Source organism: Leifsonia sp. Ger2509 (assembly GCF_055231915.1).
The window spans coordinates 1,132,053-1,188,847 of record NZ_JBUYVB010000003.1 but is presented as its reverse complement, the minus strand read 5'-3'; the positions used below and the strand labels follow the sequence as shown (position 1 = coordinate 1,188,847).

The window sequence follows — 56,795 nt, the reverse complement described above, 5'->3', positions numbered from 1 at the left end:
TCGCCCTGCTCGTTATCGCGATCGGCGCCTCGCTCGGTGGTCCGACCGGGTACGCCATCAACCCAGCCCGTGACCTCGGTCCGCGCATCGCTCACTTCTTCCTTCCCATCAGGGGCAAGGGCTCGAGCGACTGGGCCTACTCGTGGGTACCCGTGGTCGGGCCGGTCGTGGGCGGTGTCCTCGCCGGATGGGCCGCCCTGGCCATCCTGCCGATCATCAAGTAAGTCACCTGGAAGAGCGGTGCTCCGGTCCTGCGTTACAGGATCGGAGCCCGCCCGCTCCACCTCACAACAAAGGAGTTACATATGAGCGACTACGTTGTCGCCATCGACCAGGGGACCACCAGTTCCCGGGCGATCATCTTCGACAAGTCGGGCTCGATCGTATCGTCCGGCCAGCTGGAGCACGAGCAGATCTTCCCGCAGGCCGGCTGGGTCGAACACAACCCGGTCGAGATCTGGAACAACGTTCGTGAGGTCATCGGCCAGGCGCTGTCAAAAGCGGACCTCACCCGCCATGACATCGCGGCGGTCGGTATCACCAACCAGCGCGAGACGGCCGTCGTCTGGGACAAGAACACCGGCGAACCCGTCTACAACGCGATTGTCTGGCAGGACACCCGTACCCAGCCCATCGTCGACCGCCTTGCAGCAGACGGCGGAGTCGAGCGTTTCAAGCAGGTCGTCGGGCTGCCGCTCGCGACCTACTTCTCGGGCACCAAGATCGTGTGGATCCTCGAGAACGTCGAGGGCGCACGCGAGCGCGCTGAGGCGGGTGACCTGCTGTTCGGGAACACCGACGCCTGGGTTCTCTGGAACCTGACGGGCGGACCGGACGGCGGCGTGCACGCGACCGACGTGACCAACGCCTCCCGCACCATGTTCATGGACCTGGAGACGCTGACCTGGCGCGACGACATCCTCGACATCTTCGGTGTGCCGAAGTCGATGATGCCCGCGATCAAGGCCTCGTCCGAGGTCTACGGGACCGTCGAGGCGTCGAGCCTCCTGCGCGAGGTGCCCGTCGCGGGTATCCTGGGCGACCAGCAGGCAGCGACCTTCGGCCAGGCCGCGTTCGACGCGGGCGAGTCGAAGAACACCTACGGCACGGGCAACTTCCTCATCTTCAACACGGGGGAGGAGATCGTCCACTCGAAGAACGGTCTGCTCACGACGCTCGGCTACAAGCTGGGCGACGACAAGCCGCACTATGCGCTCGAAGGCTCGATCGCTGTCACAGGCTCACTCGTCCAGTGGCTGCGTGACAACCTCGGGATCATCTCGAGCGCACCGGAGATCGAAGAGCTCGCCAAGACGGTCGACGACAACGGTGGCGCGTACTTCGTCCCCGCATTCTCCGGATTGTTCGCTCCGTACTGGCGATCGGATGCGCGTGGCGCGCTGGTCGGCCTCACCCGGTACGTCAACAAGGGTCACATCGCTCGCGCCGCCCTCGAGGCCACCGCCTTCCAGACGCGCGAGGTGCTCGATGCGGTGAACGCCGATTCCGGTGTCGATCTGACCGAGCTGAAGGTGGACGGCGGCATGATCGCCAACAACACCCTGATGCAGTTCCAGGCGGACATCCTCGGTGTCCCTGTGGTCCGTCCGGTGGTCGCCGAGACCACCGCCCTCGGCGCGGCCTACGCGGCCGGGCTCGCGGTGGGCTTCTGGGAGAACCTGGACGACCTGCGCAAGAACTGGCAGGAGGACAGCCGCTGGACGCCGAAGATGGATGACGCCGAACGCGACCGCCAGCTCCGCCTGTGGAAGAAGGCCGTTACGAAGACCTTCGACTGGGTCGACGCCGACGTGAAGTAGTCCCGCCGAGAATCGCCGTTCGCACCGAGAAGACCCGTTACGCGGGCGACTCTCGGCGCGGGCGGCGATTCTCGTCGGTCAGTGCTGCGGGCAGGTCGGCGAGGGTGGCGATTTCGATGACGCCGGCGGCGTGAGCGTCGGCCGCGTCAGTGGGGGCGGGGACGACAGCGGTGCGATTGAGCCAGACCCCCGTGAGGCCGGACCGGGCGGCGCCGATCGCGTCCGTTCGCAGGCGGTCGCCGACGTACGCCGCCTCCGACGGGTCGGCGCCGAAGACCTCGCACGCGTGCAGGAAGATGGCCGGGTCGGGCTTGACCACCCCGACCTCGCCGGATGCGATGATGCGGTCGATGCGCGCATCCAGCCCCACCGCCGTCACCTTGCGGGTCTGGTACGCGAGTTCGCCGTTGGTGACCAGTCCGAAGCGGACGCCCGGGATGCGCGCAGCCAACTCGTCGAGACACGGGATCGTGTCGTCGTGCAGCGCCCAGTTCTCCACGTACCGTTCGAAGTAGGTCGCGAACCAGACGCCCGCCGCGTCGTCATCGAGCGCGACGCCGTGCCGGGCGGCGAAGTCCTTCGCCCGCGCCCGCCGCTGACCCTCGAAGTCGAGACGTCCCGCGAGGTAGGAGTGATAGTGCGACTCCTCGAGGTCGTGCCAGAACGCGATCGTCGTCGCCGCATCCGTACCGCCGTATGGCGAGCCGAGTCGAGCGACGTGGTCGATGATGCCGTTTGCGACGGCCGCGCGGTGCGCGAAGAGGGTGTCGTCGAGGTCGAACAGCACCACTCGTGGAGGTCGCCCGATCATGTCAGCGGGCAGGGCGGAGCAACCCGACGCGGTCGTAGGCCTTCGCCAGGGTCACCTCGGCGACCTCGCTCGCGCGATCCGCGTTGGCGGCGAGGATGCGGTCGAGCTCGGCCGGGTCGTCGAGGAGTTCGAGCGTGCGCTCCCGGATCGGCCCGAACGTCGACACCACGACCTCGGCGAGACCCTTCTTGAAGTCGCCGTAGCCGCGCCCGGCGTACTCGGCTTCGACCGACTCGATGGTGCGGCCTGCGAGCACCGCGTAGATCGTGAGCAGGTTGGAGATGCCGGGTTTGTTCTCACGGTCGAAGGCAACGTGCCCGTCGGTGTCCGTCACCGCTCGCATGACCTTCTTGGCGTTCGCGGACGGCTCGTCGAGCATCCAGATCACCCCGGCGTGCGATTCGGCCGACTTGGACATCTTCGCCGTCGGGTTCTGGAGATCGTAGATCTTGGCGGTCTCTTTGAGGATCATCGCCTCTGGGACCACGAACGTCTCGCCGAAGCGGCTGTTGAACCGGGCCGCCAGGTCGCGGGTGAGTTCGACGTGCTGGCGCTGGTCGTCGCCGACCGGGACGATCTCGGCGTCGTAGAGGAGGATGTCGGCCGCCATGAGCACCGGATAGGCGAAGAGGCCGACCGAGGTCGCATCCGATCCCTGCCTGGCGGACTTGTCCTTGAACTGGGTCATCCGCGCTGCTTCTCCGAACCCGGTGATGGTGTTCAGCACCCAGGCCAGCTGGGCGTGTGCGGGCACATGCGACTGCACATACAGGGTCGACTGCGACGGATCGATGCCCGCCGCGATGTACTGGGCCGCCGTTCGCCTGGTCTGCTCGCGCAGCGCATCCGGATCCTGCGGCACCGTGATGGCGTGCAGGTCGACGACGGAGAAGAACGCGTCGTGGTCCCTCTGCAGGTCTTTCCACTGCAGGAGGGCGCCGATGTAGTTGCCGATCTGGAGCGAATCGGCTGAGGGCTGCATGCCGGAGTAGAGCCGCGGAAGGTGTGTCATGTGAACCTCGGGAGAAGAGGATCCGCCGATTCGGAGTTCAGCGGATCGATCTGATGGTGGGGGGAGTCTTTCAGAGGGCGTAGTCGACGACGACCGGAGTGTGATCGGACCATCGTTCGTCGTAGGACGACGCGCGATCGACCGAGCACTCGACGACCGTCGCCGCGAGGGCTGGGGTGGCGAGCTGGTAGTCGATGCGCCAACCGGAGTCGTTGTCGAACGCCTGGCCGCGCCAGGTCCACCAGGTGTACGGTCCGTCGATCTCGCCGGCCCAGCGGCGGCCGACATTGACCCAGCCGAGCCCGCCGCCGGCGTTGTAGTCGTCGTCACCCTCGGCGCCCAGGATGCGGTCGAAGTAGGCGCGTTCCTCCGGGAGGAAGCCGGCGCGCTTCACGTTGCCCTTCCAGTTGCGGATGTCGAGGGAGCGATGTCCGACGTTGAGGTCGCCCATGACGACGGCGTAGTCGCTGTGCTTCTGGAGCTGAGGCAGGCGTTCGAGCATCGCGTCGAGGAATCGGAACTTCTCGTCCTGCTTGGGGGAGCCGGCCTCACCCGAATGCACGTACGCGCTGACCACCGTGACGATCTTTCCGTCGACCTCGTAGTCGGCTTCGAGCCACCGGCCGGCGCTGTCGAACTCGTCCGGACCGAGGACCACGCGATGGATACTGGCCTTGGACCTGCTCGCGATGGCGACACCGGCGCGCCCCTTCGCGGTCGCCGGATCGTGGAGGATGTCCCACTCCGGCCCGAGCAGCTGCTGCACGTCTTCGGTCGACGCCCGCACCTCCTGGATCGCGAGGATGTCGACATCCCTGCTGTCGAGCCAGGCTCCCATGCCCTTGCGGTAGGCGGCCCGGATGCCGTTCGTGTTGATGGTCGCGATGCGCAGAGGTCTGGCCGGGCGGGACGAAGGCATGCAGCCAGTTTAGTGAGAACCCCCGACGCCCTCGTCGAGCACGTCGTTGAGCCTCCGCTCCGCGCGCTCGACGCGTCGCTGGGCTGCGAGACGCTCCCACCACCGCGCTCGCGCGAGTTCGTCCTTCGCGTCGTCCAGGTCGACGCGCGCGACGAGGACGCGGGCCTGGTGCTCCTGCGCAGCCTCCTCCGCGGCGCGCTGTTCCGGGGTGACGATCCGCGGCGAGATGCCCCTGTCGAACATCCCGACGGCGATCCACGACCCGGACAGGAGCATGACCCGCGAGGTGAGATTGAACCAGACCAGGAGACCGACGAAGACCGCGAAGGTGGCCAGCAGAGGGTTCTTGTTGGCCGTGCCCAGCAGGAGTCCCGCGAGGAAGCTGAGTCCCGCGAGGGCGGCCGCGCCGAGCAGGGAGCCGACGAGGAGGTTGCGCCACGGGATGACGACCCGCGACAGCACGCGGAACATCGAGCTCAGCACGACGACGTTGAGCAGGAGTGAGATCGCGATGCCCGAGAACTGCGTGATCGCTGCGGTCCAGTGCGAGTCCTGGTCGAGCCCGAACACGCGGAGGACGAAGTTCAGCGCCTCCGTGCTGACGATGGTCAGGATGCCCGACAGGATCAGAACGAACCCGAAAGCGATCGCGAGGCCCAGGTCGCGGACCTTCTGCAGAACGTAGTTGGTCGTGTCCCTCGACAGGCCGAAGATCGCCCGGACGGCCTGCCGCGTGTAGTACAGCCAGCTGATCGCGGTCCAGAGCAGGCTGATCGCGGCGATGACGCCGGTCCAGCCGAACGTCGTGGTCGTCGAGGTCAGGTCGTCCGGGTTGATAACGCCGTTCGGACCGATGAGGCCGGGGATCGCGCGATTGATGATGTCCTTGATCGCCAGGAGCAGTTCTTCGTTGCCAACGAGCCAGATGCCCGCGACGGAGAATCCGACCCAGATGGCGGCGAAGATGGCGAAGAGCGCCTGGAAGCCCATCCCCGCGGCCCGCAGGTTGCCGTCGCTGTGCGAGTAGTTGATGTAGACGCGGTACGGCTTGAACGCCTTCACCCACCGCGTGGCCCGCGAGACGCGGGCGGCCGGCTTCTCGAGCCGGGCCCTGACCGGCTCCGCGACGGTGGCGAACGTCTCCTTGACGTGCTCCTCGCCGTTGTGAAGACGCTGGCGCACCTCATCCGCACGCGAGCGGGCACGCTGCGTCTCCGGCGGCGGGCTCGTCGTCTTCTTCTCGGCCACGGCGCCAGCCTAGCGACCGGGCGCACGGGCAGTGCGTATCACCGGCTTCCCGTCGACAGCGCCGTGGCGCGGGCGTGCAGGGTCGGCCTAGAGTTGCTTCGATGGGAGGCCACATCATGCAGGTCACAGGCATCGGAGTCGGTCGGGGCGTCGCTGTGGGGCCGGTGCTGAGGATGCCCGATCCGCTGCCCGAGCCCGACGATGTCTCCTCGGATTTCGAACCCCTCCATGAGCTCGAGCGGGCGTCCGCCGCTCTCGGAGACGCGACAGACGATCTCAATCGTCTCGGCGCACGGGCCGGCGGCGATGCGAAGGATGTTCTCGAAGCCCAGGCGCTGATGGCGCAGGACCCGGCGGTGCTCGAGGACATCGAGGAACGGATCGGCAGCGGCAAGACCGCCGAGCGCGCAGTGTTCGAGGCGTTCCGCGCGTACCAGTACGTCCTCGAGTCGATGGGCGGCTACATGGCGGGCCGCGGTGCCGACCTGAAGGATGTGTCGCAGCGGGTGGTCGCGCACCTCCAGCGGGTGGCCGTGCCGGGCGTTCCCGTCTCGGACACCCCGTTCGTGCTGGTCGCGAACGATCTCGCTCCCGCCGACACCGCGCTGCTGGATCTCGACAAAGTTCTCGCCCTCGTCACCCGTGACGGCGGACCGACCTCGCACACGGCCATCCTCGCGCGGGCGAAGGGGATCGTGGCAGTCGTCGGTGCGCTCGGCGCCGACGAACTCGCGGAGGGGATGACCGTCATCGTCGACGCATCGACCGGCAACGTCGTCGTGAACCCCACCGCTGAGGCGATCGCCGCCGTCGAGGAGCAACGCTCGAAGCACGCCGAGGCCGCGCCACTCACCCCTGGTGCGCTGGCGGACGGGACGCCGGTGTCCCTCCTGGCGAACGTGGGGAAGCCGGATGATGCCCGTGAGGCCGTCGAGCTCGGCGCGGAAGGCGTCGGACTGTTCCGCACCGAGTTCCTGTTTCTCGACGCGGAGGAGGCACCCAGCGTCGCGGACCAGCGCACGCAATATCTCGCCCTGCTGAGCGCTTTCCCGGGCAAGAAGGTCGTCGTCAGGGTCCTCGATGCGGGCGCCGACAAGCCGCTCGCGTTCCTCCCGGAGGCCCACGAAGAGAATCCAGCGCTGGGGCGCCGCGGCATCCGCGCCCTCCGTGACGTGGAACAGGTGCTGAGGGACCAGCTCCAGGCTCTCGCTGACGCGTCGGCCGAGTCGGATGCGGACCTGTGGGTGATGGCGCCGATGGTGGCGGATGTGGGGGAGACCGAGTACTTCGTCGCACTCGCCCGCGAGTACGGTCTGACCACGGTCGGGATCACGGCGGAGGTGCCGGCCGCGGCCATCCTCGCGGACCAGATCGCCGAACGCACGGACTTCGTCAGCATCGGTACGAACGACCTGACGCAGTACACGATGGCGGCCGATCGCCTGCTCGGCTCCGTCGCGTCGTACCAGGACCCGTGGCACCCGGCGGTGCTGCGCATGATCAAGTCGATCGGCGACGCCGGGAGCGCCCAGGGCAAGCCGGTGGGGGTCTGCGGGGAGGCTGCAGCGGATCCGCTGCTCGCCGTGGTCCTGGTGGGCCTCGGGGCGACCGATCTCTCGATGACAGCGGCAGCGCTCGCGGATGTGCGGGCCGAACTCCGGCAGCACACGCTCGCCAGGGCGCGGGAACTGGCGGGCCTCGCCATCAACGCGACCAGCGCCGCCGACGCGCGCCGGGCCGTGGCCGCGGCGGCCACCCGGCCCTGACCGGACGCAGTCGAAACGGGAAAAGTCCGCCGATTCTCGCGAATCGAGCGGACTTTTCCCGGACTCAATGGTCCTACGGCATCTGGTCGACGCTGCGCGCAGCCCTCACGAAAGCCGCAGGAATCGGTCCACTCGACCGACTCCTACGGCTTTCCCCGCATGATGGCCTGCTTGACCTCTGCGATCGCCTGGGTGACCTGGATGCCGCGAGGGCACGCATCCGTGCAGTTGAACGTCGTGCGGCAGCGCCATACGCCCTCTTTGTCGTTGAGGATGTCGAGGCGCACCTGCGACGCGTCGTCGCGCGAATCGAAGATGAAACGGTGGGCATTGACGATCGCGGCGGGGCCGAAGTACTGGCCGTCCGTCCAGAACACCGGACACGACGACGTGCACGCGGCGCACAGGATGCACTTGGTGGTGTCGTCGAAGCGGGCGCGGTCGGTCACCGACTGGATGCGCTCCTTGCCCTCCGGGGGTGTCGAGCTCGCGATGAGGAAGGGCTGGACCTCGCGGTAGGAGGCGAAGAACGGCTCCATGTCGACGATGAGGTCCTTCTCGAGCGGGAGGCCTTTGATCGCTTCGACGTAGATCGGCTTCGAGATGTCGAGGTCTTTGATCAGGGTCTTGCAGGCCAGGCGGTTGCGGCCGTTGATGCGCATCGCATCCGAACCGCAGATGCCGTGTGCGCACGAGCGCCGGAACGTCAGCGACCCGTCCTGCTCCCACTTGATCTTGTGGAGGGCGTCGAGGATGCGGTCCGTCGGGTACATCTCGACGTCGAAGTCCTGCCAGCGCGGCTCGGTGTCGACGTCCGGGTCGAACCGGCGGATGATCAGCGTGACGGTGAAGGACTGGATCGGAGCCTCCGGTGCCGGCGGGGTCTCCAGTACGGCTGTCGACATCAGTACTTCCTCTCCATCGGCTGGTAGCGCGTGACGACGACCGGTTTCCAGTCGAGCCGGATGTGGTCGGCGGCGTCGGACGAGTGCGGGTCGCCAGACAGGTAGGCCATCGTGTGCTTCATGTACTTCTCGTCGTCGCGCTTCGGGAAGTCGTCGCGCATGTGGCCCCCACGGCTCTCCTCGCGGTTGCGCGCCGAGTAGACGACGACCTCAGCCAGGTCGAGGAGGAACCCCAGCTCGACGGCCTCGAGCAGGTCGGTGTTGTACCGCTTGCCCTTGTCCTGGACGACGATGTTGCGGTAGCGCTCGCGCAGCCGGTGGATGGTGCCCGTGACCTGCTCGAGCGACTCGTCGGTGCGGAACACCTGGGCGTTCTTGTCCATCTCGTCCTGGAGCTCTTTGCGGATGGCGGCGATGCGCTCGGTGCCGGTGCCGGAGCGCAAGCCCTCGATCAGCTCGCGGACGGCGCGTGACGGGTCTTCGGGGAGCGGGACTGCCGTGGCGGTCTTCACATACTCGACGGCGTTGTTGCCCGCGCGCTTTCCGAAGACGTTGATGTCGAGCAGCGAGTTGGTGCCGAGGCGGTTGGAACCGTGCACGGACACGCATGCGCACTCGCCCGCCGCGTAGAGTCCCGGCACGACGGTCGTGTTGTCGCGCAGCACCTCGGCGTTGTTGTTCGTCGGGATGCCGCCCATCGCGTAGTGCGCCGTCGGCATGACAGGGACGGGCTCGACGACCGGGTCCACGCCCAGGTAGGTTCGCGCGAACTCGGTGATGTCCGGCAGCTTCGTCTCGAGCACCTCGGCCCCGAGGTGGGTGCAGTCGAGGAGCACGTAGTCCTTGTGCGGCCCGGCGCCTCGGCCCTCCGCCACCTCCTGGACCATGCAGCGGGCGACGATGTCGCGCGGCGCGAGGTCTTTGATGGTCGGAGCGTAGCGCTCCATGAAGCGCTCCCCGCTGGCGTTGCGGAGAATCGCGCCCTCGCCTCGGGCGCCCTCGGTGAGCAGGATGCCGAGGCCCGCAAGACCGGTGGGGTGGAACTGGAAGAACTCCATGTCCTCGAGCGGCAGCCCCTTGCGCCAGATGATGCCGACGCCGTCACCGGTCAGGGTGTGCGCGTTCGAGGTCGTCTTGTAGATCTTGCCGAATCCGCCGGTCGCGAAGATGATCGCCTTCGAGTGGAAGACGTGGAGTTCGCCGGAGGCGAGCTCGTACGCCACGACGCCTGCGGGCTGCTGGACGCCGTCGACCTCGTTCATGATCACATCGAGCACGTAGAACTCGTTGAAGAAGTTGATGCCGAGCCGGACGCAGTTCTGGAACAGCGTCTGCAGGATCATGTGGCCGGTGCGGTCGGCCGCATAGCACGCGCGTCGTACGGGAGCCTTGCCGTGATCACGGGTGTGGCCGCCGAAGCGCCGCTGGTCGATCTTGCCCTCGGGCGTGCGGTTGAACGGAAGGCCCATGTTCTCGAGGTCGATGACCGCGTCGATGGCCTCTTTCGCCAGGATCTCAGCCGCATCCTGGTCGACGAGGTAGTCGCCGCCCTTCACTGTGTCGAAGGTGTGCCACTCCCAGCTGTCCTCTTCGACGTTGGCGAGCGCCGCGGCCATGCCGCCCTGCGCCGCGCCCGTGTGCGAGCGTGTGGGGTAGAGCTTCGAGATCACCGCTGTTCGCGCGTGAGGCCCTGCCTCGATCGCTGCGCGCATGCCTGCGCCGCCTGCGCCGACGATGACGATGTCGAACTCGTGGTAGTGGACGCCGTCGATGACGGTCGATTCGGTCGCTTCAGTTGTCACTGCTTTTCCGTATGTCGGTGGTCGGGGTGGCTGCCGATGCCGGTTACTTCACCGGGCAGAAGGACGCGACGAGGTCGGCGGGAGCGCCGGCCGGGCACGGGTCGAAGGTGAAGATGACGAGGGTTCCGAGGACCACGAGGATCACGACGGCCGCGAGGATCGCCCATTTCAGGATGCGGTTCACGAGGCGGTTGTACGCGTAGTCGTTCACCAGGGTGCGCATCCCGTTGCCGCCGTGGATGAGGGCGAGCCACAGCATCAGGAGGTCCCAGATCTGCCAGAACGGCGTCGCGTACTTGCCGCCGATGAAGGCGAAGTCGATCTGCCGGACACCCTGGCCGAGCACAAGGTTGATGAGGAGGTGACCGAAGATGAGGACGATCAGCACGAGGCCGGAGGCCCGCATGTAGATCCAGCCCCATTTCTCCCAGTTGACGCCGCCCTTGCGAGCGGGACGGGACGGAGTACGCGGGGCGTCGATGGTCGTCATGGTCAGTTGCCCCCCTCGGCGAAGATGTGCATGAGCTGCACCGGTACGAAACCGGCCATGAGCACGACCCAGATGACGATGACGATCCAGAACATGAGTTTCTGGTACTTGACGCCCTTGCTCCAGAAATCGATCAGGATGATGCGGAGTCCGTTGAACGCGTGGAACGCGATCGCACCGACGAGCGCGATCTCTCCCAGGCCGATGATCGGGTTCTTGTACGTGCCGATCACAGCGTTGTACGCCTCGGGGCTCACCCGGATGAGCGACGTGTCGAGGACGTGGACCAGAAGGAAGAAGAAGATCGCGACACCTGTGATGCGGTGAAGCACCCAGGACCACATTCCTTCGCGACCCCGATACAGCGTGCCCCCGGGCCGAGTCTTCTTCGGCTGCAGGGTTCCTGCCGCTTGATTCGACACGAACAACCCTCCCTGGTTGGAATCACGGTTGTCCGCGTGGAGAACCGGAAGAAGCGCAGAACGCGCCCGACCAGTCTATGACGGGTTCGGAGCCGGACGCTGCTTAGGCACCCCTAACTGTCTCGACGTCAAGACAGTTACGGATGCCGGCAGCCCTCGATGCTCAGAGCCAGTTGCGCCGCTTGAAGATCCAGTACAGGCTGCCGCTCAACGCGACCATGGCGAGAACTGCGAGGGGATAGCCGAGCGGCCAGTGCAGTTCGGGCATGTTGTCGAAGTTCATGCCGTAGACGCCGGCGATGAGGGTCGGCGCGAAGAGGATGGCCGCCCAGGACGACACCTTCTTGACCTCTTCTCCCTGCCGGTGGCTCGAATGCGCGAGGCGGGTCATCTCCTCGTTCTGGCGTTCCGCCACCAGGGTCGAGTTGACGGTCAGGATGTCGCGGAGCAGCTGGCGGAACCCGTCGACGCGCTCATTGACCTGGATGAGGTGGTCGGAGACATCGCGTAGAGCGCGCTGCAGCTCTTCGGTCACTCCGTACTTCGCCGAGCCGTGCTCGAGCGCGATCATCACCGTGGTCAGCGGGTGGGTGGCACGCTGGAAGTCGATGACCTCGCGTGAAAGCTCGTAGATGCGCCGGGAGACCAGCGGGTCGCCGCCGAACACCTGGCTCTCGATCTCATCGATGTCGTTGGCGAGACCGGCGACGACCGGCCCGTACCCGTCGACGACAGCGTCGATGATGGCGTAGAGGATGGCCTGTGTGCCGAGCGCGAGAAGCTCCGGCTCGCTCTCCATGCGATGCCGGACGTGCGACAGGTCCGGCGACTCACTGTGGCGGACGGTGATCACGAAGTTGGGACCGACGAAGACGTGGAGCTCGCCGAAGTCGACCTCTTCGGGGACATCCAGGTAGCTCGCGGCCTTCAGTACGACGAAGAGCACGTCGTCGTATCGCTCCAGCTTGGGACGCTGGTGGGCGATGATCGCATCCTCGACAGCCAGCTCGTGCAGGCCGAACTCGTCGGCGAGCGAGAGGAGCTCCTGCTCGGTCGGGCGGTAGAGCCCGATCCAGGCGACCCCGCCCGGGGTCGCGTCGAGGGCCTGGTAGGTCTCGGCCAGGGTCATCGGGGATGCGACGCGCCGCCCCTTCGAATAGATGGCGCTGTCGACCATGCTCCGACGCCGCTGGGTCGTCTCGGAAGCCGCATCCGTGACCGGTTCCGAAGGAGGGTCCACCCGTCGCGCTCGCTGCACGAAGGACGGCATCGGAATGCCTCGTCGTGTCGTGTTGTGGGCCATGGGTCACCTCCGTGTGGTCGTTTGGGCACGTCAACCATAGACCTCCGCGCTGGAGCTTGACCGAAAGGCTCACACCGCTGTCGTCACGGGGTCTCCGACAGCGAGCACACGACCGAGGATGACCCGTTCGTAGTGTCGGATGAGCTCGTCGCAGACCGATTCCCATGTGCGCCCGAGCACGGCTCGTCTTCCCGCCTCGCCCATGCGGCGGCGGAGCGGAGCATCCTCCACCAGGGCCGCGACGGATGCGCGGAGGTCGCGGTCGTCGGCGGGGGAGTAGAGGTAGCCGTCCACACCCGGCTCGACCAGGTCGATCGGACCGCCGGCCCGCGGTGCGACCACGGGGAGGCCGGTCGCGTGGGCTTCCTGCACGGTCTGCCCGAAGGTCTCCTCCGTGCCCGTGTGCACGAAGATGTCGAAGCTCGCGTAGGCCGCCGCCAGGTCCTGCCCTCCCAGGCGCCCGAGCATGGTCACGGGCATCCCGCGCAACTCCTTCTTCACAACGGGTACGTGCGGTCCGTCGCCGACGATGGCGACCTGGATCCCGGGTATGCCCCGGAGACTGCGGAGGCGCTCCACCTGCTTCTCGGCCGCGATCCTCCCGACGTATCCGATGACGACCTCGCCGTCCGGCGACAGGTGCTCGCGCAGCAACCGTGTGGCGGGCGCGAAACGGTTGTTGGGGTGGTAGCGAACGAGATCGACCCCGCGGCCCCAGCGGGCGAGCCGCGGGATGCCGGCGGCTTCGAGATCGGCCTGCGACGCCGAAGAGGGGACGAGCGTGAGGTCTGCTCCTTCGTGCACCCAGCGCACGAGGCGCCACGCGATGGTCGACGCCAGTCCCACCCCGTGGCGTCGGGTGTAGCCGGCCACATCCGTCTGGAAGACCGCTACTGAGGGCACGCCGAGACGATTCGCGGCTGCGATCCCCTGGGCGCCGAGGAGGAAGGGAGAGGCCGCGTGGAGCACGTCGGGCGCGAAGCGGGTGAGGATGCGCTGCACCAGCGGGTTCGGGAGACCGACCGGGAACTGGCGATAGGCGAGAGCGGGGACGGTATGCACCGGGAACCCGGCGTACTCGCGGGACGCCCCCGCATCCGGGCAGATCACGATGGCCTCGTGACCGGTCGCGGCGAGATGGTCGAGGACTTTGCAGACGCTGTTGGTGACCCCGTTGACGGTGGGGAGGAAACTCTCGGTGACGACCGCGACCCGCATAGTGCGACGCTAGGCGGGCGGGATGGCGCTCTGCTTAATGCGCAGTGAACCGCCGGCGCCGGGCATGTGGACAGTTTCCGCAGCGGATGCGGGTCCGGCGCTATCCTGACCAGATGGCTACCAGAAACCCGCCGCTGGATCGGTTCTACAGTGTCATCCCGGCCGGCGGCATCGGCTCGCGGCTGTGGCCTCTCTCCCGGGCAGATGCGCCGAAGTTCCTCCACGACCTCACGGGTTCCGGCCAGACGCTGCTGCGCGACACCTGGGACCGGCTCGTGCCGCTGTCCGGGGAGCAGCGCATCATGGTCGTCACCGGCCGGGCGCACCGGGCCGCGGTGGAGAGCCAACTGCCCGCGCTCGCCGACCACAACGTGGTGCTGGAGAGTGAACCGAGGGACTCGACGGCGGCGATCGGGCTGGCCGCAGCCATCCTCGAACGCCGGGAGCCCGGCGTGATCATCGGGTCGTTCGCGGCCGACCACGTGATTACGAACCAGCCGCTCTTCCGGCAGGCGGTGACACAGGCCGTCGCGGTGGCCGACGCCGGATACATCGCTCTCGTGGGTATCCAGCCGACCGAGCCGGCCATCGGTTTCGGGTACATCCGCTGCGGCGACGCGATCGAGATCGAGGGCGCGCCGAGCGCCATGGCCGTCGACTCCTTCAAGGAGAAGCCCGATCTGGGCACCGCCCAGTCCTATCTGTCCACCGGCGGGTACCTCTGGAACGCCAGCATGTTCATCAGTCGTGCCGACCGGCTGCTCGAAGAGATCGGGCGGTCGGAGCCCGAGTTGCTCGCAGGGCTGCTCGAGCTTGCCGAGGCGTGGGACGACCCTGCGAAACGCGGCCCCGCGGTCGACCACATCTGGCCGAACCTCAAGAAGATCGCGATCGACTATTCGGTCGCCGAGCCGGCGTCGGCAGCCGGCCGGCTTGCCGTCGTGCCCGGCTATTTCGACTGGGACGACATCGGCGACTTCGCGTCACTGGCCAAGCTCAACTCGGGCGGCCGCAAGTCCGACCTCGCCATCCTGGGCGAGAACGCGCGGGTGCTCGCCGACTCGTCGAGCGGAATCGTCGTCAGCCAGACCAAGCGCGTGATCAGCCTCATCGGGGTCAAGGACATCGTCGTCGTCGATACACCGGATGCGCTGCTGGTGACCACGAGCGAGCACGCCCAGCGGGTGAAGGCAGTGGTCGATGCCCTCAAGCTCTCCGGGTCCAGCGACGTCCTCTGATTCCGCCCCACAACAGGGTGCACGCCCTGCTCAGATGAGCACTGCGCGGGTAGGCATGTATTTGTAACGCTTACGTCAAGAACCGGTTTTCGATTCTTTGAGCATTCGTAACATTCGGTAACGTGAACCACATCGGCCTCGCCCGCAGGCCGGCATTCCTTGGAGGACATCTTGACAATCACAGCCCGAAAGGCCGGTCTGACCGGTCTTGCGGCGATCGGCGCCCTGGCGCTCCTCGCCGGGTGCGCGTCCGCGCCATCCACCAGCAGCACCACCGCAGCCAAGAGCAACTTCCTGCCCTGCATGGTCTCGGACGCCGGCGGCTTCGACGACCACTCGTTCAACCAGTCCAGCTACGAGGGCCTCACCAGCGCAGCCAAAGACCTCGGCATCGACTACAAGAAGGCCGAGTCGAAGAACGCCAACGACTACGCCCCGAACATCCAGAGCATGGTCGACCAGAACTGCAGCCTGATCATCTCGGTCGGCTTCAACCTGAAGGACGCGACGGAGAAGGCCGCCAAGGCCAACCCGGACATCAAGTTCGCCACGGTCGACGACAACGAGATCAACCTGCCCAACGTGCGGCCGATCATCTTCGACACCGCACAGGCTGCCTTCCTCGGCGGCTACGCGGCTGCGAGCTTCTCGAAGACCGGCAAGGTCGGCACCTTCGGCGGCATGCAGTTCCCGACCGTCACCATCTTCATGGACGGCTTCGCTGACGGCGTGAAGTACTACAACGACCAGAAGGGCAAGAACGTCCAGGTCGTCGGTTGGAACGTCGCCTCGCAGAAGGGCTCCTTCACCGGTGGCTTCGACGCGAACGACACGGCCAAGCAGACCGCCCAGGGCATCCTCGACCAGGGCGTCGACGTTCTCATGCCGGTCGGTGGCCCGATCTACCAGAGCGCAGCACAGGCCATCCGCGACTCCGGCAAGAGCATCGCCCTCATGGGCGTCGACACGGACGTGTTCGTCTCCGACCCGAGCGTGAAGGACCTGCTCCTCACCTCGGTCATGAAGGGTCTGAACAGCGCTACCGCAGCCGTCGTCAAGGACGCGGCCGGTGGCAAGTTCACCAACACGCCGTACGTCGGAACGCTGAAGAACAACGGCGTCGGCCTGGCCCCGTTCCACAACTTCGAGTCGAAGGTCGACCCCGCCCTCCAGGGTGAGCTCGACAAGATCAAGGCCGGCATCATCGACGGCTCGATCAAGGTCACGTCGCCTTCGTCGCCGAAGCAGCCGTAGAACCACTAACACCGGTCGGGGAGGTCAGCATCGCTGGCCTCCCCGTTCCGTTTCCGCGGTGTCGATGCTGGGCGGGTCGCCCGGCCGCCGTGCTCAATTGAGCGCACACTGACATATGTGCAATGGGTAGTGTGAAGACGCGCACTGTGGCGTTTCGTCGTCGTGCGATTCGCTCACCCGGGCGAGTAGAGAAGGAACCCACCCGTATGAAGCTCGAACTTCGCGGCATCACGAAACGATTCGGTGCCCTCGTCGCAAACGACCACATCGATCTCACGGTAGAACCCGGCGAGATCCATTGCCTTCTCGGTGAGAACGGCGCAGGCAAATCCACCCTCATGAACGTGCTCTACGGTCTGTACCAGGCCGAGGAGGGCGACATCCTGCTCGATGACGTCGTCCAGCACTTCAGCGGCCCTGGCGACGCGATGAAGGCGGGTATCGGCATGGTGCACCAGCACTTCATGCTCATCCCGGTGTTCACGGTCGCCGAGAACGTGATGCTCGGCCACGAGGAGACGAAGTTCGGTGGCCGGCTCGACCTGGCCGCCGCGCGCACGCGGGTTCGTGAGATTTCCGCCCGATTCGGATTCCATGTCGATCCGGACGCGATCGTCGAGGACCTGCCGGTCGGCGTCCAGCAGCGCGTCGAGATCATCAAGGCGCTGTCCCGGGATGCGAAAGTGCTCGTCTTCGATGAGCCGACCGCGGTGCTGACTCCGCAGGAGACCGACGAGCTGATGGTGATCATGCGCCAGCTCAAGGAGCAGGGAACGGGAATCGTCTTCATCACCCATAAGCTCCGCGAGGTCCGCGAGGTCGCGGACCGGATCACGGTCATCCGCCTCGGCAAGGTCGTCGGGGAGGTCGCCCCGACGGCCACCAACACCGAGATGGCGTCGATGATGGTGGGCCGTCCTGTCGAGCTCACCGTGCACAAGGAGCCCGCCACGCCCGGCGAAGCGGCGCTCGTGGTCGACGACCTCTCGGTGATCGACCCGCTCGGACAGCTGGTCGTCAACCGGGTCAGCTTCGAGGTCAGGGCGGGCGAGATCCTCGCGATCGCCGGGGTTCAGGGCAACGGCCAGACCGAGCTCACCGAGGCCCTTCTCGGCCTCCAGCCGCGTGTCACCGGCACGATCGCACTCGACGGCAAGCCGCTGACCGGACTCAGCGTGCGGCGGGTCATCGACAGCGGTGTCGGGTTCGTGCCTGAGGACCGCAACGAAGATGGACTCGTCGGCGAATTCACGATCGCAGAGAACCTGATGCTCGACCGGTCCACGGGCGCACCGTTCGTCAAGGGCGGCAACCTTCAGCTCGGCTATCTCGCCGAGTTCGCCGATGAAAAGGTGCGCGAGTTCGACGTGCGGTCTCAGGGCATCGAGACCAAGGTCGGTGCGCTCTCCGGAGGAAACCAGCAGAAGGTGGTTCTCGCGCGCGAGCTCAGCCGCGAGCTGCGACTCTTCGTGGCAGCGCAACCCACCCGCGGACTCGACGTCGGATCGATCGAGTTCGTGCACAAGCGCATCGTCGCCACACGCGACGCCGGACTGCCGGTGATCGTGGTGTCGACCGAGCTCGACGAGGTCGAAGCACTCGCAGACAGGATCGCCGTGATGTACCGCGGTGGAATCGTCGGAATCGTTCCGGGAGGCACCTCGCGTGAGGTACTCGGTCTCATGATGGCCGGCGAGCACCCGGCCGGGGCGGAGGCAGCAGCATGAGCCAGGTCGACACCGCGCCGAAGACGACCGGCGCTCCGGCCATCGAGCCGCCGTCGCGGTGGCAGGTCGCTCTTCGCGACATCCTCGGCGGCAGCGTGATCATCTCGATCCTCGCGGTCGTCATCGCCCTTGTCATCGGCGCCATCCTCATCGCCGTGACCGACCCGGGAGTGCAGGCGGCTTCCGCCTACTTCTTCTCGCGGCCGACGGACACGTTACAGGCGATCTGGACCTCGGTCTCGAGTGCATACGTCTCGCTCTTCCAGGGCTCGATCTACAACTTCGGGCGCCCGACCTTCGCCGCAGGTATCCGCCCGCTGACCGAGTCGCTGACCTTCGCGACGCCGCTCATCGCCGGTGGTCTCGGCGTCGGGCTGGCGTTCCGGGTCGGGATGTTCAACATCGGTGGTCGAGGTCAGATCCTGATCGCGGCCGGCGTCGCCGGCTGGGTCGGCTGGTCGTTCAACCTTCCGCCGGTCATCCACCTGATCGTCGCCATCCTCGCCGGCCTCGCCGGCGGGGCGCTGTGGGGCGGCATCGCAGGACTGCTCAAGGCGCGAACGGGTGCGCACGAGGTCATCGTGACGATCATGCTCAACTACGTCGCGTTCTATCTGATCTCCTACTTCCTCCGCACCCCCGGCCTGTTCCAGGCTCCGGGATCGAACAACCCGAAGTCGCCGCCGATCCACCCGAACGCCATCCTGCCGCCGATGTTCGGGGACCAGTACAACCTGACCTGGGCGTTCATCATCGTGATCGGCCTGACCGTCCTGGTCTGGTGGATCCTCAACCGTTCGTCGCTCGGTTTCCGCTTCCGTGCGGTCGGCGAGAACCCGAACGCAGCACGCGTCGCGGGAATCGACGTCAAGAACGTCTACTTCGTGGCGATGTTGATGTCGGGCGCCCTGGTCGGCTTCGCGGGAATCAACCAGGCACTCGGCACCTTCCCGCAAGGCATCACCGCCGACCTGGACGCGAGCATCGGCTTCGACGCGATCACGGTCGCGCTCCTCGGGCGTTCCCGCCCGGGCGGCATCTTCATCGCCGGCCTGCTGTTCGGTGCGCTCAAGGCCGGGTCGTTCACGATGCAGGCCGCCAACAACATCCCGATCGACATCGTTCTCGTCGTCCAGTCCCTCATCGTGCTGTTCATCGCGGCTCCACCACTGGTTCGCGCGATCTTCCGCCTGCCGACGCCGGGGACCGAGCCCAAGAGACAGCGACCCATCGTCACGAAGGAGGTGGCGGCGAAATGAGCGCAGCAACCACGACCGCTCCCATGGATGCCGGCCCCATCGTCCTCGAGAAGACGCAGATCAAGAGCTGGAAGGCCCCGATCGCCCTCGGCGTCTTCGCCATCATCGGCATCATCCTGTTCATCGGACTGCCCCGCGAGGGCAGCAGCAGCTTCCGGTTCACCGAGCCGGGGGATGTCATCACGCTGACGGTGCTCACGGTGCCGACCCACGCGACCGGCGTCGTCGTGGCGATCCTGCTCGTCCTCCTCGCGGCGGTCAGCTGGTATCTGGTGTGGAGGGGCGGCCGATCGCCGCTCTGGCTCGCGATCGTGTTCGCGGTCATCTTCATGTTCGGGTTCCTCACCTGGGCCGCCGCAGGTCACACCGTGCCCTTCACCGGCCTCCTGCTCGGCAGCGTGAGCCTTTCCGTTCCGCTCGTCTTCGGCGCCCTGGGCGGCGTCATTTCCGAGCGCGGCGGCGTGGTCAACGTCGCGATCGAAGGTCAGTTACTGGCGGGCGCTTTCGCCGCTGCGGTCATCGCTTCCGCGACGCGCAACGTCTTCGCTGGGCTGATCGGCGCCATGGTCGCCGGGGTACTGGTCTCCTTCGTGTTGGGCGCGTTCGCGATCAAGTACCTGGTCGACCAGGTGATCGTCGGTGTCGTCCTGAACGTCCTCGTCACCGGGCTCACAAGCTTCCTGTTCTCGCAGGTGCTCTCGGCGAATCCGACGCTGCTCAACGCGCCGCCCAGGCTCGGCCGTGTCCCGATTCCGCTGTTGAGCGACATCCCCATCGTCGGTCCAGTGCTGTTCAACCAGTCACTGATCGTCTACCTGATGTACATCGCGATCTTCGCGGTCTGGTTCGGCCTCTTCCACACCCGGTGGGGCCTGCGCCTCCGCTCGGTCGGCGAGCACCCGCGAGCGGCGGACACGGTCGGCATCAACGTGACGGGGACCCGCTTCTGGAACGTATCGCTCGCAGGTGCGGTGGCCGGTCTCGGTGGCGCGTACTTCACGCTCGTCTCGGCGCCGGGCTTCGGCAAGGAGATGACCGCGGGCGCGGGCTTCATCGCTCTCGCAGCGGTGATCTTCGGTCGCTGGGACCCGATCCGGGCGACCCTCGCGGCATTGCTGTTCGGCTTCGCCTCCTACCTGCAGACCACCCTCGGGATCATCGGTTCGCCCGTGCCCAGCGAATTCATGCTGATGCTTCCGTACGTCGTGACGATCTTCGCTGTCGCCGGGCTCGTGGGCGTCTCCAGGGCGCCGGCGGCCGACGGCAAGCCGTACATCAAATAGGGGAGCGCATGACCGACCAGACCATCGACTGGGATGCGCTCCGCGAGGCCGCTCGCAACGCGATGACCCGCGCCTACGCGCCGTATTCGAATTTCCCGGTCGGCGCAGCGGCGCTCGTCGATGACGGCCGCATCGTGAGCGGATGCAACGTGGAGAACGCCAGCTACGGCGTGACACTCTGCGCCGAATGCGGTCTCGTCTCGTCCCTCCACCTGAGTGGAGGCGGCCACCTGGTCGCCTTCACCTGCGTCGACGGACACGGAAACATCCTGATGCCGTGCGGCCGCTGCCGGCAGCTGCTCTACGAGCACTCGGCAGACGGGATGCTGCTTCAGACCGTCTCCGGCATCCGCACGATCGACGACGTGCTCCCCGACGCGTTCGGGCCGCGCACACTCACCGAATACAAGGGACAGGACTAGATGAGCACCAGCGCCACCTCCGGCGGGGTCGAGGCGTTCGACGCCGTCGACCTGATCCACGCCAAGCGCGACAAGGGCGAACTGTCCACGGCGCAGATCGACTGGCTGATCGACGCGTACACCCGCGGCTATGTCGCCGACGAGCAGATGTCCGCGATGACCATGGCCATCTTCCTGAATGGGATGACGCGGCGTGAGATCCGAGACATGACGATGGCCATGATCGCCAGTGGCGAACGGATGTCGTTCGAGGGTCTCGGCAAGCCGACCACCGACAAGCACTCCACCGGCGGCGTGGGCGACAAGATCACCCTCCCGCTGATGCCTCTCGTCGCCGTGTTCGATGTCGCCGTGCCGCAGCTCTCCGGCCGCGGGCTCGGCCACACCGGAGGCACTCTCGACAAGCTCGAGAGCATCCCCGGCTGGCGCGCCGACCTCACCAACCAGGAGATGTTCGACCAGCTGCGCGAGACGGGCGGCGTGATCTGTGCCGCCGGCAGCGGGCTCGCGCCGGCCGACGGCAAGCTGTACGCGCTCCGCGATATCACCGGCACCGTCGAGGCCATCCCGCTGATCGCGTCGTCGATCATGAGCAAGAAGATCGCGGAGGGCACGGGCGCGCTCGTGCTCGATGTGAAGTTCGGATCCGGTGCGTTCCTCAAGGACATCGAGCGGTCGCGTGAGCTCGCGCGTACGATGGTCGATCTCGGGCGGGATGCGGGTGTCGCCACCTCAGCGCTCCTCACGAACATGAACGTCCCTCTCGGCCTCGCCATCGGCAATGCCAACGAGGTGCGCGAGTCCGTCGAGGTCCTGGCCGGCGGCGGGCCTTCCGACATCGTCGAACTGACCGTGGCACTCGCGCGCGAGATGCTCGCCCTCGTCGGCAAGACCGATGTCGACGTGGAAGCGGCATTGAAGGACGGCCGCGCGATGGACAAATGGCGCGAGGTGATCCGTGCCCAGGGCGGCGACCCCGATGCGCCGCTTCCGGTGGCGAAGGAGACCCACACGGTGGTCGCAGACAGGGACGGGGTGCTCGTCGAGCAGCAGGCCCTGCCGTTCGGGATCGGGGCGTGGCGACTGGGAGCGGGGCGCGCCCGCAAACAGGATCCGGTGCAGCATGCCGCGGGGATCGACCTGCACGCCAAGCCCGGTGACACGGTGCGCGCGGGACAGCCGTTGTTCACGCTGTCGGCGGACGAGCCGGCGCGTTTCGAACGCGCGCTCGAGGCCATCGACGGGGCCTGGCGGATCGGCGACCCTGGCGAACCCGTCCTCGACGGCGGCCCCCTCATCGCCGACCGGATCGCGTAGCCGCCTCGGGCACCTGCGCCCCAGTGCGCCTGCGCCCCGCGCCCCATACCGATTGGTTGCCAATCTTTTGGCAACCAATCGCATCCCTCCGCAGTCTTTTGGCAACCAATCCGTGACCGTGCGACCGACGCGACCCATTCGGGCGGTTGGTTGCCAATGATTTGGCCACCAACCGAATTGGTAGCCAATCTTTTGGCAATCAATCTGCGTGCAGTCCGCCGCGCTCAGACAACGCGCGCCAGGTCTGCGCGCACGCGGCGTCGAGGGTCGTGTGCTTGTCGACCCGGATCGTGAGCCATCCCTCGGCGGCGATACGATTCAGGCGCACCACGTCGCGCGCGTACTGCTTGTCGTCGGTGCGATGCTGCTCTCCGTCGTACTCGACGAGCACCTTCGACGAGGGATAGACCAGGTCGCCGATGGCTATGCGGTTTCCGCTCGCGTCGACGATGGGCACGTTCACCTCCGGCTCCGGCAGACCGGACCGGAGGAGCGCGAGCCGAAGGTAGGTCTCTCGAGGCGACTCCACGCGGTCTCGGATGAGGCTCAAGGCCTTGCGCAGGCGGCGGCAACCCGGCGCCTGCCCGAACGCCGCTACGGTCTCCGCGATTTCGGCGCGTTCAGCGACCGCGTGAGGTCGCCCGAGAAGCCTGTCACCCGCGGCTATGAGCTCGTCGAGGGTGAGCACTGGCGCAAGCTGGCACCAGGCGAGCGCTGCGCTCACCACGCGGAGTCCGGCCAGTTCGACGACAGATACCCGGGTGCGACTGGCCGAGTGCCCGATGACGCCGACCATCCGTGGCGGGCGAACGGGCGCGAACGCGGAGACGTGCAGTCCGTCATCCTGGTGGGTGCGCGTCGGGAGCGGTAGGCCGTGTAAGCGTGCCGCGGTGGAGTGGCTGAAGAACTGGTCCGGTTTCAACCGGGCGGAGAGTGCCACGCACCTCCGTTGGAGGTCGCGCGGCCATCGTGCGTCGACACGTACGCCATGAAAGGGTCTTGCCAGGTCGGGGGAGAAGGTCTGGTGGGCCGGGACACCCGCGGCGATTGCGTCGGTGACGGTGAACGGACCTCTTCTGAGTTCGGCGGGGAGGGGAACGCGACGTGACATGACGGCAGCATTGCGGTCGCTGTGAGCTGCTGCCGGCCATCAACGTCGATCTGTGGACAGGCAAGGTGCCCGCGCGAGCTGTGGATACCTATATGAAATCGGCTTCCATATATGAAACAATGGCCCGATGAGCACCACTGACCTCGCGGCCAAGGGCCGTGCCCGCATCGACTGGATCCGGTCCCGCATGCCGCTGCTGGCGCAGGCGCGCGAGCACTTCGCCGATTCCCGGCCCTTCGCGGGCCACCGTATCGGCATGTCGCTCCATCTCGAGCCAAAGACCGCCGTCCTGCTCGAAACCCTCGCTGCGGGCGGCGCCGAGATCGTGGCGACTGGCAACCACGGTTCCACCCAGGACGACACCGTCGCCGCCCTTCGCGCCGCCGGGATGACCGTGTTCGGCAGTCGCAGCGACACGCTCGACCAGCACGCCGTCAACATCCGCTCGGTCCTGGACGGTGCGCCGGACATCCTTCTCGACAACGGCGCCGACCTCGCCGCAGGAATCGTCGAGCGCGGCGCCCAGGCAACGATCATCGGCGGCACAGAGGAGACGACCTCCGGCGCAGACCGCCTTCGAAGCGAGCTGACCGGCGCGGTACCGTTCCCGGTCGTCGTCATCAACGACAGCCGGCTGAAGGCGATCGGCGAGAATCGCCACGCCGTCGGCCAGTCCATCGTCGAGAGCTTCATGCGCATCACCAACCTCATGGTGCCCGGACGCCACGTCGTGGTGGTCGGCTACGGGTGGTGCGGCCGGGGTATCGCTCAGTACTTCCGCGCGCTGGGCGCCCAGGTCGGCGTGGTCGAACTCGATGTGATGAAGGCGTTCGAGGCGGCACTCGACGGCTTCCGTGTGGCATCGCTCGGCGAGTTGGCGGGGTGGGCGGATGTCCTGATCACCGCGACGGGCCGCGAGCGCGTCGTGGGCTCCGAGGTCTTCGATCTGCTCCGCGACGACGTCGTCCTGGGCAATTCCGGCCACTTCCCGTGGGAGATCGACGTCGCGGCGCTCCGGGCCGACGCTGTCGGGATCGACCAGGTCGACGACGGCATCGAGCGCATCCATCGGCCGAACGGACGCCGAGTGGTCGTGCTGGCGGGCGGGCGGATGTTCAACCTCGCCGGCCGCGAACCGAAAGGCAATTCGCTCGAATCGATGGATCTGGGGTTCCTGCTGCAGGCGCTCTCCCTGGAGCGGGTGGCGACGGGCTCGTCTGATCTCGTACCCGGCGCGCAGCCGGTTCCCGACGACATCGAACGGTCGATCGCGGCGCGCTTCATCGCTGCGCTGGGCGCCTCGCGCTGATGCCGAGCTACGCCGTCCCTGCCCTCGACAAGGGCCTGGACATCCTCGAGCTCGTGGCCGGCCGGAACGACGGTCTCAGCCAGGCACAGATCGCCTCGGAGACAGGGCGCTCCGTCGGGGAGATCTTCCGGGTCCTCCAGACCCTCGAACGGCGCGGTTACCTGGTTCGCGACCCCGCTTCGGGCCTGTACTCGATGTCGCTCATGATGTTCGAACTCGCGCATCGGAATCCGCCGCTGCGGGGGCTGGTGCAGGCCGCCCTCGGGCCGATGCGGCGCCTGTCGGCGGACAGCGGCCAGACCTGCAACCTATCGGTGCTGGACGCGCGTCGGGTGCTCGTGATCGCGCAGGTGGAGAGTCCAGGGCCGTTCGGCTTCCAGGTGCGTGTCGGCGCCGACTTCCCGGTCGAGGGCACGGCGACCGGCGCGGTCCTGCTCGCGTCGGCGGGCGCTGAGCTGCAACGTGCCTATCTCGACGACCTTGCTTCGCGGGACCCTGAGATCGCGGAGCGCTTCGCAGCCGACGTGGCGGATGCGGCTGCTTCCGGTTTCGTATGCGAGCAGGGTCGTCAGCTCGTCGGGATCGTGGATGTCGTGTTCCCGATCGCCGGGACGAGCGGGTTTCCGGCGGCAGCTCTGACGGTCCCGTGCGCGACGACGAGCGACCCTGTAGTCGACGTCGACCGCATCGTGGAACTCGCGCGGGACAGTGCGGCCGAGATCTCGAGCGCCATCCGTCCACATCCGTGACGGATGGGGTTCATCGGAAGGCACGGCCCGATAGATTTGTCCTCATGAACACTGTGCCTGAGGAATTCCTGCTCGCCGGCGGTACGAGCATCACCGCGCTTCCGAAGGTGTCGCTCCACGATCACCTCGATGGCGGCCTGCGGCCCGCCACCATCATCGAGCTCGGCGACGCGATCGGCCTCGACCTTCCCGCCGACGATGCCCACGCGCTCGGCCAGTGGTTCGCCGAGCAGAGCAACTCCGGCTCACTCGTCGAATACCTCAAGACGTTCGACCTCACGACCGCGGTCATGCAGACGCGGGAGGGACTCGCGCGCGTGGCGCGGGAGTTCGTCCAGGACCTCGGCGCCGACGGCGTCGTCTACGGCGAGATCCGCTGGGCGCCTGAGCAGCACCTCAGCCGGGGGCTCACCCTCGACCAGGCCGTCGAGGCGGTACAGGAGGGTATCGAGGAGGGGATCGACGATGTCAACCAGACCGGTCGCGGCATCCGCGTCGGCCAGCTCGTCTCGGCGATGCGCCACACGAACCGGGCTTTCGAGATCGCGGAACTCGCCGTCCGTCACCGCGACCGCGGCGCCGTCGGCTTCGACATCGCGGGTCCAGAGGCGGGCTTCCCGGCCTCGAACCACCGGCGGGCGTTCGACTACCTCGCCGAGCACTTCTTCCCGACGACCGTGCACGCGGGCGAGGCAGACGGTCTCGAGAGCATCCGCAGTGCGATCCTCGACGGGCGGGCGCTCCGGCTCGGCCACGGTGTCCGGCTCGCCGAAGACATCGTGGTCGAACGCCAGGACGACGAGAACACCTACGTCTCGCTCGGAGCGCTTGCACAGTGGGTCAAAGACCGGGAGATCGCTCTCGAGACCAGCCCGTCGTCGAACCTCCAGACCGGTGCGATCGCCGCATGGGGCGACGACATCCTCGATCACCCGTTCGACCTGCTGTACCAGCTCGGCTTCCGGGTGACCGTCAACACCGACAACCGGCTGATGAGCGCGACGACCCTGAGCCGGGAGCTCGCATTGCTCGCGGACGCCTTCGACTACGACCTGACCGACCTCGAGGTCTTCCAGTTGAACGCTGCCGCATCGGCGTTCCTCCCCCTCGAGGATCGTGAAGAGCTGGCCGACATCATCACAGCCGGTTTCGAGGGTTCGTAGGCGGCCGGACGATACGCTTGGAGCATGCCGCTACCTCCCCTTCCCGATTCCGCGATCACTGTCGGAGCGCACGCTTCCGACTGGCGGGAGGCAGTGGAACTCGCCGGCGAGGCATTGGTTCGCTCCGGGGCGACGAAGCCCGGTTACGCGGCACGGATGATCCAGGTCATCGATGAATTCGGCGCCTACATCGTGATCGCGCCCGGACTCGCGCTTGCGCACGCTCGCCCGGGGCCGGATGTGCTGGCCGACGGGCTCTCGGTCGTCACCCTCGACGTCCCCGTGGTCTTCGGGCATCCGCACAACGACCCCGTCGGTGTCGTCATCGGGCTGGCGGTCGCGACACCGGATGCTCACGTGACGTCCGTCGCGGAACTTGCCAACATCTTCAACAATCCGGGAGCGATCCCGGCTCTCGCCGCTGCGGCCGACGTCGCCGAGGTCCAGAGCATCATGGCCGCGAGCGGTGAGGGGGCGGCGCGATGAAGATCGTTGCGATCTGCGGTGCCGGTGTCGGAACGTCCGCGATTCTCAAGGTGAACGCCGAGCGGGTGCTCGACCGCCTCGATATCGATGCCGATGTGACCGCATCGGATGTGGCGAACGTGCGCGTCGCCGCAGCGGACGCGCAGGTGATCCTGACATCACCCGAACTCATCGGCGCGATCGGCGAAACGAACGCCGACATCATCGTCATTGAGAACTTCTTCGACCTCGACGAGCTCGAAGCGAAGCTCGAATCAGCGCTGGGCTGACCGCAGCCGGCCGAACTTCGCGACCGGCCGCGTCAGCCTCTCACGCGAGGATTGCGCGCATCCCGCCAGCGAGTTCGGCGACCCGCGACTCGGCGGATGCACGGCGTTCCGCCGCCGTGCCCTGCTCGCTGGACGCGTCGATGTAGACCTTGAGCTTCGGTTCCGTCCCGCTCGGGCGCACCATAACGCGTGAGCCGTCGGCCAGCCAGATCCGGAGCACGTCGCTCGGCGGCAGCGCGTCGAACCCGTCCTTCAGGTCGTCGATCCTGCTGACCGCCACCCCACCGACCTCGGACGGGGGAGTCGCACGGAGTCTCGCCATGATTCGGTCGATGTCCGCGAGGCCGGTGACCCGCAGCGAGATCTGGTCGGATGCGAAATGCCCGAACCGCTCGCTGAACCGGTCGAGCTGGTCTCCGATCGTCAGACCGTCGGCGGCCAGGGACGAGGCCAGATCGAGGAATGCGACCGTCGCCGAGATCCCGTCCTTGTCGCGCACGATCTCCGGGTCGACCAGGTATCCGAGTGCCTCCTCGTAGCCGTAGATCAGCCCGGTCGCGCGGGAGACCCACTTGAATCCGGTGAGGGTGTCCTCGAAATCGAGCCCGTACGCCGCCGCGACGGCTTTGAGCGCGGGCGAGGAGACGATGGAGCAGGCGAGCGTTCCGTTCGGACCGCTGTCGGCGGGCGCATCCGCTTCGGCCAGTTCGGCCGCGCGCCAGCCGAGCAACGCGCCCACCTCATTGCCGGAGAGTCGCCGGTAACCGTCGGCGCTCGCAGGGTCAGGGATGGCGACGGCCAGGCGGTCCGCATCCGGGTCGTTGGCGATGACCAGTCCGACGCTCGCCTTCCGGGCGGTGGCGAACGAGAGGTCGAGCGCGCCGGGCTCCTCGGGGTTGGGGAATGCAACCGTCGGGAAGCGCGGGTCCGGCTCGATCTGCTCGGCGACGATGACCGGGCTGGAGAAGCCTGCACGTTCGAGGACCCGGGCGGCGGTCTCCCAGCCGACCCCGTGCATCGCGGTATAGACGTAGGAGACGTCGGCGCTCGGCGTCCGGGCGATCGCGGCGGTGGCCTCCACATACGCGTCGACCACGGATTCCGGGGCGATCTCGTACGCATCCGACCGGGGCAGCACCGTGATGGGTGCCGCTGCCACGCGAAGGATGTGCGCGGCGATGTCGGCGTCGGCCGGCGGGACGATCTGCGACCCGTCGTCGATTCCGCCGAGGTACACCTTGTAGCCGTTGTCGTTCGGCGGATTGTGGCTGGCGGTGACCATCACGCCGGCGCTCACGCCCAGGTGACGTACCGCGAACGCGAGCACGGGCGTCGGAAGAAGCCGTGGCAGCAGGATCGCCCGTACGCCGGCGCCCGCCATGAGCTCCGCCGTGTCCTGAGCGAAGATCGCCGAGTTCTTGCGTCCGTCGTAGCCGATGACGACGGATGGCGTCGTGTCCTCGGCGTGCTCGAGGAGATAGGCTGCGAGGCCCGCGGCCGCCTGGGCGACGAGCACACGGTTCATCCGATTGGGGCCGGCCGCGATCTCACCGCGGAGTCCCGCCGTCCCGAAGGCGAGACGGGCGTCGAAGCGGGCGTGCAGATCGTCGAGCGCAACCCCCGAGCCGCTCTCGGCCTCGATCACGAGGGATTCGAGCTCGGAACGGGTCTCAGGGTCGGGGTCCTGCGCCAGCCACGCGCGCGCAGCTTCGAGGACGTCGACCTGCCCGCCGCTCACAGTGCCCCCACGATCTTCGCGAGGAGAGCGCTGATCACCGGCTCGGCCTCACGGCCCGCGTCGATGACCTCCTGGTGGCTGAGCGGGGTCTTCTGGATGCCGGCGGCCAGGTTCGTGACCAGCGACATCCCGAGGATCTCCATTCCGGCCTGCCGCGCCGCGATCGCCTCGAGCGCGGTGGACATGCCCACGATGTGGCCGCCGATGACCTTCGCCATCTGCACCTCTGCCGGGGTCTCGTAGTGCGGTCCGCGGAACTGGCAGTAGACGCCGTCATCGAGCGTGGGGTCGATGCTCCGCGCGAGCGCTCTGAGCCGTGCCGAATAGAGGTCGGTGAGGTCGATGAACGTCGCACCCTCGAGCGGGGAATCGGCGGTGAGATTGATGTGGTCGCTGATCAGCACCGGGGTGCCGGGCTTCCAGTGCTCCTTGATACCGCCGGCGCCGTTCGTGAGGACCATCGTCGTCGCGCCCGTGGCGGCCGCGGTCCGCACGCTGTGCACGACCCGGCGTACGCCATGGCCCTCGTAGTAGTGCGTGCGTGCGCCGATGACAAGAGCGCGCTTGCCGCTGGGCAGCAGCACAGAACGCAGGGTCCCGACGTGCCCTTCGAGGGCCGGGGCGCCGAAACCGACGATCTCGGTCGCTGGGATCGTGGCGGTGGTCTCGCCGATGAGATCCGCCGCCTTGCCCCATCCGCTTCCGAGTGTCAGCGCGATGTCGTGGTGGTCGACGCCGGTCTTCTCGGCGATCGCCGCTGCGGCGCGACGAGCGACCTCGAACGGGTCGGCAGCGGGGTCGTCGAGCGGGTTCATGGTGGTGTCAGACATGGATCCACTCTATTGCGATCGCCGTTTCGCCCGGCGTGGTCAGGATGCGCTCATCGGTGCGGTTTGGCGGGCGTCCCACGGACGCGAGAGAATGGACACCATGGCCTACGAGTTCGAGCGCAAGCAGAGAATCGCCGTACTCGGGGGTGGTCCCGGCGGGTACGAAGCGGCACTCGCGGGAGCCCAGCTCGGCGCGGACGTCACGCTGGTCGAACGGGTCGGTGTGGGCGGCTCTGCCGTCATCACCGATGTTGTACCGTCCAAGACACTCATCGCGACGGCTGAGGCCACGAACGCCATCGGCGAGGCAGCCGATCTCGGTGTGCAGTTCTTTACCCGCGGCGAGTCCGGCAAGCCGGTCCGCCCTGAGATCGCCGTCAACCTCGCGGCCGTCAACAAACGGCTTCTCGGCCTGGCTCGCCAGCAGTCGGAGGACATGAAGTCCGAGCTCATCCGCGCGGGCGTCCGGCTGGTCACCGGCGAGGGCAGACTCGACGGTGCCGGCGCTGTGATCGTATCGACGGCCAAGGGCGACACCGGCACCGACTTCGACCGGATCGAGGCGGACACGATGGTGGTCTCTGTCGGTGCGAGCCCGCGCATCCTCCCCTCCGCGCAGCCGGACGGCGAGCGGATCCTCACCTGGACGCAGCTCTACGACCTCCCGGCAGTTCCCGAGCACCTGATCGTCGTCGGGTCCGGCGTGACCGGCGCCGAGTTCGCATCCGCGTACACGGCTCTCGGCTCCAAGGTGACCCTCATCTCCAGTCGCGACCAGGTGCTGCCCGGCGAAGACGCCGATGCCGCCCGCGTGATCGAGAACGTCTTCAAGCGCAACGGCATGACCGTTCTGTCGACGTCGCGGGCCGAGTCCGTCGTCCCCAACGAGGGGGGTGTCCTCGCGACCCTCTCCGACGGACGCACGGTGCAGGGCAGCCACTGCCTGATGGCGGTCGGCTCGATCCCGAACACAGCGGGAATCGGACTCGAGGAGGCGGGGGTGCAGCTGACCGCATCCGGCCACATCCGGGTCAATCGTGTCGCGCGCACCTCCATCCCGAACATCTACGCGGCCGGCGACTGCGCCGACCTCATGCCACTGGCATCGGTCGCCTCGATGCAGGGACGCACGGCGGTGTTCCACGCGATGGGCGACGCGGTCAACCCGTTCGAGCTGCGCAACGTGACCTCCAACATCTTCACGCAGCCCGAGATCGCCACGGTCGGCTGGAACCAGAAGCAGATCGAAGAGGGCATCGCCCAGGGTGACATCTACAAGCTGCCGCTCAAGTCGAACCCGCGCGCGAAGATGCTCGGCATCCGCGACGGTTTCGTGAAACTGTTCGCCCGTACCGGGTCGGGGACCGTCATCGGTGGAGTGATCGTCGCGCCGCGAGCGAGCGAGCTGATCTTCCCGCTGGCGCTCGCCGTGGAGCACCGCCTGACGGTCGACCAGGTCGCGCGGGCCTTCACCGTGTACCCGTCGCTGTCCGGCTCGATCTCCGAGGCCGCGCGAGCGATGCACATCGTCCTGTAGTTCCGGGGTCGCTCCGGCGCCCGGGCGAGGCCGGCCCCAGGATCGCCCGCCGGGTTTGCTCCGCGCCCGTGCGGGCCCAGGATCGCCCGCCGGGGTCGCTCCGCGCCCATGCGGCCCTTGGATCGCCCGCCGGGGTCGCTCCGCGCCCGTGCGGCCCCTGGACCGCCCGGCCCGCGTCGCCCGGCCGCAGCAATTCAGGATCTTTGTGGTCCGGGGACTCCGGATGCCGCCCCGGCAGGCCACTCGAGCCCGTAAACGCAGGCTTCGATCATACGGATTCCTGAATTCCTGACCGCGGTGCGCCGCAGACGTGCCCAGCGGTGCCACCGATCCGTTCACACTCGGCCCGATTAGCCCGTTATACGCAGGTCTGTCCTCACCGTGCGGCGGCGACGCGGCGTATCCCGCAGGCTGGCGGCGTGACGACTCTTCGCGAAGATGTTTCGCGCCGTGGGAACGTCGCCACGACGCGACAGCTTCGTTCCGACGGGCATAGCCCGCACGCACTCACCGCAGTCGTTCGCGAAGGCGCCCTTCACCGACTTCGCCAGGGATATTACGCGACCGACGACGCGACCTCCGCCCAGCGGATCGCTGTCTCCATCGGGGGAAGGCTCGCGTGCGTGAGTGCGGCTGCCACCTACGGACTCTGGGCCGGGGAGGATCCCCGAGTACATATCGCGCTTGCGCGCAACGCTTCACGATTGGGGTCGCCCGAGCCGGCCGAGGTCCCGGTGCAGCGCCATTGGCAGACGATATCGCCCGCGCCGGAATGCTGGCGGGTATCACTCGAAGATTGCCTCCGCGGGGTCGTCCGGTGCTGCGATGCGGAGACAGCCGTGGCGACATTGGACACCGCAATCGGCACGGGGCTCGTCGATCCCACCGTGATCGCACATATCTTTCGCGACGAGCCCGCGCGGATCCGTCTCATCGCGGCGCAGGCGCGGCCAGGATCGGATTCGGGGGTCGAGTCGATCGCACGACAGCGGCTCGAAAAGCGTGGTCTTCGGATCCGTCAGCAGGTCCGGCTAGCCGACGTGGGCCGGGTCGACATCGCCGTCGACGATGACCTGTTCGTCGAGATCGATGGCTTCGCGTTCCATTCGTCGGCCAGGAGCTTCGCACGGGACCGCCGGCGGGACGTGGCGTTCGTCCTCGGAGGTCACCGCCGACTCCGGTTCACGGCGCTCGATGTGCTCCGCCACTGGCCCTGGGTCGAGGGCTCCATCATTCGGGCACTCGAGCTCAGGTAGCCGGCGCGTGTTCAGGAATTCAGGAACCTGGGTGGCGCATGTGACGAATCGCCGCGTAGGGAACCCATAAGCTGCCTCTTTCGGTCACATGGGTCACATGTGTTCCTGAATTCCTGCGGCGATGCCGTCAGCTGATGTTGAGCAGCAGGTGGCCGGACGACACCGTCGCCCCGACCGTCGTGTTGATGCCCGAGACGGTGCCGTCCTTGTGCGCAGTCAGCGGCTGTTCCATCTTCATCGCCTCGAGTACGAGAACGAGGTCGCCCTTGACGACCTGGTCGCCGTTGTCGACGGCAAGCTTGACGACAGTCGCCTGCATCGGTGCCGTGATCGAGTCGCCGGTGGCCGTGTCGACCGCATGGGACCCGCCACGGCGGCGCGGTGCAGGCGTGTTCGCCGTGTCTGCGGCAGCGCCGGCGCCGGCGAGAAGCTTGCCCGGCAGGCTCACCTCGATGCGCTTTCCTTCCACCTCGACGACCACGCTGTGACGCTGCTGGTGCGGAGCGCCCGCGTCGATCGAACCGCTCCACGGCTCGATCTCGTTCTGGAACTCGGTTTCGATCCAGCGGGTGTAGATGGAGAACGGCTCGCCGTCCTGCGGCGCGAAGGCCGTGTCCCGCACGATCGCGCGATGGAAGGGGAGCACGGTCGGCAGCCCGGCGACCTCGAACTCGTCGAGTGCGCGACGCGAGCGCTCGAGCGCATCCTCGCGGGTGGCGCCGGTCACGATGAGCTTGGCGAGCAGCGAGTCGAACGAGCCGGAGATCACGTCGCCGGCCTGGACGCCGCTGTCGACGCGCACGCCGGGTCCACCGGCGGGCTTGAAGACATGGACGGGTCCGGGCGACGGGATGAATCCGCGGCCCGCGTCCTCACCGTTGATGCGGAATTCGAAGGAGTGGCCACGGGCGATCGGGTCGTCGTAGTCGAGCACTCCGCCTTCGGCGAGCCGGAACTGCTCGCGGACGAGGTCGATGCCGGTGACCTCTTCGGACACCGGATGCTCGACCTGGAGCCGGGTGTTCACCTCGAGGAACGAGACGGTCCCGTCTTTTCCGATCAGGAATTCGCAGGTGCCGGCGCCGAGGTAGCCGACCTCTTTGAGGATCGCCTTGGATGCGCGGTACAACTCCTCGGTCTGCGCTGCGGTGAGGAACGGTGCGGGTGCCTCCTCGACGAGCTTCTGGTGCCGGCGCTGCAGCGAGCAGTCGCGGGTGGAGACGACGACGACGTTGCCGTAGGCGTCCGCGAGGCACTGGGTCTCGACGTGGCGGGGCTGGTCGAGGTATTTCTCGACGAAGCACTCTCCGCGCCCGAAGGCGGCGACGGCTTCGCGGGTGGCCGATTCGAACAACTCGGCGACCTCTTCGCGGGTTCGTGCGACTTTGAGTCCGCGTCCGCCACCGCCGAAGGCGGCCTTGATCGCGACAGGAAGACCGTGCTGATCGACGAAGTCGAGGACCTCGGACGCGTCGGCAACAGGATTGAGCGTGCCGGGCGCGAGCGGCGCTCCGACCTTCTCGGCGACGTGACGGGCGGACACCTTGTCGCCGAGGCGTTCGATCGCTTCGGGGGACGGCCCGATCCAGGTCAGCCCTGCGCCGATCACGGCGCGGGCGAAGTCGGCGTTCTCGGCGAGGAACCCATAGCCGGGATGCACGGCGTCCGCCCCGGAGCGGCGAGCGACCGACAACAGCTTGTCGATGACGAGGTAGGTCTCCGCGCTGGTCGTGCCGTCGAGTGCGTACGCCTCGTCGGCGAGGCGCACGTGCACAGCGTCGCGATCCTGGTCGGCGTAGACGGCGACAGAGCCGATCCCGCTGTCCTTCGCTGCGCGGATGACCCGGACGGCGATTTCGCCCCGGTTGGCGATGAGGACCTTGGTTATGCGTGGCACAGTTCTCTAGCCTATTCGCCTCGCGCATCCCTATTTTGGCCGAACCAGACAAAAATGGGGCTCCGGTCGGTCGGAAAGCCTACAAAGCGCGGTTCCAGAGGCTCGGCCAGCTCACGCCCAGCTCCACGAAGAGCTCCCGCACGGTCGCAAGGGACAGGCCGACGACCGTGCTCGGGTCGCCGTCGATCCGCGCGATGAACGGGCCGCCGAGGCTGTCGACCGTGAACGATCCGGCGACTTCGAGCGGCTCCCCGGTGGCGATGTAGGCGTCGATCTCGTCGTCGGTGATGTCCGAGGCGAACGTCACGGTCGCCACAGCGGTCGCGCCGGTGGCCGCGTTCGTCCGTCCGCCGCGGTGGTCGATCAGCCAGTGCCCGGAGTGGAGGCGCCCGGTGTCGCCGCGCTGCGCGTGCCAGCGCTCCCGGGCGACCTCCGGCGTGTGCGGCTTGCCGTAGACGAAGCCGCCGATCTCGAAGGCCGAGTCGCCGCCGAGGATGAACCCGTCGATCGGTTCGCCGTCGACGAGCGAGCCCACGACCGCTTCGGCCTTCGCCTGCGCGAGGAGCTGAACCATCGCCGAGGCTCCGAGCGGACCGCTGACGGCCTCCGCGCGCTCGACGGCCGCGGGCTCGTCGACCTGCGAAGGAACGACGACCGGTTCTATGCCCGCAGCGCGCAGAAGCGCGAGCCGTGCGGGTGAGGTTGAGGCGAGGTAGAGGCGCATGTCTTCCTTCGTGCGCGGTGGCGCTGGGGTGTGGGATGCTCGACGGATGCCGCACAACCACGATGACCGCTCCGGCCGGGGTGGTGATGTCGAACTCGAGATTACCAACGTCGCGCACGGCGGAGTCTTCGTCGCCCGTTACGACGGCCGCGTCGTGTTCGTTCCCGACACGATGCCGGGGGAGCGCATCCGTGCTCGGATCACCGATACGACCCACGACCGGTTCTGGCGTGCGGAGACCCTGTCGGTGATCGAGGCCGCGCCGGAGAGGCAGCCCCACCTGTGGCAGGCGGCGTCGGTCGAGCGGCCGCCGTCGAGTCGCGCGGGGGGCGCCGAGTTCGGTCACATCCGCCTCGACCACCAGCGCGAGCTGAAGCGTCGCGTCATCGCGGATGCGCTCGAACGGATGGCGAAGATCGAGCGCGACATCACGGTCGAGCCCGCGGGTGCGGAGGTCGCAGGCGTCGAGCCCGAGACGCCGGACGGCTCCGGGTGGCGGACCCGGGTGCGCCTGCAGGTCGGCCCAGACGGATCATTCGGACCTTTCGCGGCCCGCTCGCACCAGGTCGTCGAGGTGGACGATCTTCCACTCGCGACGGAGCGGGTGGCCGACGCGACACCGTTCGGGCAACGGTTCGCCGGCGCGGAGTCGATCGATGTCGTCGCCACCGCCGGTGGGTTCGCCCATGTCCTCGTCAATGACGCCCCCGTGAAACGCGGACGGCGGATCGTCCGCCCCCGCCATCGCCCGATGCCAGTGCGCGAGATCGTCGGTGACCGGGAGTTCCAGCTCGACGCCCGCGGATTCTGGCAGGTGCACCGGCTCGCGGCAGCGACACTCACCGAGGCCGTGCAGTCCGCGGTCGACGAAGCGCTGTTCGATCCGCGCGCTGCCAACCTCGACCTGTACGGCGGCGTCGGGCTGCTGGCGGCTGCCCTCGGCGACCGCTTCGGCAGCACGGTGCGGATCACCTCGGTCGAGGGGGACGAGGCCGCCACGGACCACGCTGCGGAGAACCTCGCCGAGTGGATCGGAGCGAGCGCGGTCACCGAGCGCGTGGAGCGCTTCGTCACGACACTGGCGGCGGATGCGTCCCCGGCTGAGCGCTCGCGGCTGCGGGCAGCGACGGTCATCCTCGATCCGCCCCGGTCGGGCGCGGGCAGGGCCGTCGTCGACGCGATCGCCGACCTCTCGCCTGCGCAGATCGTCTACGTCGCCTGCGACCCCGTCGCATTGGCACGCGACCTCGCCACCTTCGCCGGTCACGGCTATGAGCTCGGAACCTTGCGGGCCTTCGACCTGTTCCCGAACACACACCATGTCGAAGCGGTGGCGATGTTGACGCGGTGACCGCGCCGTCCCGGGCGGCCCGGAGTTACCGCACTACGATGAACATCATGGTGAGGGTGGCAATCGTCGATGATCATGAGTCCGTGCGGCTCGGCTTGAAAGCAGCGTGTCAGGATGCCGGCTACGACGTCGTCCTCACGGCCGCGACCGTCGACGAGTTCGTCGCGGAACTCGGCGACCGGGAGTGCGAAGTGGTCGTGCTCGACCTCTCGCTGGGCGACGGTTCTCGCGTGACCGACAACGTGAAGCGGGTGCAGGGGACAGGCGCTGCCGTGCTCGTTCACAGCATCGCGGACCGGGTCGCCAGTGTTCGCGAAGCGCTCGCCGCGGGTGCGGCCGGTGTCATCCCGAAATCCTCCCCGACCACCACCGTGATGGCCGCGATCGCGACGGTCGCGAGCGGTGACGTGCTCAACAACCTCGAGTGGGCGACGGCGATCGACGCCGACAGCGATTTCGCGAAGGCGCAGCTCGGGCGACGCGAACGCGATGTGCTGCACCTCTACGCGTCCGGGCTCCCTCTGAAGGCCGTGGCCGCCCAGCTCGGCATCGCGAATTCGACGGCGCGCGAGTACCTCGACCGCATCCGCGTGAAGTACGTGGAGGTGGGGCGTCCCGCACCGACGAAGGTCGACCTGCTTCGACGGGCGGTCGAGGACGGCATCCTCCCCGGGCTCGACCCCGACACCGGCAATGAGCGCAACTAGCTCGCCGGCGCGCTCGCTTCCGGCGGCGAATCAGCCGCGCAACCCGATCAGCCGGGCGAGGTTCGAGCGCATCGCGGGACGCAGCGTCTCGGCGTTCGGCCTCGTGTTCGGTCTGCAGACCTTCCCGGTCGCGATCGCCCAGCTTCCGGCACTGAAGGAGCCATGGGGGATGGTGTGGGTCGTCCTCGTCTTCGGCTTGCTCGCCGTGATCCCGATCCTCGCCATCGCGCAGGTCTTCGTGAAGGTCGCGATGGGCACGCTGGCCGTCGTCTACCTGCTCAGCGTCGTCACCTGGCCGCTGCTGGCTGTGGACCCGAATGCGATCGGCCAGAAGCCGTGGGTCTGGTTCCTCTGCACGGTCGCGACAGCCTATGCCGCTGTCGCTTTTCCGCTGTGGCTGGCCACGGCGTACACGTTCGTCACTCCGATCGCCTACGGCATCATCCGCGCCCTCCCCTCCGGTGGTGGGGTGGGAGCGGAGATCGCCGGTCTCGACTCGGTGTACGCGCTCATCCTCGGAGGCGTGATCCTCGTGATCATCGCCATGCTCCGCCAGGCGGCCTCGGCCGTCGACGCGGCGCAGAGCGCGGCGCTCGCCCGCTATGCGACCGCCGTGCGGCAGCATGCAACGGAGGTCGAGCGCGTGCAGGTCGACGCGATCGTGCACGACAGTGTGCTGACCACACTGCTGTCGGCCGCGAGTGCCCGGACACCGGAGGCCAAGGCGCTCGCCGCGCGCATGGCATCGGACGCGATCGGCCATCTCCATGCCGCCGAGGCGGCCGATCCGGAAGACCAGTCGCTGGTCGGGCTCGATCGTCTCAGCGACCGGATCGTGGCCGCAGCGGCCGCCTTCTCGTCGCCGTTCACCATCGACGTGCGCGATGTCGAGGTGCACACCGTCCCGGTCCACGTCGCAGAGGCGGTGTACTCGGCCTCCGTGCAGGCGATGGTGAACAGCATGCAGCACGCCGGAGGTCCGGGGGTTCCGCGTTCGCTCGAGATCCTGGGCGGCGGACCTCTCGCGACGGTCCAGATCACCGTGCGCGACGAAGGCGCCGGTTTCGACCAGAACGACGTGCCCGCTGAACGTCTCGGTCTCCGCGTCTCGATCCGGGAGCGGCTGTCGAAGGTGGGCGGACTCGCCCGCATCGCTTCCCGGCCGGGTGAGGGGACGACGGTGACGATCATGTGGCCCGCATCCGATGATGACGACGCCGATGCGCGGAATGCCGCCGGCGATGCGCAGGACACCATCGACGCCGGAAGCGGCGGTTCGGAGGTCGCCTCGTGATCACTCTTCCCCGCGCGATGTTCCTCGGCCTGGGCGCGCTCTTCTCGGCCTACCACCTGTTCCTGGCGCTGTCGTCGCTCTCGATTCCGCACAATGCCGGGCCGACGATCACAGCCATGGTGTTGTACGGCGTCGCGACGGTCATCAGCCTGTGGCCGACGAGCCCGACCCGCATGCCGGTGTGGCTGGCCGCCTTCGACCTCGCCGTCTGTGTCGCGGTGCCGATCCTGGTGACCAGCCAGCTCGATCCGACGAAGGACAACGGCTACGCGACCTGGTACGTCGCCGCTGTCGGAACGCTGATGACGATCACGGCGGTGCGTCGTCAGCAGCTGGCGGCCTGGATCGGTGTGGGCTTCCTCGCCGTGCAGACGGTCATCTGGGCCGGCTTCCCGGCCCTCGCCGGCCTCGGCGTGATCGGCAGCGTCGTCTGGGTCGGGATCGCGGTGGTCATCTCCGGTTCGCTGGCCAAAGCGGGCCGGGATGCGCTGCAGTTCGCGCGCGCGGAGCGGGAGGCCACCGAGTGGCAGGCGGCGCAGGAGGCGCACGTCATGGAGCGGCAACTGCGGCTGCGCCAGACCTACCGGGTGGCGGCCCCCATGCTCGCGGAGATCGTGCGAAGGAACGGTGACCTGACCGAGGCCGAGCGCAGGGAATGCCGCTACCTCGAGGGCGCCATCCGCGACGAGATCCGTGGTCGCAAGCTGCTCAACGACGACGTCCGCCGCCAGGTGATGGATGCACGCCGTCGCGGTGTCGTCGTCAGCCTCCTGGATGAGGGCGGGATCGACGATCTCGATGAGCCGGCTCTGGATGTCGTGCTCGGCCGGCTCGCGGACGCCATCCGTGGCACGACGACGGACAAGCTGATCGTGCGCACGGTGCCGCGCTCATCCAAGACCGCCGTCACGGTCGTGGGGCTGCGGATGTCCGATGACGACGCCAACGCGCTCGGCTCGGATGCGACGGACGACGAAGTGGACCTCTGGCTGGAGATTCCGAGACCGTTCGTCGACGCCTGATCGTCCGCCGGCTCGGAGGGCGTGACCAACCGGGGGGATGAGGTCCAAGGCGCATGAAAAAGGGCCGGCTGATCAGCCGGCCCTTTTTCGAAGACCCCGAGTCAGGGCGACAACCCGAATATCGCCCTGACTCGCCCCCAAAACACTCGCCCGCTTACCCTAGTCGGCGAGTGATTGGCGGTGTAACTCACGAGGAGAGACACCTAGCAATAACAATATTGACCTGTTCCATAGAAGTATCAAAGTCGTCATTTTGGGGGACAGGTGGGGGACACTTCACTCTTCGCCTCGCGTCATTGTCCGCGGAATCACGCTTGACCCGCAAGAGGGGGGTCCCAAACCGGGGCGCATGTGGGGTACACGCGCCGGGGGCAGACGCGGCGTCCTGTCAGCCGGCGAAACTCCGCCAGGCGCCGTAACCGGGACTGAGCGGGGCGCGGAGAGAGCGCTGGCTGCGCTCCCACGCGCTCTGACCTCTGCGCGAGCGCACAGCACGATCGGCGGCGTGCTCGACGATCGCGGCGGTCAGCACCGCCGTCACCGCAGCGACCTCGTCGGGCGTGACAGTGCGCGTCACGAACGTAAGGTCCGTTCCGGCGTCGCCATCGCTCATCGCCCGGCTCCCTTCCTGCCCGCGATCACAGCGGGATGTTCCCGTGCTTCTTGGGCGGCATGGATGCGCGCTTCGTGCGCAGCGCCCTGAGGGCCTTGATCACGGCCACGCGGGTCGCCGCAGGCTCGATCACGCCGTCGAGCTCACCGCGCTCGGCCGCCAGGAACGGGCTGGCCACGTTGTAGGTGTATTCGTTGGCGAGCTTGGTGCGAACGGCTGCGACATCCTCGCCCGCTTCCTCCGCGCGCTTGATCTCACCGCGGTAGAGGATGTTGACCGCACCCTGGCCGCCCATGACAGCGATCTCCGCAGTCGGCCAGGCGTAGTTGAGGTCGGCGCCGAGCTGCTTGGAGCCCATCACGATGTACGCGCCCCCGTAGGCCTTGCGCGTGATGATCGTGACGAGCGGCACGGTCGCCTCGGCGTACGCGTAGAGCAGCTTCGCGCCGCGACGGATGACGCCCGTCCACTCCTGGTCGGTGCCGGGCAGGTACCCGGGAACATCGACGAGGGTCAGGATCGGGATGGAGAACGCGTCGCAGAAGCGCACGAAGCGCGAGGCCTTCTCACCCGCGTCGATGTTGAGTGTGCCGGCCATCGCGCTCGGCTGGTTCGCCACGATGCCGACAGAACGGCCTTCGACACGGGCGAAGCCGATCACGATGTTCGGCGCGAAGAGCGGCTGGATCTCGAGGAAGTCGCCGTCGTCGACGATGTGCTCGATCACCGACTTGACGTCGTACGGCTGGTTGGGGGAGTCGGGGATGATCGTGTTCAGCTTGCGGTCGGCATCGGTCACCTCGAGCTCCGCGCTCGACTCGTACACGGGGAGCTCGGCCAGGTTGTTGTCTGGCAGGAAGCCGAGAAGCGTCCGTGCGTAGTCGAGCGCATCCTCCTCGTCGCTTGCGAGGTAGTGGCTGACGCCGGAGATCTTGTTGTGGGTGAGCGCGCCGCCCAACTCCTCGAAACCGACGTCTTCGCCGGTGACGGTCTTGATCACGTCCGGACCGGTGACGAACATGTGGCTCGACTTGTCGACCATGATGACGAAGTCGGTGAGCGCGGGCGAGTACACGGCGCCGCCGGCGGCGGGTCCCATCACGATGGAGATCTGGGGGATGACACCGGACGCCGCGGTGTTGCGGCGGAAGATCTCGCCATACTTGCCCAGGGCGACCACACCCTCCTGGATGCGCGCGCCGCCGGAGTCGAGGATGCCGATCATCGGCACGCCGGTCTTGAGGGCGTGGTCCATGACCTTGATGATCTTCTCGCCGGCGACCTCGCCGAGGGAGCCGCCGAAGATCGTGAAGTCCTGGCTGAAGACAGCGACGTTGCGACCGTGGATGGTGCCGACGCCGGTGACCACCGCATCGCCGTACGGCCGCTTGTTCTCCATGCCGAAGGCGTGGGTGCGGTGGCGGACGAACTCGTCGAACTCGACGAACGAGCCCTGGTCGAGCAGCAGGTCGATGCGCTCGCGGGCGGTCATTTTGCCTTTGGCGTGCTGCTTCTCGATCGCAGAGAGCCCGCTGGCGGTCACGGCTTCGTGATAGCGGTCCTTGAGGTCGGCGAGTTTGCCGGCCGTGGTAGAGAGGTCGGCGCGTGGTTCGGTGTCGGTCACGCCGTTCACTCTACCGGCCAGAGGATGGGCGATGCCGTTGAGGAATACCTACAAGATCGGGTGGTTTCGCTGGTCGACCTGCAGCAGACTTGAGCCATGGAGTTCCCTCTCAGCCGCGCCGAAGCATCCGTTCTCGAGATCCTGCCGGAGGCGGGGTCCACGAACGACGAGCTCGTGCGCCGGGCGACCGGGGCCGCGTCGTCGGACTGGCCCGACGTGTCCGTCGTCGCGACCGGGAACCAGACCCACGGCCGGGGGCGACTGGGGCGCAGCTGGGTGGCCCCCGCTGGCAAGTCGCTGGCCGTCTCCGTCCTGCTCCGACCGCGCACGGCCGACGGCGCGGCGCTGCCGGCGGACAGCCTCGGATGGTTCCCCCTGCTGGCGGGACTCGCGATGACCCGCGCCCTTCGCGCTGTCGTGCCGTCCGGCGTCGACCTGAAGTGGCCGAACGACGTGCTCGTGGGGGATCGCAAGGTCTGCGGCATCCTTTCCGAGCTCCTCCCCGATCTGTCCGGGATCGTGATCGGGGCCGGACTCAACCTCACCCTCGAGCCCGACGAGCTCCCTGTGGAGACCGCGACCTCGCTCGCGATCGCCGGGGCGAGCGACACGGATGCGGACAGGCTGCTCGCGTCCTATCTGCGCGAACTCGTCGCGCTCTACCGTCCCTTCGTCGCCGAGCGTGGAGACGCGGCGGCCAGCGGCCTGCAGGAGGCCGTCGCCGAGGCGTGCGGCACCGTCGGCCGCTCCGTCCGCGTCGAGCTGCCCTCCGGCGACCGTCTCACGGGGACCGCGACCGGCATCGACGCAGACGGACGGCTGCTCGTCGACGCGAATGCCGGCATCTCGGCTGTCGCCGCCGGCGATGTGACCCACCTGCGGTATTAATAGCTCATGAGCAACACGGCGGGGACTGCGGCGGCACCGCCTCCCGAACGCATCGTGGCGCGCCTGCGCCCGCATGCACGGGCCCTCTTCTGGCCGAGTCTCGTGCTCATCGCGACCTGCGGCGCCCTCGGCTACTACGGCGGCCAGTTCACCGAAGTGTGGGAGAACGTGCTGCTCTACAGCTCCGCCGCCGCGATCGTGCTCCTGCTCTTCCTGCTGCCGCTCGCGTTCTGGCTCAGCAAGCGATACACGATCACGACGCGGCGCATCATCCTGAGGCACGGGTTCTTCGTGCGGGTGCGGCAGGAGCTGCTCCACAGCCGCGGTTACGACATCAGTGTGCGGCGCAGCTGGCTGCAGAGCGCATTCCGCTCAGGGGATGTGCGGATCAACTCCGGGCTGGAGAAGCCGGTCGTCCTGCAGGACGTGCCGAAGGCCGACCTGGTGCAGAGTGCCCTCCACGACCTGATGGAGCACTCGCAGAACGTCATCTCGACGCGCCGCCAGCAGGACGAATCAGCTGTCCCCGACCAGACCGCCATCTGGGGTACCCGGTAGCGCAGCCGAGGCAGCGAGCTCAGTGCCGGTCGTGGACCGGCCGCGGTCGGGCGAGAACACCCACCAGCGGTAGAGCGCGAACCGGAAGAGCATTCCGAGCGCGAGTCCGACGCCGTTGATCGCGATGTTGTCGGCGACGAGAGATGTGAAGCCGAGAACATAGTGGGAGACCCACACGCAGAGCAGAGGGATGCCCATGCCGGCGAGGCTGACGAGGAAGAACTCGATGCCCTCGCGCACGGTATTCGCCTGGCGCTGACCGGAGAAGGCCCAGAAGCGGTTGCCGATCCAGTTCGTCACGATCGCAAGGAACGTCGCGATCACCGTCGCGTAGATGGTCCCGTGGTGCACGCCTTGGAAGACCGTCAGCATCAGGCCGTTGAAGACGACGAGGTTGACGACGAAGCCGACTGCACCGACCGCGCCGAACTTCACCAGCTGCGGAAAGAGCCGCGCGGCGCGTGGTGCTTCGGTCGGAGCCTCGGTTTGCTGTTCAGGCATACGTTCGATCTTGTTCATGGGCGAAGATAGACATGCGCTGGCGAGCTTACGCGAGATTCAGGAGGGGTATCTGGGAGTTTCCCAGCCCGTCGCTGAGGGTTCTCAGAGACGTAACCGCGCCGGGGGACGACGAAAACGAGTAGGAGAGATCGGGCGAATGGTTCGGGACACGGTTGGTGTGATCGGCGGCGGACAGCTTGCGAGGATGATGATCCCGCCCGCGATCGAACTGGGGATCACGATCAAGGTCCTCGAGGAGGCGCCCGGGATGTCGGCCGAGCTCGCTGCCACCGGCGTCGGCGACTACCGCGACCTCGACACGGTCATCGCTTTCGCGGAGACAGTGGATGTGGTGACCTTCGACCACGAGCACGTCCCGACGGCCATCCTGCGCGAGCTCGTGGCGCGCGGGATCCCCGTGCATCCGGGGCCGGATGCGCTGCTCGTCGCGCAGGACAAACTCCATATGCGCGCCAGGCTGACCGAGCTCGGGCTGCCCGTCCCCGAGTGGGCGGCCATCGAGAGCGCCGACGACCTCGGCGCCTTCCTCGACGCGCACGGCGGACGTGCTGTCGTGAAGACCGCGCGTGGCGGTTACGACGGCAAGGGCGTCCGCGTCGTCTCCGAACCGCACAGTGTCGACGACTGGTTCGTGGCGCTCGCCGAGGACGGCCGAGGGGGCGCGCTGCTCGTCGAAGAGCTCGTCCTGTTCCGGAGGGAGCTCGCACAGCTGGTCGCCAGGCGTCCGTCCGGTGAGGTGGCCGTCTGGCCGGTCGTCGAGACGATCCAGCGCGACGGCGTCTGCGCGGAGGTGATCGCCCCTGCGCCCCAGTCCGCCGGCCGGATCGCCGACCTGGCCGCAGACATCGCGACCGCCGTGGCGACCGGTCTCGGAGTCACCGGCGTGCTGGCCGTCGAGCTCTTCGAGACCTCGGACGGCAGGCTTCTCGTCAATGAGCTGGCGATGCGGCCGCACAACAGCGGCCACTGGTCGATCGAAGGATCGACCACGAGCCAGTTCGAGCAGCACCTCCGCGCAGTCCTCGACCTTCCGCTCGGGGCGACCGGCAGGCGCGACGAGTGGTCGGTCATGGTGAACATCCTCGGGGGACCGGCCGAGGGCACTCTCCAGGAGCGCTACCCGGCCGCGCTGTCCGCGCATCCCCTCGTCAAGTTCCACGGCTACGGCAAGGAACCGCGACCGGGTCGCAAGGTGGGTCACGTCACCGCGTGCGGCGACGACCTCGACGAGGTCGCCTACCAGGCGCGGAGTGCGGCGGCGTTCTTCACGGGCTGATCCGCAGCATCGCCGGGCGCCATCCGGAGCCAGCGCGTTTCGCAGCGGGTTCTTTCAGGACTCCCGAATACCATGGAACCCATGCCCAGCGTCAATTCCCTTCGGCCTCGTGTCGCCGTCGTCATGGGGTCCGACTCGGACTGGACGGTCATGCAGGACGCCTCTGCAGTGCTCGCGGAGTTCGGCGTCGACCACGAGGTCGAGGTCGTCTCAGCCCACCGCACGCCGGAGAAGATGATCGCTTTCGGCAAGAGCGCGGCAGACCGGGGGATCAAGGTGATCATCGCCGGCGCCGGGGGAGCTGCCCACCTGCCCGGGATGCTCGCGTCGGTGACGACGCTTCCTGTCGTCGGTGTGCCGGTCCCGCTCTCGCGCCTCGACGGGCTGGACTCGCTCCTGTCGATCGTGCAGATGCCCGCCGGCGTGCCGGTCGCCACCGTCTCCATCGGAGGAGCGAAGAACGCCGGCCTCATCGCCATCAAGATCCTCGCCACCGCCGATGACGCCCTCACAGCGAAGCTCGCCACCTACGCCGACGAGCTCGCGGCCCTGGTCGAGCAGAAGAACGCAGACCTCAAAGCGAGAATATGACCGTAGCAAGCCCTCTCCGGTACCCGGACGCCGCATCCGCGAAGGTCATGACCAAGCGGGCGTGGTGGCTCGTCGTGCTGAACGTGCTGCTGCCCGGATCGGCCCAGATCCTGGCCGGCAACCGTCGTCTCGGTCGCGTCGGCATCGTCGCGACCCTGACGCTGTGGGCGCTGCTCATCCTGGCCCTCGTGGTCTACCTGCTCTGGCCGACCGTGATCTACACGCTCTTCACCCAGACGCTGAGTCTCTGGATCGCACAGCTCGCGATGTTCGCCTACGTCGTGCTGTGGGTGATCCTCACGCTCGACACCCTCCGGCTCGCGCGGCTGGTGAAGACCGCCCCGAGCGCCCGGGCATGGATCGCCGCATTCTCGGTCGTTCTGCTGGTCGGCATCGCCGGCACGGCGGGCTACGGCGCGTTCGTCGCCGGCTCCGCGCGCGGCGCGCTGGGTGACATCTTCTCGGCCGGTCCGTCGGCGCCGCCCGTCGACGGACGGTACAACATCATGCTCCTCGGCGGCGACGCCGGTCCCGACCGTCAGGGGATGCGACCGGACAGCATGTCGGTGGTGAGCGTCGATGCGGCGACGGGCCGGGCCGTGACGATCGGCCTGCCGCGAAACCTCGACCCGGTTCCCTTCCCGGCGTCTTCTCCGCTCCACACGCTCTATCCCGACGGCTACGGCTACCAGGACCACTGCGATGTCGACGTCTGCCAGCTGAACTCGATCTACACCGAGGTGTCGCTGTACAAACCGCAGCTCTACCCGACGGCGACCAAGCACAACAGCGATCCGGGGATCGAAGCGATGCGGGATGCGCTCGAGGGTGCGCTCGGCATCACGATCCAGTACTACGTCCTGATCGACATGCAGGGATTCGCCGATCTGGTGGATGCACTGGGCGGCGTGGACATCACGGTCACGCAGAAGCTTCCGATCGGCGGCGACGAGAACCTGAAGGGCGTGGTCTCGTGGATCGAACCCGGCAAGCAGCACATGAGCGGTTACACCGCCCAGTGGTACGCCCGGTCGCGGCACGGCACCAGCGACTACGACCGCATGGCACGCCAGCGCCAGTTGCAGGATGCGATTCTCAAGCAGATGAACCCGGTGAACGTGGTGACGAAGTTCCAGGACATCGCCAAAGCCGGTACCCAGGTGATGAAGACCGATATTCCGCAGTCGATGCTGGGCTATTTCGTGGACCTCGGCCTGAAGACCCGCAAACTCCCTGTTCAGCAGGTAGAACTCGTGCCTCCGACGATCGATCCGCAGAATCCGGACTACACGCAGATCCACCAATTGGTGAAGGCGGCGCTCGCTCCGAAGACTGCTACCCCCGCTCCCTGAGGGAATCAACCCCCTCAGCGCGATTCCCAGATGACCCCCAAAAGGGTCACAGGGGGTCTTAAGGCCGCCTTCGTACACTGAGTCGTCTATGTCGAGCACACAAAGCAAGACTCAGATCACAAGCAGCCGCCTCGGAGCGCTGGACGGCCTCAGGGGGCTTGCCGCCCTCGTCGTGGTGCTGCACCACACGATGCTGCTGAACGCGAACTTCCCCGGGTCGCCCGGAGAGGGGAACGTCCAGACGGGCTCACCTCTCTGGTGGATGAGCTACACCCCGCTCAAGCTGGCAACCGCCGGCTGGGAGTCGGTCATCGTCTTCTTCGTGCTCTCGGGCCTCGTCGTCACGCTGCCGGTGGTCAAACGAGCGGGCTTCGACTGGATCGCGTACTACCCGCGCCGCGTGATGCGACTGATGATCCCGGTCGTCGGGGCCGTGGTCGTCGCTGCGGCGTTCGTGATCGCGATCCCGCAGCGCTCGACGCAGCCGTCGGGCACCTGGCTGACCAACTCGAGTACACCCAACTTCACGTGGGAGTACGTCGTGAAGGCCTGGGACCTCGTCGGCGGCGACGGTCACATCGACAACCCGCTGTGGTCGCTCCGCTGGGAGATCCTGTTCTCGCTGGCCCTGCCGGTGTTCGTCATCCTCGCGCTGTCGCTGCGCAAATGGTGGATCGCCGGCGTGGCGGCGGCGGTCGTGGTCACCTGGCTGGGCGTGCGCGCGGGATCCGGCGCCTTCAGCTTCTTCCCCGCCTTCTTCGTCGGCGCCGTCCTGGCAGTGCGGCTGGGTGCAGTGCGCGTCTTCGCCGGTCACGTGAACCGCTTCGCAGTGCGTCACCTCATCTGGCTCGCCATCACGATCGGAGCCGCGATACTCCTCATCGCGCCCTGGCTCTTCGGTGCGGGCACCGGGCCCGAGCTGACCCCGGCACTTCGCGCGCTTGCACCGCTCGCAGCTGCGGGGCTGGTGGTCGCCGCGATCGGGTGGAAGCCGTTCGCCGGGCTGCTGTCCTCGCGACCCTTCGCCTTCGCAGGGCGTATCTCGTTCAGCCTCTACCTGGTCCACGTGCCGATCCTGATCTTCAGCGCGTACCTGCTCGCCGGTCAGCCGCTGTACGTCGTCGCGCTCGTGGGAATCCCCATCTCCATCCTCGTCGCCGTGGGATTCACCTGGCTGGTCGAGGCGCGCAGCCACCAGTGGGCACGGGCGGTCGGGGCGTGGGCGTCAGCGCGCTACGCCGCGGCGTTCCGCTCGCAGGCACCGGCCGCAGACCCTGCCGACGGCACTACAGATCGGCGTGAAGCTGCCACAGCCGCTCAGCGGAGTCCCGCCAGCTGAATGCTCGCGCACGATCCGAGGAATGCACGGCCAGCCTCCCGCGCAGTTCGCCGTCCTCGAGCACCGAGCCGACCGCTGATGCGATGCGTTCCGCGTAGGTCCCCGCTCCGTCGCGTTCGACGCTGAGACCCGCTCCCCCCGACACCTCGAGGATGGCCGGGTCGTCGGAGTGGATGACCGGCGTGCCGAAATGGAAGGCCTCGACGATCGGCAGGCCGAAACCCTCGGCCCGGCTCGGGAACACGAAGATCGTCGCACGGTCGAGGACCACGGCCAGGTCCGCGTCGCTGAGGTGGCCGAGAATGCGGACGCGGCCCTCGGGGAGGCCCGCTGCCGCGGCGACGCCGGTGGCGCTGCCTTCGCCGAAGCGGTCGGGACCGGCGATGAGCAGGGGGAGGTCGTGGAGCTCGGGAAGTGCCATGGCCCTGATGAGATCCGCGACGCCCTTGCGCGGAGCGATCGAGCCCATCGTGAAGATGAAGTACTCGGGCAGTTCCATGCGCGCAGCGCGCGCGTCCGCATCGACCGGAAGCTCGAGCGTGGATGCGGGGGCTCCGCCGATGACGCGCACCCGGTCTCCGAAATCGATGAACTCAGTGAGCTGCTGGGCGACGGCATGGGTGGGGACGACGATCGCGTCCGCGTGCTTCTTCGCCCGCTTCGCCATCGATTTGTGCCACAGCACGCTGGTAGTGCTCATCGACTCCGGTGAGCTCCAGGGGAGGACATCGTGGATCGTGACGGTGGTCTGGTCGCCTTCGTTCAGGCGATCGTGCTTGCCGAGCGGCGCGAAAAGGCTCGGCGAATGGAGCATGCCGCGCCCTCCGGTCAGCGAGATGCCGGACTGCCAGGCGAGCGAGAGCTCACGATGCGGAAGGGGGAGCCGGGTGATCCCTGCGATCCCCGGCAGACGGGCCGCGAGGTCGTCCATGGTCTGCTGCGGGAAGCCCGACGCAACCCCCTGGACGTCGCAGTCCGCCGGGGCGACCGCGATGAGCTGCCGGGTCAGTTCTTCTGCGTAACGGCCGATTCCACCGGGAGAGTCGGCGACGAGTTCGTCAACGACCACTCTCAGGGTTGTCATGCTGCTCCAAGACTCCGTGACGGGCGGCATCCGCCAGCGCTTCGTTCCAATCGCGCATCGGCTCGAGTCCGATGGCGTTCCAGGCCGCGTGACCGAGAACCGAGAACGAGGGTCGAGGTGCAGGCCGGACGAATCGGGAACTGTCGGTCGGTGTGACCCTATCAGGGTTCAATCCGGCGGCGCTGAAGACGGCCTTCGCGAAGCCGTACCAGGTCGTCTCGCCGGAATTCGTGCCGTGGTAGACGCCGGCCGGGGCGTCCGCGTCGAGCATCGTCACGATCCGCTCGGCGAGGTCGCCGGTCCACGTGGGCTGCCCGAGCTGGTCATCGACGACCGAGACCGTCTCGTTGGTCGCAGCGAGGCGGATCATCGTCCGCGCGAAGTTGGGTCCTCCTGCACCATACAGCCACGCCGTGCGGACGACGAAGGTGCCGTCGGGATGCGCAGCGATCGCCAGTTGCTCACCGGCCGCCTTCGTGCGCCCGTAGGCGTTGATGGGGTCGCGGGGAGCATCCTCCGCGTACGGCACGGTCGCCGTGCCGTCGAACACGTAGTCGGTGGAGAGCGTGACGAGCCTCGAGCCCGTCTCGGCCGCAGCAATGGCGAGATTCTGCGGGCCGATCGCATTCACGGCATACGCCACGTCCTCGTGGGACTCGGCGTCATCGACCTTCGTGTATGCGGCTGCATTGATGATGACGTCGTGACCGCTCACGGCCTCCCGGACCGCGGCCAGGTCGGTGACATCGAGCTGCGAGCGCGTCAGGGCCGTGACCTCGCGGCCGGCGAGGATTCGCTGCAGGTCGGCTCCCAGCATCCCTCCCGCCCCGGTGACGAGATAGCGGCCCGTGCGTATCGCGGGCATGGGTCAGTTGTCCAGCGCCGCGCGGGCCTTCAGCGGCTCCCACCAGGCGCGGTTGTCGCGGTACCACTGCACGACGTCGGCGAGACCCTGCTGGAACGGCACGAGCGGCTCGTAGCCGAGCTCGGAGCGGATCTTCGAGATGTCGACCGAGTAGCGCAGGTCGTGGCCGAGACGGTCGGCGACGCGGTCGACGTACGACCAGTCCTTGCCGGTCGCGTCGAGCAGCAGCTGCGTGAGCTCCTTGTTCGTGAGCTCGGTGCCGCCGCCGATGTTGTAGATCTCGCCCGCGCGGCCGCCCACGAGGACCATCGCGATGCCGCGGGTGTGGTCGTCGACATGCAGCCAGTCACGGATGTTGAGACCCTCGCCGTAAAGCGGGACGTGCTTGTCGTCGATCAGGTTGGTCACGAAGAGCGGGATGACCTTCTCGGGGAAGTGGTACGGGCCGTAGTTGTTCGAGCAGCGCGTGATCGAGACGTTGAGGCCGTGGGTACGGAAGTAGCTGCGCGAGAGCAGGTCGCTTCCGGCCTTGCTCGCCGAGTACGGCGAGTTGGGCTCCAGCGGACGATCCTCCGCCCACGAGCCCTCGGCGATCGAGCCGTAGACCTCGTCGGTGGACACGTGCACGAAGCGCTCGAGGTTGTTGCGGAGTGCTGCGTCGAGCAGCTGCTGCGTGCCGAGCACGTTGGTCTCGACGAAGATCGAGGCATCGCGCACCGAGCGGTCGACGTGGGACTCGGCGGCGAAGTGCACGACGGCGTCGACCGACGGGAACAGCTCGTCGAGCAGGCCGCCGTTGCGGATGTCCCCCTTGATGAAGGTGTAGCGGGCCGAATCCGCGACCGGGGCGAGATTCTCGAGGTTGCCCGAGTACGTGAGTGCATCGAGGACGACGACTTCGGCGCCCTCGAGCCCCGGATAGGCGTCCTGCAGGGTGCGCCGGACGAAATTGGAGCCGATGAAACCGGCGCCGCCGGTGACGAGAATCTTCATGCGAACGGTGACCTGCCCTTGAATCGTTGTGCCCCGAGATTCTACCGGGTACGTTCGGGCCATTCTTGCGAAAGAATGTTGCGCTTGCGCAATCTTCCCCGGGTACGATCACGAGGTGAGAATCTCAGGCGCACGGCGTACACGATGGGCACTCTCAGGACTGGCGGTGGTCCTGGCCATGATCGCGACGCTGCTCGCCGGTGCACTGCCTGCACAAGCGGACACCCCGGTGCACGCCGCTGACTTCACGGCCGGGAACCTGATCAGCGACAAGGTCTTCTACAACGGTAAGGACATGACCGCCGCCCAGGTGCAGACGTTCCTGAACGGCCGGGTGCCCACCTGCCGGAGCGGCTACACCTGCCTCAAGAGCTACAAGCAGTCGACGCTGGGGCTGAGCCACGACCTGTGCGGCTACACCGGCGTGGCGAGCGAGACTGCTGCCCAGATCATCGCGAACGTCGGCGCCGCCTGCGGGATCAACCCGAAGGTCCTTCTGGTGCTCCTTCAGAAGGAGCAGGGCCTGGTGACCGACACCTGGCCGTCGAAGACGCAATACGACAAGGCGACGGGGTGGCTCTGCCCAGACACGTCCGAATGCGATTCGACGTCCTCCGGGTTCTTCAAGCAGGTGCTGGGTGCCGCCTGGCAGTTCAAGCAGTACGACTCGCCCTCTTTCGACTGGTATCCCGTCGGCAAGGTCAGCGACATCCTCTACTCGCCAGCCTGCAGCACTTCGGCGCCGGTCGCGATCTGGAACCGCGCCACCGCGGCGCTCTACTACTACACGCCGTACCAGCCCGATCCGGCGGCCCTGGCGAACTTCTTCGGCACCGGCGACAAGTGCAGCTCCTACGGCAACCGCAACTTCTGGGGGACCTACAGCCAGTGGTTCGGCTCACCGACCGTCGGCAGCGTCCCGGCGGTCACCCGCTCCGCGGGCACCGACCGATACGGGACGGCGATCAGCGTCTCCGTCTCGGCCTATCCGACTGCTCCCGTCGATGCGGTGTACATCGCATCCGGCGCCGATTTCCCGGATGCGCTCGGCGCAGCTCCGGTGGCGGCGATCGCCGGCCGCAAGGGTCCCCTGCTCCTTACCGCGCCGGCGGCGCTCCCGGCCGGGGTCGTCACCGAGTTGAAGCGACTCAAGCCGAAGAAGATCTACGTGGCGGGCGGCACCGGAGCCGTGTCCGCGGCCGTCCAGGCCCAGCTGAGGGCATATGTCGCATCCGGGCTGGCAACGGACGTCGTACGCCTCTCCGGGATCGACCGCTACGACACCTCCCGGGTGATCGCCGCGAGCGCGTTCCCCGGGGGCACCACCACCACCGCCTACCTCGCGACCGGGCTCGCCTTCCCCGATGCGCTCTCAGCGGGCGCAGCGGCCGGTGCGCACGGTGCGCCGGTCATCCTCGTCAACGGTGCCGCGAAGGCTGTCGATGCGAAGACCAAGGCGCTCCTTCAGTCGCTCGGCGTAACGCGGGTGAAGATCGTCGGTGGCACCGGCGTCGTCTCCTCCGCCTACGAGACCAGCCTCAAGCAGTTCGTCACGACGACACGTCTGAGCGGCATCGACCGGTATCAGACGAGCGCTGCGGTGAACGCCGACGCCTTCCCGGGCGCGACGGCGAAGACCTATCTCGCGAACGGGACCACCTTCCCCGATGCCCTGGGCGGTGCCGCCGCAGCAGGGGCCGCGCAGAGCCCTCTGTACGTGGTGCGATCCGGATGCGTGACGCCCGGTGCCGCGGAGAGCGCGCTCGCGACACCCCGATTCACCGTGCTCGGCGGAGTCGCCGTGCTCGGGGCCGGGGTGACGAAGCTCACCGTCTGCCCGTGATGCGGCCGCATCCGGAGCGCCTCCACCGTGATTGGTAGACTCCGGGGGTGCAAATCCGCGAACTCGCCATCCCAGACGCTTACGAGATCACCCCGCGGCAGTTCCCGGACGACCGCGGACTGTTCCTGGAGTGGTACCGGTTCGATCGGCTCGAGGAGGCCGTGGGGCACTCGCTCGACCTGAAGCAGGCGAATACGTCGGTCTCTCGACGCGGAGCCGTCCGTGGCATCCACTTCGCGGACATCCCGCCGAGCCAGGCCAAGTACGTGACCGCGCAGCGCGGCGCGGTGCTCGATTTCGTGGTCGACATCCGCGTCGGATCCCCGACGTTCGGCCGTTGGGACAGCGTGCTGCTCGACGACAGCGATCGCCGGGCGATCTACGTCGGCGAGGGCCTCGGCCACTGCTTCGTCGCGCTCACCGACGACGCGACCGTGAGCTATCTCGTCACCGATGTCTACAACCCGACGCGCGAGCACGGCATCAACCCGCTCGATCCCGACGTGGCTCTCGAGTTCCCCGCTGCGGCCGGCGAACTCCTCCTCTCACCGAAGGACACGGACGCCCCTGGGCTGGCGGAGGCCGCAGAATCAGGGCTTCTGCCGACGTGGGAACAGGCTCGGGCGTACTATGCGACCCTGAACGCGGGAGGCGAGTAAGCGACATGCGCGGAATCATCCTGGCCGGCGGATCCGGCACGCGGCTGTGGCCGATCACCAAAGGCATCTCCAAGCAGTTGATGCCGATCTACGACAAGCCGATGATCTACTACCCCCTGTCGACGCTGATGATCGCCGGTATCCGCGAGATCCTGATCATCACGACCCCCGAATACCACGACCAGTTCCAGGCGCTTCTCGGAGACGGCTCGGAGCTCGGGATGCGTCTGGAATACGCGGTGCAGCCGTCACCGGACGGCCTCGCGCAGGCCTTCATCATCGGGGAGGAGTTCATCGGCGACGAGACCGTCGCCCTCGTGCTCGGCGACAACATCTTCCACGGGGCAGGGCTGGGGTCGTCGCTGCGCAATCACAGCGAGATCGAGGGGGCTCTGATCTTCGCCTACCACGTGAGCAACCCGCGGTCATACGGCGTCGTCGAGTTCGATGACGATTTCAAGGCGCTCTCGATCGAGGAGAAGCCGCTGAAACCGAAGAGCAACTACGCGGTCCCCGGTCTCTACTTCTACGACAACTCGGTCGTGGAGATCGCCAAGACGATCGTTCCGAGCGCGCGCGGCGAACTCGAGATCTCGACGGTGAACGAGCGCTATCTCGACTCCGGATCGCTGCAGGTGGAAGTCCTCGACCGCGGCACCGCCTGGCTCGACACCGGGACGTTCGAGTCGATGATGCAGGCATCCGAGTACGTACGCGTCATCGAGGACAGGCAGGGTTTCAAGGTCGGCTGCATCGAGGAGATCGCCTGGCGTGCCGGCTGGATCGACGACCAGCGCCTCTCCGAACTCGCGAAACCGCTCGTGAAGAGCGGCTACGGCACCTATCTCGAAGGGTTGCTCGGCGCCTGAGCCTGCAGGGAGCGGCGCTGCGCCCGTTCCACGCGCAGGGTGACGATGCGCGAACGGACCGTCAGGCCGACCCGCAGCGACCAGCGCAGGGGAGCGAGGATCGCACCGGGGTACCTCTTCTGCAGGTACCGGTAGGCGCTGTCGTGGTGCGCCTTGAGCATCCGAGTGGACTCGGTGGCCGTCGAGTGGGCACCGGTGTGGACGACCTGGGCGCTCGGAACGTAGAGATTCGACCAGCCCGCCCGTCCGAGCCGGAATCCGAGGTCCACATCTTCGAAGTACATGAAGTAGCCTTCGTCGAACCCGCCGACGGCGTCGAACGCGCTGCGGCGCAGCAGCACGCACGATCCGCTCAGCCAGCCGACAGCGCGCTCACCCGGCACCGATTCGTCTGCACGGTACGCGCGCGTCCACGGATTGCGCGGCCACACGCCCGTCAGCAGCGCGTGGCCGACACCGGTCCGCAGCGAGGGCAGCCTGCGCGCGGACGGGTACGTGGTGCCGTCGGCGTTGAGTACGCGGGGCCCGGCCGCCGCCGCACCGGGGTTGGCGTCGAGGCGCGCGCTGAGGATGCTCAGTGCGCCTGCCCCCAGCTCGACGTCGGGGTTGGAGACCAGGATGTATTTCGTATCGAGACCGAGACTGCGCACCGCGGTGTTGACCGCCCCGCCGTAACCGAGGTTCGCGCCGACCTCGAGGAAGACAGCATCGTGGGCTTCGGAGATCCGTCGCGACTCGTCTGCATCCCCGGAATCGTTGTCGGCGACGATCACCGTCACGGGTTCCGGCTCGCTGGCCCGCACCGATGCGAGGAACGGTTCGAGGGCGCCGCTCGAGTTGTAGGTGACCGTGACGATGGCGACGGAATCGAGGGGGGTTGCGGACATCGCGGCCCATCTTATCCCGCTCGTCGGTGGGCTCCCTGCGAGCCCCGGGCGACGCCGACCGGGCGCTGATGCCCAGATTGAGCCGTGACGACGTTGTTACACTGGGTTGCTGCCCGGGGTGGCCGATATGCCCGCCCGTGTACGGATCGATGGATGAGGAACTAACGTGAGCATGATCGTCAAGGGCTTCCGGGTCCTCCGGGCCGAAGGTGCACGCATGTTCCTCGCCCGTCTCTTCGGCAAAGCGCACCGGATGCTCATGCCCATGACGACGCTCATGCTCGTGCGCAACGACGATGCCGCCCGTGTCGACTGGACGAAGCAGACACCGCAGCTCGAAGACCAGATCACCGTGCGCGAAGGACCCGTCGACATCGCCTGGATCATGTCGCCTCCCGGCCGGGAGAGCGGCGGGCACCAGAACCTGTTCCGGTTCATCGACTTCGCCGAGAAGGCCGGCCACCGCTGCACCATATACCTGTACACGTCGTCCAGCGACCGCGTGAGCATCCCCGACGTGCGATCCATGCTCGAGCGGTCGGCGGCGTATCCGAACCTCGCTGCCGACATCCGCATGTACGAGCGCGATTCCGGCGTGCACGACTCCGCGCAGGCGCTCTTCGCGACGGGCTGGGAGACTGCGTACCCGGCCTACCTCGACACGTCCCGCGCGAAGCGGTTCTACTTCGTGCAGGACTTCGAGCCGATGTTCTATCCGGTCGGCACCGAGTACGTCCTCGCTGAGAATACCTACAGGTTCGGATTCCACGGGATCACCGCCGGCGGGTGGCTCGCTCACAAACTCCATGCCGAGTACGAAATGAGCACCGACCAGTTCGACTTCGCCGTCGACAAGACCCACTACAGCGTGACGAACACGAGCCGCCGCAATGAGGTCTTCTTCTACGCCAGACCGGTGACCGCGCGTCGCGCGTTCGAGTTCGGCATCCTCGCGCTGTCCGACTTCGCATCGATGAAACCGGACGTCACCATCAATCTCGCGGGATGGAACGTATCGAACTGGGACATCCCGTTCACATACAACAACCTCGCGAGCCTCGACATCTCGAAGCTGAACAATGTCTACAACCGGTGCGCCGCCGGCCTCGTGCTCTCGCTGACGAACATGTCGCTCCTCCCGCTGGAGTTGATGGCCAGTGGCGTCACGCCGGT

At 67.4% G+C, this 56,795-nt stretch carries 53 protein-coding genes (2 of these 53 cut by a window edge); 31 read left to right on the top strand and 22 right to left on the bottom strand.

Annotation, left to right across the window (positions count from 1 at the left end; genetic code table 11):
• Together ACV7NN_RS05975 and glpK are read left to right on the top strand one after the other, a co-directional pair.
• On the top strand, positions 1-224 hold the final stretch of the coding sequence (locus ACV7NN_RS05975) for an MIP/aquaporin family protein (RefSeq protein ID WP_463351245.1). The gene continues 502 nt to the left of window position 1, outside the view; only the last 224 of its 726 coding nucleotides appear in the window; its start codon lies off the left edge, out of view; its stop codon occupies positions 222-224.
• Positions 225-305: 81 nt separating this feature from the next.
• Complete coding sequence (gene glpK / locus ACV7NN_RS05970) at positions 306-1,820, top strand: glycerol kinase GlpK (RefSeq protein WP_463348661.1); 1,515 nt, start codon at positions 306-308, stop codon at positions 1,818-1,820.
• Between the two features lie 37 nt (positions 1,821-1,857).
• Here the strand turns inward: glpK and ACV7NN_RS05965 are convergent, their stop codons facing one another.
• The 4 genes from ACV7NN_RS05965 to ACV7NN_RS05950 form a co-directional block, all read right to left on the bottom strand.
• On the bottom strand, positions 1,858-2,610 hold the full coding sequence (locus tag ACV7NN_RS05965; protein ID WP_463348660.1) for an HAD family hydrolase: 753 nt from the start codon (positions 2,608-2,610) through the stop codon (positions 1,858-1,860).
• A 22-nt stretch (positions 2,611-2,632) separates the two neighbouring features.
• Positions 2,633-3,643, bottom strand: a complete 1,011-nt coding sequence (trpS, locus tag ACV7NN_RS05960; protein WP_463348659.1) for a tryptophan--tRNA ligase — start codon at positions 3,641-3,643, stop codon at positions 2,633-2,635.
• Between the two features lie 70 nt (positions 3,644-3,713).
• Positions 3,714-4,562 (bottom strand): exodeoxyribonuclease III, encoded by an 849-nt coding sequence (locus ACV7NN_RS05955; protein WP_463348658.1) that lies wholly within the window; start codon positions 4,560-4,562, stop codon positions 3,714-3,716.
• Positions 4,563-4,571: 9 nt separating this feature from the next.
• Positions 4,572-5,810 carry a YihY/virulence factor BrkB family protein gene (locus ACV7NN_RS05950; RefSeq protein ID WP_463348657.1) on the bottom strand — a complete coding sequence of 413 codons (1,239 nt, stop codon included), beginning with the start codon at positions 5,808-5,810 and terminating at the stop codon, positions 4,572-4,574.
• 101 nt (positions 5,811-5,911) lie between these two features.
• On the opposite strand from ACV7NN_RS05950, the gene ptsP reads away from it, so the two are divergent.
• Positions 5,912-7,576: a phosphoenolpyruvate--protein phosphotransferase gene (ptsP, locus tag ACV7NN_RS05945; protein WP_463348656.1), complete on the top strand. Its 1,665-nt coding sequence runs from the start codon at positions 5,912-5,914 to the stop codon at positions 7,574-7,576.
• 143 nt (positions 7,577-7,719) lie between these two features.
• Here ptsP and ACV7NN_RS05940 read toward each other — a convergent pair whose 3' ends face one another.
• The 6 genes from ACV7NN_RS05940 to ACV7NN_RS05915 form a co-directional block, all read right to left on the bottom strand.
• On the bottom strand, positions 7,720-8,481 hold the full coding sequence (locus tag ACV7NN_RS05940; RefSeq protein ID WP_463348655.1) for a succinate dehydrogenase iron-sulfur subunit: 762 nt from the start codon (positions 8,479-8,481) through the stop codon (positions 7,720-7,722).
• Entirely contained in the window at positions 8,481-10,283 is a 1,803-nt protein-coding gene (sdhA, locus tag ACV7NN_RS05935) for a succinate dehydrogenase flavoprotein subunit (protein ID WP_463348654.1), read from the bottom strand. The genes ACV7NN_RS05940 and sdhA overlap by 1 nt, the downstream gene beginning before the upstream one ends.
• A 43-nt stretch (positions 10,284-10,326) precedes the next feature.
• Positions 10,327-10,773, bottom strand: a complete 447-nt coding sequence (locus ACV7NN_RS05930; protein WP_463348653.1) for a succinate dehydrogenase hydrophobic membrane anchor subunit — start codon at positions 10,771-10,773, stop codon at positions 10,327-10,329.
• A 2-nt stretch (positions 10,774-10,775) separates the two neighbouring features.
• On the bottom strand, positions 10,776-11,195 hold the full coding sequence (gene sdhC, locus ACV7NN_RS05925) for a succinate dehydrogenase, cytochrome b556 subunit (protein ID WP_463348652.1): 420 nt from the start codon (positions 11,193-11,195) through the stop codon (positions 10,776-10,778).
• Positions 11,196-11,358: 163 nt separating this feature from the next.
• Positions 11,359-12,498, bottom strand: coding sequence for a magnesium and cobalt transport protein CorA (locus tag ACV7NN_RS05920; RefSeq protein ID WP_463348651.1), 1,140 nt, complete (start codon positions 12,496-12,498; stop codon positions 11,359-11,361).
• 69 nt (positions 12,499-12,567) lie between these two features.
• The gene (locus tag ACV7NN_RS05915; protein ID WP_463348650.1) at positions 12,568-13,716 is read right to left on the bottom strand and encodes a glycosyltransferase family 4 protein; all 1,149 of its coding nucleotides are present in this window, start codon (positions 13,714-13,716) and stop codon (positions 12,568-12,570) included.
• A gap of 113 nt (positions 13,717-13,829) precedes the next feature.
• On the opposite strand from ACV7NN_RS05915, the gene ACV7NN_RS05910 reads away from it, so the two are divergent.
• From ACV7NN_RS05910 to ACV7NN_RS05880, 7 genes are all read left to right on the top strand, one after another.
• Positions 13,830-14,954 carry a mannose-1-phosphate guanylyltransferase gene (locus ACV7NN_RS05910; RefSeq protein WP_463348649.1) on the top strand — a complete coding sequence of 375 codons (1,125 nt, stop codon included), beginning with the start codon at positions 13,830-13,832 and terminating at the stop codon, positions 14,952-14,954.
• 171 nt (positions 14,955-15,125) lie between these two features.
• On the top strand, positions 15,126-16,208 hold the full coding sequence (locus ACV7NN_RS05905; RefSeq protein WP_463348648.1) for a BMP family lipoprotein: 1,083 nt from the start codon (positions 15,126-15,128) through the stop codon (positions 16,206-16,208).
• A gap of 206 nt (positions 16,209-16,414) precedes the next feature.
• Positions 16,415-17,935, top strand: a complete 1,521-nt coding sequence (locus ACV7NN_RS05900) for an ABC transporter ATP-binding protein (protein ID WP_463348647.1) — start codon at positions 16,415-16,417, stop codon at positions 17,933-17,935.
• The gene (locus ACV7NN_RS05895) at positions 17,932-19,194 is read left to right on the top strand and encodes an ABC transporter permease (protein ID WP_463348646.1); all 1,263 of its coding nucleotides are present in this window, start codon (positions 17,932-17,934) and stop codon (positions 19,192-19,194) included. Before ACV7NN_RS05900 ends, ACV7NN_RS05895 begins: the two co-directional genes overlap by 4 nt.
• Positions 19,191-20,477 (top strand): ABC transporter permease, encoded by a 1,287-nt coding sequence (locus tag ACV7NN_RS05890; RefSeq protein ID WP_463348645.1) that lies wholly within the window; start codon positions 19,191-19,193, stop codon positions 20,475-20,477. The genes ACV7NN_RS05895 and ACV7NN_RS05890 overlap by 4 nt, the downstream gene beginning before the upstream one ends.
• A gap of 8 nt (positions 20,478-20,485) precedes the next feature.
• On the top strand, positions 20,486-20,899 hold the full coding sequence (locus ACV7NN_RS05885) for a cytidine deaminase (protein WP_463348644.1): 414 nt from the start codon (positions 20,486-20,488) through the stop codon (positions 20,897-20,899).
• Positions 20,900-22,216: a thymidine phosphorylase gene (locus tag ACV7NN_RS05880; RefSeq protein ID WP_463348643.1), complete on the top strand. Its 1,317-nt coding sequence runs from the start codon at positions 20,900-20,902 to the stop codon at positions 22,214-22,216. It abuts the gene before it with no gap.
• 199 nt (positions 22,217-22,415) lie between these two features.
• On the opposite strand, the gene ACV7NN_RS05875 is transcribed toward ACV7NN_RS05880, so the two are convergent.
• Positions 22,416-23,156 carry a hypothetical protein gene (locus tag ACV7NN_RS05875; RefSeq protein WP_463348642.1) on the bottom strand — a complete coding sequence of 247 codons (741 nt, stop codon included), beginning with the start codon at positions 23,154-23,156 and terminating at the stop codon, positions 22,416-22,418.
• 298 nt (positions 23,157-23,454) lie between these two features.
• On the opposite strand from ACV7NN_RS05875, the gene ACV7NN_RS05870 reads away from it, so the two are divergent.
• The 5 genes from ACV7NN_RS05870 to ACV7NN_RS05850 are packed head-to-tail and all read left to right on the top strand — an operon-like array spanning position 23,455 to position 27,303.
• Positions 23,455-24,636, top strand: coding sequence for an adenosylhomocysteinase (locus ACV7NN_RS05870; RefSeq protein WP_463348641.1), 1,182 nt, complete (start codon positions 23,455-23,457; stop codon positions 24,634-24,636).
• Complete coding sequence (locus ACV7NN_RS05865; RefSeq protein ID WP_463348640.1) at positions 24,636-25,385, top strand: IclR family transcriptional regulator; 750 nt, start codon at positions 24,636-24,638, stop codon at positions 25,383-25,385. Before ACV7NN_RS05870 ends, ACV7NN_RS05865 begins: the two co-directional genes overlap by 1 nt.
• A 44-nt stretch (positions 25,386-25,429) precedes the next feature.
• Positions 25,430-26,548, top strand: a complete 1,119-nt coding sequence (locus tag ACV7NN_RS05860; protein ID WP_463348639.1) for an adenosine deaminase — start codon at positions 25,430-25,432, stop codon at positions 26,546-26,548.
• Positions 26,549-26,572: 24 nt separating this feature from the next.
• Positions 26,573-27,034: a PTS sugar transporter subunit IIA gene (locus ACV7NN_RS05855; RefSeq protein WP_463348638.1), complete on the top strand. Its 462-nt coding sequence runs from the start codon at positions 26,573-26,575 to the stop codon at positions 27,032-27,034.
• Positions 27,031-27,303: a PTS sugar transporter subunit IIB gene (locus ACV7NN_RS05850; RefSeq protein WP_463348637.1), complete on the top strand. Its 273-nt coding sequence runs from the start codon at positions 27,031-27,033 to the stop codon at positions 27,301-27,303. Before ACV7NN_RS05855 ends, ACV7NN_RS05850 begins: the two co-directional genes overlap by 4 nt.
• Positions 27,304-27,343: 40 nt before the next feature.
• On the opposite strand, the gene ACV7NN_RS05845 is transcribed toward ACV7NN_RS05850, so the two are convergent.
• Positions 27,344-29,041: a phospho-sugar mutase gene (locus ACV7NN_RS05845; RefSeq protein ID WP_463348636.1), complete on the bottom strand. Its 1,698-nt coding sequence runs from the start codon at positions 29,039-29,041 to the stop codon at positions 27,344-27,346.
• The gene (locus tag ACV7NN_RS05840) at positions 29,038-29,871 is read right to left on the bottom strand and encodes a purine-nucleoside phosphorylase (protein ID WP_463348635.1); all 834 of its coding nucleotides are present in this window, start codon (positions 29,869-29,871) and stop codon (positions 29,038-29,040) included. Before ACV7NN_RS05840 ends, ACV7NN_RS05845 begins: the two co-directional genes overlap by 4 nt.
• Before the next feature lie 100 nt (positions 29,872-29,971).
• On the opposite strand from ACV7NN_RS05840, the gene ACV7NN_RS05835 reads away from it, so the two are divergent.
• Positions 29,972-31,408, top strand: coding sequence for an NAD(P)H-quinone dehydrogenase (locus ACV7NN_RS05835; RefSeq protein WP_463348634.1), 1,437 nt, complete (start codon positions 29,972-29,974; stop codon positions 31,406-31,408).
• A gap of 839 nt (positions 31,409-32,247) precedes the next feature.
• Positions 32,248-32,664, top strand: coding sequence for an endonuclease domain-containing protein (locus ACV7NN_RS05830; RefSeq protein ID WP_463348633.1), 417 nt, complete (start codon positions 32,248-32,250; stop codon positions 32,662-32,664).
• A 127-nt stretch (positions 32,665-32,791) separates the two neighbouring features.
• On the opposite strand, the gene ACV7NN_RS05825 is transcribed toward ACV7NN_RS05830, so the two are convergent.
• Positions 32,792-34,561, bottom strand: coding sequence for an acetyl/propionyl/methylcrotonyl-CoA carboxylase subunit alpha (locus ACV7NN_RS05825; RefSeq protein ID WP_463348632.1), 1,770 nt, complete (start codon positions 34,559-34,561; stop codon positions 32,792-32,794).
• 79 nt (positions 34,562-34,640) lie between these two features.
• The gene (locus tag ACV7NN_RS05820) at positions 34,641-35,285 is read right to left on the bottom strand and encodes a Maf family protein (RefSeq protein ID WP_463348631.1); all 645 of its coding nucleotides are present in this window, start codon (positions 35,283-35,285) and stop codon (positions 34,641-34,643) included.
• 46 nt (positions 35,286-35,331) lie between these two features.
• Between ACV7NN_RS05820 and ACV7NN_RS05815 the strand changes: the two genes are divergently transcribed.
• Genes ACV7NN_RS05815 through ACV7NN_RS05800 form a run of 4 tightly spaced genes read left to right on the top strand, consistent with a single transcriptional unit; the run spans position 35,332 to position 39,659 of the window.
• A complete protein-coding gene (locus tag ACV7NN_RS05815) occupies positions 35,332-36,636 on the top strand; it encodes a class I SAM-dependent RNA methyltransferase (RefSeq protein WP_463351244.1) in 1,305 nt (434 codons plus the stop codon).
• A gap of 47 nt (positions 36,637-36,683) precedes the next feature.
• Positions 36,684-37,343 carry a response regulator transcription factor gene (locus ACV7NN_RS05810; RefSeq protein ID WP_463348630.1) on the top strand — a complete coding sequence of 220 codons (660 nt, stop codon included), beginning with the start codon at positions 36,684-36,686 and terminating at the stop codon, positions 37,341-37,343.
• Positions 37,330-38,637 carry a sensor histidine kinase gene (locus ACV7NN_RS05805; protein ID WP_463348629.1) on the top strand — a complete coding sequence of 436 codons (1,308 nt, stop codon included), beginning with the start codon at positions 37,330-37,332 and terminating at the stop codon, positions 38,635-38,637. The genes ACV7NN_RS05810 and ACV7NN_RS05805 overlap by 14 nt, the downstream gene beginning before the upstream one ends.
• The gene (locus ACV7NN_RS05800; RefSeq protein WP_463348628.1) at positions 38,634-39,659 is read left to right on the top strand and encodes a hypothetical protein; all 1,026 of its coding nucleotides are present in this window, start codon (positions 38,634-38,636) and stop codon (positions 39,657-39,659) included. Before ACV7NN_RS05805 ends, ACV7NN_RS05800 begins: the two co-directional genes overlap by 4 nt.
• A gap of 388 nt (positions 39,660-40,047) precedes the next feature.
• Here the strand turns inward: ACV7NN_RS05800 and ACV7NN_RS05795 are convergent, their stop codons facing one another.
• On the bottom strand, positions 40,048-40,272 hold the full coding sequence (locus ACV7NN_RS05795; protein WP_463348627.1) for an acyl-CoA carboxylase epsilon subunit: 225 nt from the start codon (positions 40,270-40,272) through the stop codon (positions 40,048-40,050).
• Between the two features lie 25 nt (positions 40,273-40,297).
• Positions 40,298-41,905, bottom strand: a complete 1,608-nt coding sequence (locus ACV7NN_RS05790) for an acyl-CoA carboxylase subunit beta (protein WP_463348626.1) — start codon at positions 41,903-41,905, stop codon at positions 40,298-40,300.
• Between the two features lie 87 nt (positions 41,906-41,992).
• On the opposite strand from ACV7NN_RS05790, the gene ACV7NN_RS05785 reads away from it, so the two are divergent.
• Both ACV7NN_RS05785 and ACV7NN_RS05780 read left to right on the top strand, forming a co-directional pair.
• Complete coding sequence (locus tag ACV7NN_RS05785; protein ID WP_463348625.1) at positions 41,993-42,784, top strand: biotin--[acetyl-CoA-carboxylase] ligase; 792 nt, start codon at positions 41,993-41,995, stop codon at positions 42,782-42,784.
• A 6-nt stretch (positions 42,785-42,790) separates the two neighbouring features.
• Positions 42,791-43,342, top strand: coding sequence for a PH domain-containing protein (locus tag ACV7NN_RS05780; protein WP_463348624.1), 552 nt, complete (start codon positions 42,791-42,793; stop codon positions 43,340-43,342).
• On the opposite strand, the gene ACV7NN_RS05775 is transcribed toward ACV7NN_RS05780, so the two are convergent.
• Positions 43,301-43,843, bottom strand: coding sequence for a GtrA family protein (locus ACV7NN_RS05775; protein ID WP_463348623.1), 543 nt, complete (start codon positions 43,841-43,843; stop codon positions 43,301-43,303). The genes ACV7NN_RS05780 and ACV7NN_RS05775 overlap by 42 nt on opposite strands.
• Positions 43,844-44,000: 157 nt before the next feature.
• Between ACV7NN_RS05775 and ACV7NN_RS05770 the strand changes: the two genes are divergently transcribed.
• The 4 genes from ACV7NN_RS05770 to ACV7NN_RS05755 all read left to right on the top strand — a co-directional run bounded on the left by ACV7NN_RS05770 (position 44,001) and on the right by ACV7NN_RS05755 (position 48,422).
• Positions 44,001-45,140 carry a 5-(carboxyamino)imidazole ribonucleotide synthase gene (locus ACV7NN_RS05770; RefSeq protein WP_463348622.1) on the top strand — a complete coding sequence of 380 codons (1,140 nt, stop codon included), beginning with the start codon at positions 44,001-44,003 and terminating at the stop codon, positions 45,138-45,140.
• A gap of 81 nt (positions 45,141-45,221) precedes the next feature.
• Positions 45,222-45,731 carry a 5-(carboxyamino)imidazole ribonucleotide mutase gene (gene purE, locus ACV7NN_RS05765; protein WP_463348621.1) on the top strand — a complete coding sequence of 170 codons (510 nt, stop codon included), beginning with the start codon at positions 45,222-45,224 and terminating at the stop codon, positions 45,729-45,731.
• Positions 45,728-47,083: an LCP family protein gene (locus ACV7NN_RS05760; protein WP_463348620.1), complete on the top strand. Its 1,356-nt coding sequence runs from the start codon at positions 45,728-45,730 to the stop codon at positions 47,081-47,083. Before purE ends, ACV7NN_RS05760 begins: the two co-directional genes overlap by 4 nt.
• Positions 47,084-47,171: 88 nt before the next feature.
• Complete coding sequence (locus ACV7NN_RS05755) at positions 47,172-48,422, top strand: acyltransferase family protein (protein ID WP_463348619.1); 1,251 nt, start codon at positions 47,172-47,174, stop codon at positions 48,420-48,422.
• On the opposite strand, the gene ACV7NN_RS05750 is transcribed toward ACV7NN_RS05755, so the two are convergent.
• From ACV7NN_RS05750 to rfbB, 3 genes are read right to left on the bottom strand one after another with little or no spacing between them, the layout of a single operon-like run.
• On the bottom strand, positions 48,370-49,506 hold the full coding sequence (locus ACV7NN_RS05750) for a glycosyltransferase family 4 protein (RefSeq protein ID WP_463348618.1): 1,137 nt from the start codon (positions 49,504-49,506) through the stop codon (positions 48,370-48,372). The genes ACV7NN_RS05755 and ACV7NN_RS05750 overlap by 53 nt on opposite strands.
• Positions 49,481-50,371, bottom strand: a complete 891-nt coding sequence (gene rfbD / locus ACV7NN_RS05745) for a dTDP-4-dehydrorhamnose reductase (RefSeq protein ID WP_463348617.1) — start codon at positions 50,369-50,371, stop codon at positions 49,481-49,483. The genes ACV7NN_RS05750 and rfbD overlap by 26 nt, the downstream gene beginning before the upstream one ends.
• Before the next feature lie 3 nt (positions 50,372-50,374).
• On the bottom strand, positions 50,375-51,364 hold the full coding sequence (rfbB, locus tag ACV7NN_RS05740; RefSeq protein ID WP_463348616.1) for a dTDP-glucose 4,6-dehydratase: 990 nt from the start codon (positions 51,362-51,364) through the stop codon (positions 50,375-50,377).
• A gap of 115 nt (positions 51,365-51,479) precedes the next feature.
• On the opposite strand from rfbB, the gene ACV7NN_RS05735 reads away from it, so the two are divergent.
• The 3 genes from ACV7NN_RS05735 to rfbA are packed head-to-tail and all read left to right on the top strand — an operon-like array spanning position 51,480 to position 54,735.
• On the top strand, positions 51,480-53,207 hold the full coding sequence (locus ACV7NN_RS05735) for a cell wall-binding repeat-containing protein (RefSeq protein WP_463348615.1): 1,728 nt from the start codon (positions 51,480-51,482) through the stop codon (positions 53,205-53,207).
• Positions 53,208-53,254: 47 nt separating this feature from the next.
• Positions 53,255-53,866 carry a dTDP-4-dehydrorhamnose 3,5-epimerase family protein gene (locus tag ACV7NN_RS05730; RefSeq protein WP_463348614.1) on the top strand — a complete coding sequence of 204 codons (612 nt, stop codon included), beginning with the start codon at positions 53,255-53,257 and terminating at the stop codon, positions 53,864-53,866.
• A 5-nt stretch (positions 53,867-53,871) separates the two neighbouring features.
• The gene (gene rfbA / locus ACV7NN_RS05725; RefSeq protein WP_463348613.1) at positions 53,872-54,735 is read left to right on the top strand and encodes a glucose-1-phosphate thymidylyltransferase RfbA; all 864 of its coding nucleotides are present in this window, start codon (positions 53,872-53,874) and stop codon (positions 54,733-54,735) included.
• Here the strand turns inward: rfbA and ACV7NN_RS05720 are convergent.
• Positions 54,708-55,622 (bottom strand): glycosyltransferase family 2 protein, encoded by a 915-nt coding sequence (locus ACV7NN_RS05720; RefSeq protein ID WP_463348612.1) that lies wholly within the window; start codon positions 55,620-55,622, stop codon positions 54,708-54,710. The two genes, rfbA and ACV7NN_RS05720, sit on opposite strands and share 28 nt — an antisense overlap.
• 172 nt (positions 55,623-55,794) lie before the next feature.
• Here ACV7NN_RS05720 and ACV7NN_RS05715 point away from each other — a divergent pair, with 172 nt between their 5' ends.
• On the top strand, positions 55,795-56,795 hold the 5' portion of the coding sequence (locus ACV7NN_RS05715) for a rhamnosyltransferase WsaF family glycosyltransferase (protein ID WP_463351243.1). The gene runs 220 nt beyond the window's last position; the window shows 1,001 of its 1,221 coding nt (coding positions 1-1,001); its start codon is at positions 55,795-55,797; its stop codon lies off the right edge, out of view.

Coding starts and splice junctions, on each gene's coding strand:
- glpK (WP_463348661.1), top strand. CDS start 306: ATGAGCGACTACGTTGTCGCCATCGACCAGGGGACCACCAGTTCCCGG.
- ACV7NN_RS05835 (WP_463348634.1), top strand. CDS start 29,972: ATGGCCTACGAGTTCGAGCGCAAGCAGAGAATCGCCGTACTCGGGGGT.
- ACV7NN_RS05880 (WP_463348643.1), top strand. CDS start 20,900: ATGAGCACCAGCGCCACCTCCGGCGGGGTCGAGGCGTTCGACGCCGTC.
- trpS (WP_463348659.1), bottom strand. CDS start 3,643: ATGACACACCTTCCGCGGCTCTACTCCGGCATGCAGCCCTCAGCCGAT.
- ACV7NN_RS05815 (WP_463351244.1), top strand. CDS start 35,332: ATGCCGCACAACCACGATGACCGCTCCGGCCGGGGTGGTGATGTCGAA.
- rfbB (WP_463348616.1), bottom strand. CDS start 51,364: ATGAAGATTCTCGTCACCGGCGGCGCCGGTTTCATCGGCTCCAATTTC.
- ptsP (WP_463348656.1), top strand. CDS start 5,912: ATGGGAGGCCACATCATGCAGGTCACAGGCATCGGAGTCGGTCGGGGC.
- ACV7NN_RS05840 (WP_463348635.1), bottom strand. CDS start 29,871: ATGTCTGACACCACCATGAACCCGCTCGACGACCCCGCTGCCGACCCG.
- ACV7NN_RS05820 (WP_463348631.1), bottom strand. CDS start 35,285: ATGCGCCTCTACCTCGCCTCAACCTCACCCGCACGGCTCGCGCTTCTG.
- ACV7NN_RS05900 (WP_463348647.1), top strand. CDS start 16,415: ATGAAGCTCGAACTTCGCGGCATCACGAAACGATTCGGTGCCCTCGTC.
- ACV7NN_RS05750 (WP_463348618.1), bottom strand. CDS start 49,506: ATGACAACCCTGAGAGTGGTCGTTGACGAACTCGTCGCCGACTCTCCC.
- ACV7NN_RS05785 (WP_463348625.1), top strand. CDS start 41,993: ATGGAGTTCCCTCTCAGCCGCGCCGAAGCATCCGTTCTCGAGATCCTG.
- ACV7NN_RS05805 (WP_463348629.1), top strand. CDS start 37,330: ATGAGCGCAACTAGCTCGCCGGCGCGCTCGCTTCCGGCGGCGAATCAG.
- ACV7NN_RS05885 (WP_463348644.1), top strand. CDS start 20,486: ATGACCGACCAGACCATCGACTGGGATGCGCTCCGCGAGGCCGCTCGC.
- ACV7NN_RS05955 (WP_463348658.1), bottom strand. CDS start 4,562: ATGCCTTCGTCCCGCCCGGCCAGACCTCTGCGCATCGCGACCATCAAC.
- ACV7NN_RS05775 (WP_463348623.1), bottom strand. CDS start 43,843: ATGCCTGAACAGCAAACCGAGGCTCCGACCGAAGCACCACGCGCCGCG.
- ACV7NN_RS05870 (WP_463348641.1), top strand. CDS start 23,455: ATGAGCACCACTGACCTCGCGGCCAAGGGCCGTGCCCGCATCGACTGG.
- purE (WP_463348621.1), top strand. CDS start 45,222: ATGCCCAGCGTCAATTCCCTTCGGCCTCGTGTCGCCGTCGTCATGGGG.
- rfbA (WP_463348613.1), top strand. CDS start 53,872: ATGCGCGGAATCATCCTGGCCGGCGGATCCGGCACGCGGCTGTGGCCG.
- ACV7NN_RS05755 (WP_463348619.1), top strand. CDS start 47,172: ATGTCGAGCACACAAAGCAAGACTCAGATCACAAGCAGCCGCCTCGGA.
- ACV7NN_RS05930 (WP_463348653.1), bottom strand. CDS start 10,773: ATGACGACCATCGACGCCCCGCGTACTCCGTCCCGTCCCGCTCGCAAG.
- ACV7NN_RS05770 (WP_463348622.1), top strand. CDS start 44,001: ATGGTTCGGGACACGGTTGGTGTGATCGGCGGCGGACAGCTTGCGAGG.
- ACV7NN_RS05720 (WP_463348612.1), bottom strand. CDS start 55,622: ATGTCCGCAACCCCCCTCGATTCCGTCGCCATCGTCACGGTCACCTAC.
- rfbD (WP_463348617.1), bottom strand. CDS start 50,371: ATGCCCGCGATACGCACGGGCCGCTATCTCGTCACCGGGGCGGGAGGG.
- ACV7NN_RS05915 (WP_463348650.1), bottom strand. CDS start 13,716: ATGCGGGTCGCGGTCGTCACCGAGAGTTTCCTCCCCACCGTCAACGGG.
- ACV7NN_RS05810 (WP_463348630.1), top strand. CDS start 36,684: ATGGTGAGGGTGGCAATCGTCGATGATCATGAGTCCGTGCGGCTCGGC.
- ACV7NN_RS05780 (WP_463348624.1), top strand. CDS start 42,791: ATGAGCAACACGGCGGGGACTGCGGCGGCACCGCCTCCCGAACGCATC.
- ACV7NN_RS05860 (WP_463348639.1), top strand. CDS start 25,430: ATGAACACTGTGCCTGAGGAATTCCTGCTCGCCGGCGGTACGAGCATC.
- ACV7NN_RS05940 (WP_463348655.1), bottom strand. CDS start 8,481: ATGTCGACAGCCGTACTGGAGACCCCGCCGGCACCGGAGGCTCCGATC.
- ACV7NN_RS05855 (WP_463348638.1), top strand. CDS start 26,573: ATGCCGCTACCTCCCCTTCCCGATTCCGCGATCACTGTCGGAGCGCAC.
- ACV7NN_RS05910 (WP_463348649.1), top strand. CDS start 13,830: ATGGCTACCAGAAACCCGCCGCTGGATCGGTTCTACAGTGTCATCCCG.
- ACV7NN_RS05850 (WP_463348637.1), top strand. CDS start 27,031: ATGAAGATCGTTGCGATCTGCGGTGCCGGTGTCGGAACGTCCGCGATT.
- ACV7NN_RS05920 (WP_463348651.1), bottom strand. CDS start 12,498: ATGGCCCACAACACGACACGACGAGGCATTCCGATGCCGTCCTTCGTG.
- ACV7NN_RS05895 (WP_463348646.1), top strand. CDS start 17,932: ATGAGCCAGGTCGACACCGCGCCGAAGACGACCGGCGCTCCGGCCATC.
- ACV7NN_RS05795 (WP_463348627.1), bottom strand. CDS start 40,272: ATGAGCGATGGCGACGCCGGAACGGACCTTACGTTCGTGACGCGCACT.
- ACV7NN_RS05890 (WP_463348645.1), top strand. CDS start 19,191: ATGAGCGCAGCAACCACGACCGCTCCCATGGATGCCGGCCCCATCGTC.
- ACV7NN_RS05865 (WP_463348640.1), top strand. CDS start 24,636: ATGCCGAGCTACGCCGTCCCTGCCCTCGACAAGGGCCTGGACATCCTC.
- ACV7NN_RS05760 (WP_463348620.1), top strand. CDS start 45,728: ATGACCGTAGCAAGCCCTCTCCGGTACCCGGACGCCGCATCCGCGAAG.